Raw genomic sequence first — 57671 nt, 5'->3', positions numbered from 1 at the left:
ACTGCAAGCAAACCGACCGACAATGAGCAACCTCCGCTTAGGACCTCCGACGTGCAGACGCACGCCGATCGGCCTCATGCACGCTAGTGCAGCATCGCCTCATCGACAATCGGCTTGTATTTCGTCTCCGCACCGTCGTGCGATCGGATCCGTCTGGCTCAGCACTCGCGCCGCGAGCCGCACCCGATGAAGGCTGACGGTATGAGGGCAGGCTCTGACCGAATGCATCTCTGCGGCGCAAGACCCCACCGACCGGATACACGTCGAGGCAACCGACGCCACCACGCCGCACCTGGCGACACTCCTCGCGGTCAGCGGCGTACCGCCTCGTACGGGCCTGCCCGGGGAGCGTCAGAGGGTGGGGTGAGTCGCACCAGGGGGGCGCCGCCTTCGGTCCCGATCGAAACGACGAGTTCGTGGTCGTTGATCCAGGTGATGCTGCGCGGGGCGCACAGGAACGGCAGGGTGAGCGAGTCCTGTCGCGTGGCCAGCGTCAGGTAGTCCACACCGTGCAGTGAGAGCTCTGGGCTTTCGGGGTCGCACCGAACATGTGCGTCGATGATGTCGCGTGCTTCCACCGAACCTCCCACCACGAATGACGGCAGTGCCGCGGACGCCGGTGCGAGACCGGACCACGCCACGTCGCCACGCTCATTCACGGAGACGACCGGACTGGCGCTGCCCACTGGTTCCTGCTGCTGAACGGTCCCATCCGCCGCAAGGGTGAATCGTTCACTGTCGGTTGCGACGAAGAGGGTTCCGGCGCTGTCCACATCGATCGCGACCTGCCCATGCCCGGCGAAGACGGGACCGACCGGAACGGGGTCGGCACGAGTATCCAGGGTGAGTTTCTCGATCGTGAATGCCGGCTCGCCGAACGCGTAGGCGACGACGTAGACGTCGCCACCGTGCGTGGCGATGTCACCGAGAGCGCGCTCGTCACGGTGCACGTCCGTCCAGGTCATCGCTGCGGTATCGAACAGCATCACCGACCCCGGATAGGTCGGGGTGGGCTCTCCCGTGGACATCACCAGAACAGTCGGGCTGACGGCTGCGATCGCACCGCTCGGCGCCCCGGGGTCGAGGTTGAACCGGCGTACCGCATCGCCTTCAGCATCGACGTGCAGGAAAGAGCCCGCCGATGCGCCCCAGAATCCACCCGCAGTGTCACCGGTCAACGTCATCGGATACGCCGCATCGATGACGTCGGGCGGTCCGCTGTCGCCGTCCATCCGATTGTCGTAACTGATCGGCGTCAACACCCACGAATCCGGGGGAGGCTCAGCGGCACAGCCGACGAGAGTGCCGAGCACCGCCGTCACAGCCACGGTCGTCACGCCGCGGTGCAGAGGCCTGATCATCCAAGCGAACTTATCGGACAACGAAGAGCATCAGCACAGCACCCACCCGACACGACTCACTCGGCCCTTGCTCGAGGGTGACATACGGGTTCACGTGCCCGGGGTCGCGTGAAGGCAGCAGAGAAGTCCGCTGAGACGGATCGCCTCAGTTTCCACCGATCACGTGCTCGGGCAGGTCGTGCTGGCGCGTGGGTCGTGGTCCCTCCGCCGCCCAAGGCTCGCGCCACTGCGGCGCGGGGAAGGAATCAGCGAAGTAGAGCGTTTCGCGCGCCACCTTGTCCCCCCGAAACTGCATGATCTTGACGAAGTGCAGCGGTTCGCCACCGTCGTAACTGAGCCGCCCCTCCGCGATCCAGAGGTCGCCGGCGCCCCTGATCTCCTGCGGCTGGAAGTCGAGCTTCGCAGGGTAGCGCTCTCGCCAGCCCTGTTGATTGGCCTTGCCCTGGAACCACTCGCCAGACTGAGGGAATTCGAGCACGACGTCGTCGTGGTACAGCTCCGACGCCTTGGACTCATTGGGTCCGCCCGTGTATGTCCACTGTCGCAGAAGCAACGCGCGGACCTGTTCATACTCCATCTATCGCCCCTTCCAGTAAGCGCCGGTGCTTCTCGATCTTCAGACATCCGCCTGGCGGTGTCCACCGCTGCCGCCTGGATGCTGTCGGGGGAGACGTGCCCCGCAGCGCTGCTGGAGTTCACTTGCTGGGCTGATCGGCCTTCGCGTTGCGGGGCAGTCCATCTGCATTCGGCCGCCACCAGAGCCATGCCTCTCCTGCGAGCACATGCATCGAGAGACCGACCCAGAACGCCGGCGCGAAGCTCTGCTCGAGCGGCAACAGCTGGCTCCCTGCGAGGATCCCCACCCAGACCCGGATCATTCCGACGCCCAGTCCGACCGCGAACGCGCGCATCATCCACCGACGATGCATCCGCACGCGGCGGCCTCGGATCGCACGGTAGGCGAGCATGAGCGAAACGAGGAACCACGACCCGAATACTGCGGTCGCGAGCGACTGCCAAGCGCCGCCGTACGCGAACGGTACCCCGAACGCGAGTGCGAACACGCCGCTGACGAGTCCCAGGCTGAGCACCACGCGCCCGAACCGACGATGGAACGTGAAGTGACGTTCTCGGAAGCGTCTCCACAACTGCAGCGGCGCGCCGACGAGGTAGAGAATCCCGGGGACGATGTGCAAGTAGGCGAGCCAGGGGTAGGTGACGTACCGCCACTCGAAGGCGTCGCGTTCCGAGGGCGTTCCGGTGACGATGAGTGGCCCGTCGGTGCCCACACGGATTCCGGCGAACACCAGGACGATCGTGATCAAAACGAACACGCCCGCCCACACGAGCGTTTCGATCGCGCGCGTCATGCCGGAGCTCGACGTGGGCGCAGCTGTGTCGTCTCGGCGAGAAGTCTCACCAGCCGTTGTGCCATGGTCGCCGCATCCCAGCTGTGCCATGCGCCTCGCACCTGCTCGGCGGAGCCCTCAGGTGCGGCGTCACTGATCATGGCGGCCGCATTGACCATCCCGGGGAACGTCTCGGTGCCCGTGACCGCGAGCACCGGAACTGCCAGCTTGCCGAGATAGGCCTCGGGACCTTCGGCCTCGACGGCTGCGAGCGCTGTGCCATCGGGAATCCAGGAGTGGCCGATCTGGGGATATGCCGGCGAGCGCTGAAGCTCTTCGAGCCACTCCTCGGGCATGTCGACCATGTAGCTCTCCACGGCATCCCGCAGCTCTCCTCGGTCGATGTGAGTCCGCACCGCCTGCCACCAGCGCGGTGCGCCGCCCGGGAACTGACCCAGGGGCGCCTCGAAGAGCACAAGGCCAGCGAGGTTCGGGATTTCGTTGGCGGCCAGGATCGCCAGGGCGCAGCCTGAGGAATGTCCGACGAGAATCACCGGCCCGACCAGTCGATCCGCGATTGCGGTGATCGCGGCGATCTCGCGGTCGATCGAGATGGGGCCGGAGGCGAAGGAATCGCCGCGGCCCACGCGGTCGTGCACGCTGGCTTGGTAGCCGAGTTCGGCGATGATCCGCGCCGTCTCCGTCGGCAGGGGGTCCTCCGAGCGCTCCAGCCCGGCCCCTTGGACGAAGAGCGCTCCCGGCGCACCGCCCGGCCCGTAGAGATCGACCGCGACCTGGTCGCCGAGGATCGCTGCGCTGGCAGTGGCGGAGCGGCAGTTTCTGTCCATCGGCTACGAGTCGGTGACGATGGAGTCGATCGCCAGGGAGTCCGGCGTCGCCAAGCAGACCCTCTACAGCCATTTCGGCAGCAAGCGAGAGTTGTTTCTGGCGTTGGTGACAGCCAAGACAGAGGCCGCGGCGAAGTCGGTGCTCTCGCCGGCCCCTCGCATTATCGACGCCGGAAGCGCGCGCAGCCAGTTGCGCGACGTGCTCGTCGCTCAACTGTCGGCAGTCATGACGTCCGAGATGATCGCATTGCGGCGTCTCGTCATCGGTGAGATGACCCGATCGCCGGAACTGGCTCGAGCGCTCTACGAGCACGGCCCGCGCCAAGCCGTGAATTCGCTCGCCGCCGTCGTCGCCGAGATGAACGAGCTCGGCGTGGTCCGGATAGAGCACGTGCACCAGGCGGCGACGCACTTGAACTGGCTGGTGATGGGGGAGCCCGTCAACCGGGCGATGCTGATCGGCGATAGCGGAATCCCGAGTCCGCCCGAGATCGAGGCGCAGGTGGATGCCGCCCTCGACGTGTTCTTCAACGCGTTCGGGACGATGGAGGACACCGGTGGCGCGAGCAGTGCTCCGACCCGAATTCCGCGCCATCGGTCCTGAACGTCGCATCCACGTGACAGCACGACTGTCACGCCGGGAGCCAGGGGGGTCAGGCGAGGTACGGGTCGACGAGCAATGGCCCTCGGATGTCTCTGAGCGTGTCGATCAGGCGCTCCAGCCCCTTCTTGCTCCAGGCCGACATCTGCATGTCGTGGGGGCCGAGCGGTTCGAGCTTTCCCGTGCGGATGCGGACAACCTCCCATCTCGCCGCGCGCAGTGCCCGGTCTTTGCGTCGGTCGGCCACCGCCCGCTTTCCGACGTGCTCAAGGCCGTGCCGGCCGGTGCTGTCGTACTCGACCGCGACACGCAGCTCCGGGAGGAGAAAGTCCGGCCACACCTCCACGTGGTCGAAGAACGGCCGCGCGACCCGCACGGCGTTGAGCGCCGGCGTCACCGACAGGCGTGCGAACAGGTCGGCACGCACCTGCGCTTCGATCGCGGACGCAGGCTTCGGTGCGCAAGCCGAGAGGAACGGTTCGCCGATGGGCAGGTCAGGCGTCTTCGGGCACACCTGGAGCTTTCGCCGCGGCATCCGCGGACGAAGCAATGTGCGCTCTGTCGGGTTCACGACCGCGACAGGGACAGCTGGGTCAGGAAGGGTCACCGCGTCCCGCATCGGCAAAGCCCGGGCCGGCCGCGCGATGTCCGCGCAGTCGGGGCACCATGCGGATCGGCGGCGCTCACGGCCGGGGCGGTTGCGCTGCTCGTCGGGGGTGGCAGCGAACCGGTGGCCCGCTTCGCACTGCCACAGCAGCAACACGTCGGCCGCCGGAGGGACCTGGCTCAAAACGATGCCCGCGTTGAGCTCGGGGTGATACTGACGTATGAGCGCAGGGAACTGCCCCCATGCCTCCCGATAGGTTCCCACCGGGTAGGGGACTTCCACGCCTTTGGAGAACTGGCGGCGAGCCCACCACAGTCCGACACGCTCCGACATGAGTGCAGAATATGCGCGGGTCGCGACAGCGTGGCCCAGAGTCGACGTCTGCTCACTCGTGTTCCGGCAGCAGCGGGGTCGACCAGCCGGGGTCGCGACCGAGTTGCCCGGCCCGGGCGACCGCAGACGCGCCGAAGCGATCGCGCACCGCATCGAGCACCGCGTCGAGGCGCACCCCGTCTTCCCAGTCGATCGGCAGCTCCGGCGGAAGGCTGTCTGCGCGCACCAGCTGCGAGAACGAGACGCCGATGAGGGTGATGCCGCGCGCCGCGATCTCCGGCTGGGCGACGGCGAGCAGACCTCGTGCAACGGCGAGCAGCACCGTGGTGCGGTCGGAGGGGGAGCGCATCGTGCGCGATCGGGTGGCCTTCGCGAAGTCGCCGTAGCGGAGGCGCAGCACCACCGTGCGACACGCCCGCTCGCGGTCGCGCAGGCGCCGGGCGAGCCGATCCACGATCTGAGTGAGGAGGAGGTCGAGCTCGCCCCCCGAGCGCGCGCGGCTGCCGAGCGCGCGCTGGGAGCCGATGGAGCCGCGACGCCGGGTGGTGTCGACGGGGCGCGGATCGCGCAGCCGCGCCAGCGCGTGCAGGTGCGACCCGGTCGCCTTGCCGAGCAGCCTCTCGGCGGTCGCGGCTTCGAGCTCGGCCAGCTCGCCGACCGTGTGGATGCCGAGCCGGTGCAGCTTCTCGGCGGTCACGGCGCCCACGCCCCACAGCCGTTCGACAGGCAACGGGTGCAGGAACGCCTGCTCCCGTTCGGGTTCGACCACGAGCAGTCCGTCGGGCTTGCTGACCGCGCTGGCAACCTTCGCGAGGAATTTGGTGCGAGCGACACCGACCGAGATGGCGAGTCCGACCTCCGCACGAACCCGCTCACGCAATCGCGCCGCGATCTGCTCAGGTGTCCCCGCGATGCGTCCGAGGCCACCTACCTCGAGGAACGCCTCGTCGATGGAGAGCCCCTCCACGAGCGGTGTCGTGTCGCGGAAGATCGCGAACACGTCTCGACTGGCCGCGGAATACACGTCCATCCGCGGCGGGACGATCACAGCATCCGGACACAGCTCGCGCGCCTGACGGCCGCCCATTGCGGTTCGCACGCCGCGGGCTTTCGCCTCGTAGCTGGCTGCCAGCACGACACCGCCGCCGACGATGACCGGTCGGCCGCGCAGCGCGGGCGCATCGCGCTGCTCGACCGAGGCGTAGAAGGCGTCGAGGTCAGCGTGCAGTACGGTCGCCTCGCCGCGCATCCCACACTCCTCGCCCGTCCTGGGGATCGTCGCACGCACCGGGGACATGGCAGCCGGCCGCATCGGTCCGCCCTGGGGAAGCCGATGAGCAGCACGGGTTGAGGACGCGGCTGGTCGCTGCGGCGTGAGATCGCACGACCGCGGGTTCGGTCGTCCTCATTGCACCGTGGGTGGCGAAGGATCCGTGGGTCTCGGTGGTCCCACCCGCGAAGAGGCTGCGGTGACAGCGACGATCGCGAGAGCGGCGGCGGCGGCGGAACCCCAGGTCAGTCGGCGCACCATGCGTCGCTTCTTGTGCAGCTGCGTCTGCGCGGCCGCGAGTCCCGCGGTCTCATGGGCTGCGGAGGCGTCGAGGAACTCCCGCTCGACCACCGTGAGTGCGGGATCGACGCCATCCCGCCAGCGCTGGGCCGTCGTGAGCCGAACGCCACGGTAGATCTCGCTGTCGGGTCGTCCCATCGCATCCCAGGCGGCGGCGGCGGAACTGAGGTGGCGCATGATCCGCTGCCCCTGGACGTCGTCGGCAAGCCAGTCCTTCAGCCGCGGCCATTCCCGAGCCAGCGCTTCGTGCGAGACCTGCACCGACTCCTCGTCGGTCGTGAGGAGGCGCGCATCAACCAGCCGGTCCACGATCTGCGCATGGGCGGCGTCGATCGCGATCCGCGCGCGCTCGACCCGACGAGGTATGACAGCGCCGTCCGCCGAGGATTCGACCAGACGGAGCAGGATGTCGCGCACCAGCCGCTGCCCGTCCGACGAGAGTCCGCCGAACACTTCTTCTGCGGTCTTCGCGACGGCACCCTCGATCTCGCCGGATGCCCGGTACCCGTCGACGGTCAGTACGCGCCCTTCCCGGCGTGACCACACCTGACGCAGGGCGTGGGACAACAGTGGAAGGGTTCGACCATCGGCGTCGCGGACGAGGATCTCGACGAGGCCCGGCTCGAGGATGAGCCCGGCCTGCTCGGCGGGCTTCTCGATCACGGCCCGGAGTCCTTCAGGGCTCAGCGCGGTGAGTATCAGCATGTGGGACTGAATGATCTGCGCGAATCCCTCGTGATCTGCGAGGTCGCCGAGACGGTCGGCGCGGATCGCGACGACGAGCATCGTAGAGAATGCCATTCGCGATAGGAGGCTGAAGAACTCGCAGATCTCGGCGGGGTCGTCTGCGGCGAACGCCTGCTCGCACTGATCGACGATGAGCAGCGATTCTCGGGCCCGGATTCCTGTGTCGCGAAGTGTGTCGATCGGGTGCTCCCCGGGCGTCACGATGGCGACCTCGATCTCGCGCGCGAGAAACTGCTCACCGATGCCTGCCCTGACGAACGAGGATTTGCCGACGCCCGATGAGCCCGCGACCAGCAGCACGCCGTGCTCGTCGAGTGCCTGGAGCGCGCCGGCCAGCTCCTGCTCGCGACCGAAGTAGCGTTCTGCGTCGCCCGCCCCCGCGGGGGGCAGGCCGAAGTACGGACACTCCGGGCTCGCGACGCGGGACGCCTGGTCTGAAAGAAGGCAGGGATCCTGCCTGAGGATCGCCTGCTCCAGCTCGGCGAGCTCCGTGCATGGGTCCAGTCCGAGTTCCGCGGCCAGCAGCGCCCGGGCCCTGCGCACGGTGGCCAGCGCATCGGCTTGCCGACCCTGGCGGTATTGCGCCACGGCAAGCGTCACCCAGCGCCGCTCGCGCAACGGTGCCTCGGCAACGCGGCCGCGCGCCGACGCGGCGACCTCCTGAACCTCGCCCGACTGCAGACGTGCGTCAAGGAGCAGCTCCTCGACACCCAGACGCATCTCCTCCAGGCGACCGGACGCGATCTGAGCGGGTTCCCAGTCGAGGAGCTCGATGAACGGTTCGCCCCGCCACAGTGCGAGCGCCTCCGCGAACGTGTGCGCCGCACGCTCAGGCTCACCGAGCTCCAGCTGTTCGGTGCCCCGCGTCACGAGGACCTCGAACCGCTCGGCGTCCAGCTCGACGTGCTCCGGGATCAGCCGATACCCGTGCGGGGTGGTTTCGATCTGGGCAGGTGCGATAAGACGGCGCAACCGCATGATGCACCCGGGAACGATATGCGGCCACGACGGGGGTGGGCTGTCGCCCCAGAGCGCCGCCGCGAGAGCATCGACCGACAAGGATGCGCCCAGCCGGACCGTGAGCGCACCAATCACTGCACGATCCCGCCGAGCCAAAGGAATCCGGCCGTCGTCGAGTGTCAGCGCTCCCAGAACGCGCACCTCCATGACGCCACTGTGACCCTGACTCCAACATCCGTCAAGACAGTTGACTTCGCCGACCCGGCGCACTCTCGACGGCACCGGGTCGGGCCGCGCATCTCGCACCTCGGGCGCGAACCCAGGGTCTAGCGGTGCGATTGGTGGAAGTGGTGGGCGAGCACCCAGAACGTCACCCGCATGCTGATGGCGACGCCGTCCTCAACGGCAGAGCGGAAGTGGATGCCGCCCCAGATGCGGGCGTTGCCGACCTCGTACGTCAGGTCACCGGGCCGCGCGAACGTGCGATCGCCGAGCCCGGTCAGGCTGGGGATCGTGAAGTCGATTCGCGAGCCGGGCAGGAATCTCGCGATCACCCATCCCGCGGAAGGGGTGATGCACGAGTGTGCGCTCGGATACTCCGGGTGGTTCGGCGTCGCAGGCAGGAGCGTCGACCACGACGGATCGCCTGCCGTCCTGGCATTGCCGTCGGTGTCGCCGGCTGGGATAGCCGTGATCGGTCGCCAGAACGTGTAGTGGTACTTGGCGTCGAAGCAGGCGATCAGCGCGTCCGCGTAGGTCACCGAGATCATCGCCATGAAGCGTGCCGCACCGACGACGTCGAGCTGGTGGTCGAGCACGAACTTGCGGAACGAACCGCGCGCCTGCTGGACAGGTGGTTCCGCCCAGAACTTGGTCGCCAGGGTCTGGTCGGCGGTTCGCGTCGTACTGGTGCTCGAGCCGATCTCCTTGACCTCGTTGTAGTCGCGCGCCCATTCGCGGCTGCGGAGGTCGGGTGGACCGCCCGGTCGGAATTGGTCGGCCGAGGCGAGCGCGAACGGCTTCATGAGACCGAGGTACGGGCCGACCGGTGGCGTCGGCGCTGTCGGCAGCCACGCCCCCGGTACGGGCGGGTTGGGGGGCGTGTACGTCACCGGAGCCCGGAAGCCGTCGTCCGCGCGCAGGGCGATCAGTTCGCTCGCGACCTCGGCACCGATCGCCACGCCGTCGCTCTCCGCCGTCCCGTCCGGGATCGCGGCGAGGGCCGCGGTGTATGCCGGCTCGACGATCGAAACAGACTGATCCGGGAGGTAGTGGTTGAGAACGCCTCGCGCCGCCGCCGCAACCGCCGCCTCCGCCGAGGCTCCGTCGGGCGCATCGGCATCCACGAGGAAAGGCTTGTACCCGCCTTCGACTGCCATCACCGAGTCGTAGACAGCGATGGCCACGTACGCGAAGATCGTGTGCCCTTCGGCTGGCGACAATGCGGCGGCCGTGAACGCCTGTGTGCCGACGGCATCCCAGTTCGCGACCGATGCATCCGGTGGGCCCGTCTCGCCGTGCCCCTGGCCACCGGTGGCCGGACCCGCCAGCCCGACCACCGAAATCGTCACGAGCACGGGCGCGAGCAGCCAGGCCATCCGCGAAGTCGTAGATCTCATGTCATCCCCCTGCGTCGGCGGGCTGATGCCCGTTGCTGAGATGACCGTTCTGCCACTCGTCGATATCAGCGCGTTATCAACGCCGTTTCCGCGACGGAGCGCCGGCTCTCGGTGCGCAGCGACTCCTTAGCGAAGAGCGCGAAGGTAGCGGCGCCGGGCGATGACCTGGGCGATGCGGAGGAGCGGGTACAGTGCACGCCACGGCTGCTCGTTGCCCGGCGCTGTCAGTGATCGAACGGTGACGAACACGTCGTCGCCGTCGCGGTGCACGATGAACGCTTCCTCGCCGGTCACGGGATGCCCCGGGAGCGTTCGATACGAGAAACCCACTCGCGTATCGTTCTCGACGACGGTTGCGACTCGAACGGGTTCGCGGATCGTCACGCCGGCCATCCGGGCCGTGATCGTCAGTTCGGAGCCCGGCGTAACCTTGCGCGCGTCGTCCACAGTGAACCCGCTGCGCGCCTTCACCGCCCAGCGCAGAACGTCTTGTGTCGCGCGCTCCCACACCTGATCGCCCTGGCCGATCGGCGCAGTCGCTTCGGATCGTCGGAAGCGGGTCGACCCAACGGCGGGCCATGTCGCCAGGTCTGGCGCGGTGCCTGGGTTCGCGTCGAGCGAGGCGGGCGGGTGCTGGTTGCGGTCCTGGATCAGTCGACGCAGATAGGGAACGGGACAACGACCCATCGAACAACTCCTCCACCGGCAGCCGCGCGCGAGTCACGAGAGAGAACGAGCCCGCCGACTCTTGATCCTGTCAGGTCCCCGACCAGCCATTCGCAGGCCGGTCCTTCACCGCTTGTCGGTCCGACCCTCGTTCAGAGCTTGTAGCCGATTGCGCGCAACAGGTCCTTGCGGTCGGCGACATCCTGCTCGGTCTCGACGCCGACGGGCGGCTCGCCGTCGATGACGCCTGCCACGCCGCGGCCGGCGTCGGTGACGGCGACGAGGATCTGCACCGAATTCGCTGTGGCGCAGAAGATCGAACACACCTCCGGCACCGCTTTCACCTGGTTGAGCACGTTCACCGGGAACCCGTCACGCAACATGATCACAAAGGAGTGCCCGGCGCCGACGGACATCGCGGCCGCGACAGCGAGGTCCACCAGCGAGTCATCGTTGCCGGTGCGCCTGACCAGCCGTGCACCGGAAGCCTCACAGAACGCGACTCCGAACTTCAGCGTGCCGCCGACCCCGGCCAGCGCCTCGTGGAGGTCTTCGACCGTTTTGATGAAATGAGACTGACCGACGATGACATTCACGTCGTCGGGCTTCTCAAGTGGGACGACCTCGATCTCGACAGTCACGGTGACCTCCTTCGACGCCGTCAGCATAGACCCGCACCAGAGCCGGCGTGCCGCCGTCGAGCAGCCCCCCTCTGCCACCTTCATCCAAGACACTCAGTGCCGAGCGAGAGCCGCACACCCGCACGACGGTCCGCAACCGATCGAGGCTCCAGGCGTCAGTGGCTGCCCTCGGTGGTGCCCGAACTTTCCCCATGCCGGTTCTCTCCGATTCGGCGTGCATCGGTCGGCTGTGGACTCGACTCAGCGAGCGCTTGGGACAGCGTGTCTCCGGCAAGCGGAGATCCGGTGACGGAGTCGAGAACGCGGAGGTTGCCGGGCGGGAGATGGCCGCGATGGACAGCGTCCACTACGATCTCGCGGACGGTTTCTCGCTTGGCGGGAGAGAGCAAGTCGATCATGCGATCGACCTCTGCCAACAGGCCTCGCTCCATTGAACCTCCCGGCCTTACGGGTCCTGCGGATAGTGAGCGCTGACGAAGTCAACGGCAAAGGGTCGCCCCGCGGGGAGCGACATCTCATCTGAAGGACCGCGTGAATCGGCCCGTTGAACGCGCATTCGTCAGCATAGGACCTGCCGCTTCCCGCGTTGCAAGCGGGCCGGGAGTCGGCTGACCGAAGTGTGCAAATGTTCCCCAAACTGGAAGAAGGAACCCGGCACCTCTGCCAGCCTCGCTACGAGGAGGGGTGCTTTTGGCGCCGGCCTTGAGGGCGTGCGCTTCGGAAGTGACCAAGGCAAGTCGGAGCGGGTCGGTGTCGGTCGCGAACGTCCGGCCGCGCTCGCTCAGTCCGCGGAGGAGACCCCGGGTCCAGCAGCCGGTGGTCTCCGCGGCCGACCGCCATTCTGAAATCTCCCGACGTCCGTCACCCGAGACCGGTGGCGACCACGCCTATCCGCACCATGAACTCCTCGACGCGCAGCCTCTTAGTCCGAGCGGCCGATCCCTCAGGCACCGCAGCCGTTCAGACCTTCCGAACCGAGGTCGTGACCGCTGTCGGGTTTGTGAACAGGTCCAGCACCGGGCAGTGGGCGTCCACAACCTGGCGAAGCTCTTCGTACCGCGCCGCAGACTCGGGCCCACTGAGGTCGATGTGCAGCCGTATGGCGTTGAACCCGGGGCGGACCGATGGGTCCTTGCCGAACAGCCGCGCCGCGTCGAGGTCTCCTTCGGCCCGCACAACGATCTCGTCGAACGGGATGCCCAGCGCATTCGAGTAGAGGCGGAAGACAACGACTTGACAGGCGATCAGCGCACCGAGCGCATACTCGACCGGGCTTGCGGCGACGTCATCGCCCGCCAGCGCCGCCGGCTCGTCGATCCAGAACTCGTGTCCGCCCGCCCGCACCCGCGTGGCCACGGATCCCTCTCCGGCACCGGAGACGCGATATGTCAGGTGTGCCGCGGACCGGTCGGCGTCGATGCGGTCGCTCCACTCGCGCGCTGCTGCTTCGAGCCGATCGTCCCGCTCGGTAGTGGTGATGTCGGACAGGGTGAAGGTGTCAGCGATAGTCATGTCGCGACGTTAACGGGATGCCGCAACCCGCGGGTTCCACGCTGACGCGCAACGACACCGGCGCACACATCCGGTAACAATCAGCGCTATTCGGCGCAACGGGCTTATGTAATGAAAACCATTCCCGTTGCGAGCAGGTCGTTTCTCACGGGAACGGGGATCGCGGACGCCGTGATGAGGTACCGTCTCCAGCTCGCCTTTGCAGAGACGATGGATGTCGCAAACATTCCCTTCCTAAGTTCCGACGGTTCCATCAACCGCGCTCAGATCTGCATCGGCTGTCGCACCGATAAATTCGTCACTTAGGACGACGGCGATGCGGAAGATCTTCTCGATTTGGATAGCATTTTCACGCTCGTCGACAGCGCCCGCGAGTTGGCGAGACCTTTGGCCGACCCCGTCAACCTCCGCGGCTCGGGAATTGATCGAGCGGGACCGGTGACTTCGGTGAGCCGGTCAGCAGCGGAATGAATCGCGATTTGCCGACAATCGGCCGTTGAGTGTTTAGCGACTGTGTTATGCGTTTAGCGACCGAGTTATGCTCTGAGGGTGACCTCCCGCCCGAGCAAAAACCCGACCGGACCCGCGCCTTACGAGCAAACGTCGTGAAGCGTCGGCGTATTTGGCTTATTTCTTCGATAGGGCTTGTCCTCTTGGTCTTGTCGGGAACGGTCGTTGGGATCAACTATTCGAAACCTCAAGCCGAATTCCCCGCGACTGCTGGCGGGAAGACCGAGAAGGATGACGTTCAAACGCTCAAAGAGCCGGAGATCGTTCCCCCTTCTCCGACGCCATCACGAACTGCCAGCATCCCCTCTGCGACGCCACCGCCGATAGCCGTCATTCCCGAAGAGCCGAGGAACGGCAATTCGCTGCCGCCCGCCGGGCGACCGGGCACCGGGAACCCCGATGCTGAAAGTCAACTGCCCAGACCGAGCCCGGTGCCCGGGATACCCGGACCGAGCCCGGAGCCCGGAATACCCGGACGCGACGGGCCAGGGAAAGATGGGTCGGGTCCAGACCTGGGCGACTCCGCCCCGCCTTTGCCCCCGACCTGGAGCGTCACCGGTGTCTCGGCCTACTACTTCGTCTTCCCCAATGTCCAATTTGGTCCGTACGCACTCTCATTCGTCGGCTCTCTCACCCGAAACGACGGTCAGCCCATCAGTGAACCGGGTTCGGTGCTGATCCAAACCGATGCGGGAGACTCGATCACAGGGGCCTACACCCCCGTCGGTCTTTACGTCCCATCTGCGTTCTCCGCCTCGATCCATAAGCTTCGTGCACCGAACGGTGCCAAGACGTTCACGGTCACAATCGAAGGGGAAATGCACGGGCCCTTCCCGATCTCGCAGTCGCGGGTCTGAATGGCGTTGCCGGGTACTGCACAAGGGGCGCGCGACGCTTCATCAGGGTCGCGGACGATACGCGCGAACCTATATGTGGAATCGTCGGATACGTCGGCCTGCGGTCCAGCCACGACATCCTTCTCGCGGGCCGAACTACGCACCCGCCTCGCTTGACACGCAGGCATGGAAGCGTCCTCTCCCGGCAGATTCGCCTGCGACAGATAGGCCGCAGCTCGCCGCAGGACCTCGTGCTCCTGCTCGAGCAGCCGGATGCGCTGCGCGCCTCTCGCAGCTCGGCGCCCTCGATCCGGCTCGAGCCGGGCTTTGCGCCTTCGTCAATGTCAACGCGACGCATCCACTTTCAACGAGCGACATGCCTTGCTCGCGGGATCCTCCTGAGGTCGTGCCGTAGGTATGAGGGACTCGCGCGGAATTATGGTGCAAGTCCCCATCGGCCGGCTTGCGCCGCCGGATTCGCGACCGCTCGAGCTCGAATGGCTGCCCACTCTTCCTGCGCTTCTTGAGCTCGCTTCTGAAACGCCCCCTCGGCATCCGGATTGATAGCTGGTTGGTCACTTCGCAGCTCAGCTACCACGCCGTTTTCGAACGACCTGTACTCCACGCCAAAAGACGAGCCGATCTCGACCGCTACTCGCCGCGCCAACTCCAGTCCGTCTCTATTGAAGCTGTGCAGCGCATCGAGCGAGCGCCACCTGAAGTCATCAGTGAGCTCTGAATAGTACTGGGCATCCCACGATCGCAGCCCATCAACCAGATCGGTGGTGAGTCGAGAGTCCTCGTAGAGGACCGGGTCCGGGAACCATATGACCGACTCCGCGTAGTCGTGAAACACTCGGACAATGCGCGTCGCGTACTTGTAGGGTCCGGCGTCCGACATGAGCCGACACTAGCCGACCCTCAATTCCATGGGGTGGCTAGTCGTGCCCTCAATTTTGATCCTTGCCCGGACAATGCTCGCGCCATCGTCGACAGTTGCCTCGCGAAGGGCCGCGGTGCGGGCATTGAAGGACGCACGCGGTTCTCGAGCGAGTGTGATTGATATTCACCGGGGCGAATAGAGTCGCGGGATGGAAGACATGGGGGATACGTTCCTGGACGTGTTGTTCGGCAGGACTCCCGGGCAGTGATCCCTACCGCTACCGACGCCTGGACTCGCCGGCAGGACAAGGCCCGCTGGATACGCGACGCTCTGCGTGTGTCGTTGGTCGATGGGGTGTGGAATGAGGACGTCCCATTCCCCGACGACTCGACGCTTATGCGTGAATTCGCCGCCGGCCGCAACGTCATTCGCGAGGCAGTGCGATTGCTCGTTAGCGAAGGCCTGCTCGAGCGTCGGCCCGGCGCGGGTACGAGACCTGTGGGTCGACAGTTCGTGCACGACGCGAACACCTTCCGGACCTCGGGCAAGAATAGGCGGGACTCCCGTGCAACACAGACCTTGCTCAGTTGGACTAAGGGCGGCGCACCGTCCCCTCTTGCGAGGGCTCTTCGTGTCCCGGTCGGTTCGCCGATCATTACACTTGAGCAGCTCGACACCGACGGGGGCCCGATTGTGATGTGGTCGACTGTTGTGGGCGACCGCCCTGGCTTGCGGCCGCCGAGTCAGGTCGGCGAGCCGAGTCGACCCCGCAGAGCCGCGCATCCTGGATCGACGTGCTGGAGGGACCCAAGTCTCTCAAGCCGCCGGCAGATGCTCTCCGAATACCCCGACTGGATCAACATCGGGTCCCTGTGGGGCGCGGCCAAGACGGTTCGGCCCTACCGACCGGGCTGACTGCACGGGAAGCACGCCCTCGTCGGCGCGCTTCGATCCACCGCGGGCTCAGGGAGTCGGCGTGCCCCCATTCACATTGAGCGTCTCGCCGATCACGTAGCTCGATTCCGCTGACGCGAGGAACACGTACGCCGGGGCGAGTTCGGCAGGCTGGCCGGCGCGACCGAGCGGCGTCTGTTGTCCGAACTCAGCGATCTTCTCCTGCGGCTGTCCGTCGCTCACCTGCAGCGGTGTCCAGATCGGCCCGGGTGCGACGGCATTGACGCGGATTCCCTTCGGCGCCAGCTGCTGCGCAAGCGCCTTCGTGAATGCGTTGATCGTCGCCTTCGTCGAGGCATAGTCCACGAGGATCTCCGACGGCTTATATGCCTGCACGGAGGTCGTGTTGATGATGGTCGACCCGGCGGACAGATGGGGGAGCGCGGCCTTCGTGACCCAGAACATCGCGTACACGTTCGTCTTGAACGTGTCGTCGAACTGCTCGTCGTCAAGGCTCGCGAGATCCTCGTTGTAGACCTGCTTCCCACCGTTGTTGACCAAGATGTCCAGGCCGCCCAGACCATCCACCGCCCTCTCGACCAGGTCACGGCAGTAGTCCGCGTCTCGAAGATCTCCCGGCAGCTTTAGCGCCTTCGCTCCGGCATCCTCCAGGATCTGCGCGATCCGCTGCGCGTCCACCTCCTCGGCTGGCAGGTACGACATCGCCACGTCCGCACCCTCGCGAGCGAAAGCGATCGCCGTCGCAGCGCCGATTCCCGAGTCCGCCCCTGTGATCAGCGCCTTGCGCCCGCTCAAGCGACCTGTGCCACGGTAGGTCTCCTCGCCGAGGTCCGCCTTGGGCTCGAGCTCCGCGTCGAGGCCGGGCTCAGGCTGATGCTGCTTCTTGGGCTCGAGGCCCGAGTACAGCTCGGCAGGGTTGGTGAAGGTGTACTGGTCGCGCGACATGTCCTGATCTCCCGTCTCTTGTCACGATCCAGGATGCCGCGCTGTCCGGGACGGGTCGCGGGGATTGACGAGATCGCGGGTCTCCGCTAACTGATCACGTCTACACGACACCGATCACACCCGCGGTACGACGCCGCGACCACACCACTATTCGCAACCGGACACGGACGCTGCGCCGAGCCCCGCCAACGGGGCGCCGACCCCTGGGTAGTGCCCTGCCACTCCCGCATCGAGGGTGATAACTCGCCGTGCACCTGCTGTCAATGCCCGTGCGGACCCGAGTCCTGCGCGGAAGACTCTGTCGGCGAAGGATGGCTCAGAAGCGCTACCCTCCGACGGGCTGCGGGGGTCATCGATCTGTACGACGAGCAAGCCTGAGAGGAGATGGGTGAGGTGATCGCTGGGCTCGAACACGGCCATCTTGAGGCGATTCCTGTGGGGGAGAACTCGTGGCGAGTGAGCGACGCGAGCGTCCCGGAAGATGACCCTCTGCACGTGGTGGCCTTCGTCGAAGCACGCGACGATGACGTTGATGTCATCTGGCTCCGCGGCGCGATATCGGTGCCGGGTAGATTCCCAGACCTGGATAGTGCGCTCGACGCGATCGACGATGTTTCGACCACGGGCCAAACTCGCGGCGACCACCTGGCGCGGCACGCAACAGACCCCGACCGCGTCTCATGACCGTGATCTGGTCCGGCTGCTGCCACACCCAGGCGGATCCCCGGCGTCGCACGAGGACAGGACTGTCGCGCCGTTGAGAGGCTGCTTCGGAGGTTGAAACACCGCGCTTCAGCCACACACGCAATGGAGCCGCATTCACGCGGTGCCCGATCCTCCATCGCATGTGGCGGGATGCTCGTTCCCGCGTGGGGGCGGAAGATAGAGCTGTGGAGTCCTCCGCCGCCGCCTTCATCGACCGCACGCTGCGGGCCGAGGCGTCGGAGTGGCGCACCTGGGCGGACGGTGACGCATCGGCGGGCGGCCTGCGCGTGTACGGCACATCGGTCGGCGCGGTCCGCGGTACCGTCCGCGACGCGCTTCGGCGCCATCGAGACCTCCACCACGACGAGATCACCGCACTCGCATCGGAGCTGTGGGCGGCGCCCGTCTTCGAGCGTCGCTTTGCGGCGATCGTGCTGTTGCAGGGGCAGGTCGACGCGCTCACCGGCAAGGACCTCACCCGCATCGAGGGGTTTCTCCGGGATGCCCGCTTGCCCAGTCTCATCGAGCCACTCACCCTCGACGTGGTACGACCCCTGCTCGCCCGCCTGACAGGCACAGAAGCCGATCGCGCCCGACGCATCGTCACCCGCTGGACCACAGCGGAGGCCGAGGGGCTGCGGGTAGCCGCCGCCCTGCTGTGACGGTGCGGCGTCCCGCGACCTCCGCGCAACGCCCGTTCAGCGACCTGACCAACGTGTGGGTCCGCCCAGTCGGGGACCCACACCATGGTGACGTCCCCTGGGCTGGTGCAGTCTCCCGGCTCGGGTGTCACGTCGTGGACGTGGTGAGCCATCGTGCGATAGCCCGTGGTGGAGGTGCACTTGAGATGTAGTCATTTAGTCGACAGTTCAGATACGTCGAGATCGCGTTAGGAGCGTCAAGAAGCCTCGAAGCCCCGTCGCGTATGCTGGTCCGCACCACCACCGGAGTGAAGCCGAAGGGCGAGTTTCCGGGGTTTTTGGGACATGCCTGAGCGTTTCGGGCCTGTGGCGCAGCTGGTAGCGCACCTGCATGGCATGCAGGGGGTCAGGGGTTCGAGTCCCCTCAGGTCCACCAAGGCAGAAACCCTCGCTGAGCGGGGGTTTTCTGCGTATCTGCGCGGGACGTCGGGCCCGGGACGCGAAGCGACCTGCCCCGGCCTCGGCCCTTGACCGCACACGCCTCGCGCGGGAGCCTGGAACGATCCGAGGAGGCCCCAATGAGCGACGTGATCCCATTCCTCTGGTTCGACGACGACGCCGAGTCAGCGATCCAGTTCTACACCGCGCTGATCCCCGATTCCGAGGTCGTGTCGATCGGAAGGTACCCGGACGAGGTTCCGGGCATGGGTGGCAAGGTGATGCACGCGCACTTCCGCCTTGCGGGCCGGGATTACTACGCGATGGATGCCGGCCCGCAGTTCCCCTTCACCGAAGCCGTCTCGCTCTTCGTCTCCTGCGCAGATCAAGCGGAGGTCGATCGGTACTGGTACGCACTGACGGCCGACGGAGGGCAGGAGCAGCCGTGTGCGTGGCTGAATGATCGGTGGGGCTTGTCGTGGCAGATCGTGCCCGATCGGCTGGTCGAGCTCATTCGCGACCCTGACCCGGATCGCTCCCATCGCGCGGTGCAGGCGATGCTCGGGATGACCCGGATCGACATCGCCGCGCTCGAGGCGGCCGCAGACGGGCCGTGAGACGCTCCCGCCGCTCCCTGATCCTCGCGTGCCTGCTCACCGCTGCGATCACGGCATCCGGTTGCGCGCCCTCCGTGCCGCAGGAGGCGGTGTCCACTCGCGCTGCCTCGCCGACCGCGACGCCCTCGCCGACGGCGGTGTCGACTCCGGCTGCGCAGGCCCGCTGGCGGCCGGCCGGGGCCCCGACGACTCTGGCCACCGGCCTGGTCGCCCCCTGGTCGATCGTCGCCCTCGACACCGGCGGAGTGCTCATCTCAGAGCGCGACAGCGGCACGGTCCGTGAGCTCACCCCCGGTGGTGAACTGCGCACGGCAGGGGTGGTCCCCGGAGTGGTCTCGGGTGGAGAGTCCGGCCTGCACGGACTGGCGTCGTGGCGGGACCAGGCGTCGGGAGAACGCTGGCTCTACGCGTATCACGGTGCGGCGGATGACAATCGCGTGGTGCGGATGCCGCTGCTCGGCGACGCCGGTGCACTGAGTCTCGGCGACGCACAGACCGTGTTCGCGGGAATCAGACGCGCGAACACGCACAACGGGGGCCGCATCGCCTTCGGACCGGACGGACTGCTGTACGTCAGCACGGGCGACGCCCAGAACCAGGATGCCGCGCAGGATCCCGACGCGCTCGGTGGGAAGATCCTGCGACTGACGCCCGAGGGTGCGCCCGCGCCGGGCAATCCGTTCGGCAACGCGGTGTGGACGCTCGGTCACCGTAACGTCCAGGGTCTGGCGTGGACGGCGGACGGGGAGATGTGGGCCAGCGAGTTCGGGCAGAACGCGTGGGACGAGCTCAACCACATCGTCGCGGGCGCGAACTACGGCTGGCCGGTCGTGGAGGGCGAGGCCGGCGACGCCCGGTTCACCGATCCCGTCGTCGCATGGACGACGAGTGAGGCCAGCCCGAGCGGGATCGCGGCCGTCGGGGACACCGTGTTCGTCGCGGGTCTGCGTGGTGAACGCCTGTGGGTGGTGGACATCACGCCGTCGCATGCGGCCGATCCGCCGACCGTGGGGTTGGAGGGGCAGGGCCGCCTGCGCGATGTCATCGCCGCACCCGACGGCAGCCTGTGGCTCCTGACGAACAACACCGACGGTCGGGGGACGCCGCGCGCCGACGACGACGTGCTGATCAGCCTGCCGCTCGCCCCGGCACCCTGACGGATGACCGGGGCGGACGACCGATACGGTGAGACCGGCAGGCGTCGTGGTGGCGACCTGGGATTGGAGAAACCGTGACCTCTGTCGCCCGCGGGCAGCGCGTGATCGGCGCCGCGACGCACTACGTCGAGAATCAGCCGCCGGTGCGCACGGATGTGAACGAGTACGCCGTGAACGCTCCCTTGGTCGAGGGGGTCGCCGCGTTCGGCGCAGCGTGGGCGCACGAGTCGCTGCGCGAGGCCGGCGGTCTGGTCGGGTCCCCGTCCTTCCAGCGTGATGCGACCCTCGCCAATGTGCACACGCCGGTGGCTCATGCTCACGACCGGTGGGGGTTCCGGCTCGACGAGGTGGAGTACGACCCGTCGTACCACCGGGTGATCTCCGAAGCAGTCGCCCGCGGGGCGCACACGTCGGCGTGGGCCGATCCGAAACCGGGCGCCGACGTGGCGCGGGCGGCCATGTTCATGCTGTTCGCGCAAGTGGAACCGGGCCACGCCTGCCCGGTGTCGATGACGCACGCCGCGGTGGCCTCGATAAAGGAGTCGCCGTGGGTCGCCGATGCGTGGCTGCCGCGGCTGTACTCCCGCGACTACGAGCCTCGTCTGCTTCCCAACGACGAGAAGAGCAGTGCGCTGATCGGCATGGCGATGACCGAGAAGCAGGGCGGCTCGGACGTCCGGGCGGGAAGCACCGTGGGCGAGGCGATGGGTGGACATGCGTACCAGCTCACCGGGCACAAGTGGTTCTGTTCCGCCCCGATGTCCGACGGGTTCCTGGTGCTCGCGCAGACGCGGCGCGGCAACGTCGAAGAGGGGTTGAGCTGTCTCTTCGTGCCACGCCTGCTGCAGCGCGGAATGCGCAACGTGTTCCGCATCCAGCGCCTCAAGGACAAGCTCGGCAACCGATCCAACGCGTCAGCCGAGGTGGAGTTCGACGGGACGATCGGGATGGTCCTGGGCGAGCCGGGGCGCGGCATCCACACGATCATCGAGATGGTGCAGCGGACGCGGCTGGACTGCGTGCTGGGCACTGCCGCGGGAATGCGTCAGGCGGTCGCGGAGGCGACCTGGCATGCGCGCGGGCGCTCGGCCTTCGGCAAGCTCTTGGTCGATCAGGCCGCGATGACCTCGGTGCTCGCCGATCTCGCCCTCGAATCAGAGGCCGCCATGCTGACGGGCCTGCGGCTGGCGCAGGCGTTCAGCGCGGACGCATCCGACGCCGATGTCGCGTTGCGTCGCCTCGCGACACCCGTGTCGAAGTACTGGGTGACCAAGCGCGGGCCGCACCACGCGTACGAGGCGCTGGAGTGCCTCGGTGGGAACGGATACTCGGAGAGCTTCCCGCTCGCGCGCCGCTACCGGGAACAACCGGTGATGGCGATCTGGGAGGGCTCCGGCAACGTGATCGCCCTGGACGTGCTGCGCGCGTTGACCCGCGATCCGGAGTCGGCGGCCGCGTTCGCCGCCGAGCTGGACACGACAGCGGGCGCCTCTGCACTCCTCGACGGGCACGTCGCGCGCACCCTGAGCATGATGGACGAGATCGCCGGGGCGGAGATCGACGAAGCTCAGGCCCAGGCGCGTCGGCTCAGCGAGAATCTCGCCCTGGCGCTGCAGGGGTCCCTCATGCTGCGCCACGCGCCCTCGGTGGCTGCCGAAGCGTTCCTCGCCGCGCGCCTGGGGGAGGACCGGGCGGCGCAGTACGGCAACCTTCCGCGAGGGACGGATGCCGCCGCCATCGTCGCGCGGCACTGAACCGGCGGGTCGGCTGCCGTGCAGGGACCGCGCCTAGGCTGACGAGGTGAACTCTGCTCGCAACACCCTCGTCGCGAGCATCATGAGTGCGCTCCTGGTGCTCGGGGCCGCGGCGCCGTCCGCCGGGACGGACCGGCCGGGTGCGGTTCCTTCGCCCGACGCGGGGGAGCAGGGCACGGTCCGCGTTCTCGCCGCGGCGGATTCGACCGCTCAGGCGCGCGACCGGGTGGCAGCGATGTCCACCAGCGAGATGGCGGCGAGCGTCGTGATGGGGCACATTCCCACCTCGGACGCCGCCGTCCTGGCCGACTATATGACGCGGACCCGTATCGGCGGGTTCATCCTGATGGGCGCGAACATTCCCGCCTCCGAGGCCGAGCTGCGTCAGCTGACGGCGGCGCTGACCTCGGACGACGCGCTGCCGCCGCTGATCGCGATCGACCAGGAGGGCGGCGACGTCTCGCGTCTGCCCTGGGATGGCTTCGCCTCGGCGGTCACGCTGAAGGATCAGCCCACCGAGGCGGCGCGGGACGCGTTCGCCGCCCGCGGCGCGCTCCTGCAACGCGCCGGAATCGGGGTCAACTTCGGGGTCGTGGCCGATGTCACGGATGATCGGTCGATGTTCATCTACCGCCGCGCGCTCGGCACCACGCCCGCGTCAGCAGCGGAACACGTGGATGCCGCCGTCGTCGGTGAAAGCGGACAGACGCTCTCCACCCTGAAGCACTTTCCTGGGCACGGTGCGGCGCCGGGCGACTCGCACGCAGGCATCCCGACGTCTACTCGATCCAAAGACGAGTGGATCGCGACCGATCGTGAACCCTTCCGGGCGGGCATCGACGCCGGAGCGACCCTGCTGATGTTCGGCCACCTCGCCTACCCGGCCATCGACCCCGCGCCCGCCACGTTATCGGCAGAGTGGCATCGCATCGCGCGCGAGGAGCTCGGATTCACGGGCGTCGCCATCACGGACGATCTGGGTATGCTGCAGGCCTCCGGGCTCGACGGATACCAGGACCCGGTCGCGAACGCCGTTGCGGCGCTGGCAGCCGGAAACGACATGGTGCTGGCGGTGATGTTCTCGTCGGCGGAGACGGCACCGCGGATCGTCGAGGGAATCGCGGTGGCTGTGGACACCGGCATCCTCTCCCGCGAGCGCCTCGAAGAGGCCGCGCAGCGCGTGACCGCGGCCCGGCTGAGCCTTGCCGCCGCCGGACGGGGCCTCGTACCGTGCGGCGACTGCGCTCCGGCCGAGTGAGTCCTGCCGCGCGCCGGGATCGAGGAGCAACGGGACCGAGGATCTGAGCCGCGGCGCCTGCGGAGCTACTCGGCCAGCGGCTCGATCAGTTCGGGGGAGTTGTTGCGCACGTTGCCCACTGCCTTGGACACCACGTGATCGTCGAGGGTGGTCGCGACCGCGGGCGCGGCGTCGATGGCCGCGTCCAGCACGTCGCGGACGTTCTCGGTGGTGGGATCCAGCCACGCGTCGGCATGGTCGGGGTCGAGGAAGAGCGGCATCCGGTCGTGGATCGACCCGAGGTGACCGATCGCGTCGCGCGTCAGGATCGTGAAGCTCAGCAGCCACCGCTCGGGGTCGTCCTCGGCCAGCTCCGGGTTCTTCCACCACTCGTAGAGTCCGGCCAGGAACAGCGGCGAGTCGTCTGCGGGATGGATGTAGTGCGGGATCTTCACGTCGTCCACGCGCTTCCACTCGTAATAGCCGGATGCCGGGACCACCGCACGACGCTTCTCCAGCGCCTTGCGGAACATCGGCTTGTCCTCCAGCTCCTCCGAGCGGGCGTTGAACGCCCTCGCGCCCACCGATGGGTCCTTGGCCCACGACGGCACCAGCCCCCAGCGGGCCGTCTCCAGGCGACGGGTGGGCGGTTCGGTCTTGGACGAGTCCAGCACGATGGCCACCGATGCCGTGGGCGCGACGTTGTACGACGGCTCAGGCAGGTCTTCGCTCTCCAGATCGACCCGCAGAACGCTCACAAGCTCGGAGGCGACGTTGGCCACGACGAATCGTCCACACATGCCAGTGAGCCTACGCGGGGCCGTCGACACGAGCGCGGAGATCAGCGCTCGAGGACGCCGACCTCTTCGAGCCGTTCGACGAGCCCGGCGCCATCGGACTCGGTCACCCACGGCACGGCGGCAGCCGTATGGTCGTCCACGGCCGTGCGGCCACCGGCCAGCACCGCCTCGGCGGGGGACAGCCGCCGAATGGCCACTGCGGCGACGTTTCCCGGGCTCTCTCCCGCGAAGGTCGTGTAGATCTCGTCGTCGTGCTGACCATCGTCGCCGATCAGCAGCCACTTCATGTCCGGAAACTCCTCGGCCAGACGGCGCAGGTTGGCCAGCTTGTGTGCCTTGCCGCTGCGGAACCACCGGTCATGCGTGGGGCCCCAATCGGTCAGCAGCACCGCTCCCGACGGGAACAGGTGCCTCCGGAGGAACCGGATGAGCGTGGGTGCGACGTTCCACGCGCCCGTGGACAGGTAGATGACCGGTGTCCCCGGCGCGTCGCGGACCAGCCGCTCCATCAGGACCGCCATGCCGGGAACCGGCTGGCGGGCGTGCTCATTGACCACGAAGGAGTTCCATGCCGCCAGGAGCGGTCGGGGCAGGGCGGTGACCATCACGGTGTCGTCCACGTCCGAGACGACGCCCAGGCGCACGCCCGCACCGACGACGAACACCCGGGTCTCGACGGGCTCACCGCCCTCGACCGACATCGTCAGCGTCTGCCAACCCGGTTCCAGCCGAGCCGCGATGACCGTGTCGATGACGCCGCCCCGGTCGGCGACGACCTCGTGCACCGCGTCAGCGACGGTGATCTGCACCTGCGCGAATCCCACCGGGACGGCGGCGAAGCTGCGCCAGCCGCGCACGCTCTCGTACTCGACCTTCGTCGATGACGGCGCCGCCGGGACGATCATGACCCGGCCCAGCACTCGGACCCAGTCGGGTCCGCCGTAGCCGGGGAACGGGGTCACGGTGGGCGTCAGGCCGCGGGCACGCGCCCGTCGCTCCCGCCATGCGTGGAACCGGTACTCGAGCCTGGCGAGCCACAGCACTTTGGGGCGCTCGGGCGTCGTCGAGGAAGGGGGCATCCCTTCAGTCTTTCATGTCATCCAGAGTGCTCATCGTCCCGGCTGCCCTGTCGGTGTGCCCGTCGTCCTCGGAGAGGTGCTTGCGCTCCACCCGTTCGATCACCTTCTTGCTGACGAAGACGAGCACCACGAAGGCGACGATGATCGCGACGAAGATGTAGCCCGCGAAATGGAGCTGGTCGGCCAGTTCGCGGTAGCTGCCCGCGGCCAGAGCGGCCACGGAGACGTAGAGGCTCGCCCAGATCACGCAGGCGGGGATCGTCCACACCAGGAAGCGCCGGTACGAGAAGCCGCTCATCCCGACCGTCAGAGGTACCAGCGAGTGCAGCACGGGAAGGAACCGCGATACGAAGATGGCGGGCCCGCCCCGTTTACGCAGGTACCTCTCCGAGCGCTGCCAGTTCTCCTCGCCGATCCGGCGACCCAGTCGGGAATGACGGATCTTGGGACCGAGGAAGCGGCCGAGCCAGAATCCGATGCTCTCGCCGATCAGTGCGCCGATCACCACCGCTACCGCCAGCAGCACGCCCTCGAGCGGCGATGCCACGGCCGTGCCCGCGATGATCACGACGGTGTCGCCGGGGACGAACAGCCCGACCAGCACACTCGTCTCGAGCATGATCGCAAGGCCCGCCAGCAGCGTGCGCAGCACCGGGTCCACGCTCTGAACGGTGTCGAGCAGCCAGGTGAGGAACTCGTTCACACCTGAAGCCTAGAGCGGTCGCGCAGCCCTCTAGCCTGGGATCATGCCGGAGCCCCTTATCGCCCTACCTCTGCGCGGGTGGCAGGACCCGGCATCCATCCACGCATCCATCGCCGGCGGCACGCGCTCGTCGTTCTGGCTGGATGCGGGGCCGGCAGCCGCGAGCGGCTGGAGCTGGGTGGGCAGCGGCGTCGTGGAAGAGCATCCCCAGCGCGTCCGCGCCGTCTCGTTGACCGACGGCGCGTCCGCGGGCGACTGGGAGGCCGGACGCTTCCGCGGCGGTTGGATCGGGTGGCTCGGCTATGAGGAGGCCGCCGCGCGTGCGGGAGCACCGGTGAGCGCGGCCGACCCCGAGGTGCCCAACGAGCAATGGCTTCGGGTGGAGCGCTTCGTTGCCTTCGACCACGCGAGCCGTCGCATGTGGGCGATCGCCCCGGCCGCGGAGGTGGAGGCGTTCGCCGCCGGGCTGGCCGACGGCTCCTCCGCTCCGGCTGGGAGGGTATCGGCGCCGGTGCCGGTCCGGGCCACCGCCCGGCATGAGCCCGAGGCGTACGCGGCGCTGATCGAGCGCTGTCGCGACGCCATCCGCGAGGGGGACGCGTACCAGCTCTGCCTGACGACGCGGTTCACGATCGAGGCCGCCATCGATCCGTTGACGACATACACGCGGCTGCGGGAGATGACCCCGGCACACCACGGCGGTCTGGTGCGATCGGGCGAGGTCGCGCTCGCCAGCGCGAGCCCGGAGCGGTTCCTGGAAGTCGGGGACGGAATCGTCCGCACGCGACCGATCAAGGGAACCCGCCCGCGCGGCTCGGATCCGACCCAGGATGCCGCCCTGGCGGAGGAGCTCCGCGCCAGCGAGAAGGAACGGGCCGAGAACGTCATGATCGTCGATCTGATGCGCAACGACCTGTCCCGCGTCTGCGAACCCGGCTCGGTCGGGGTCGAGGGACTTCTCGAGGTGGAGTCGTACCCGGCGGTCCACCAACTGGTCAGCACGGTGTCGGGGACGCTGACGCCCGGCGTCACGGTCGGTGACCTGCTGGATGCGACCTTTCCCGCCGGGAGTATGACCGGAGCGCCGAAGCTGTCCGCCATGACGATCCTGCACGACCTGGAGCGCGGCCCCCGCGGCGTGTTCGCCGGCTGCTTCGGATGGATCGGGGACGACGGCGCACTCGATCTGGCGATGGTGATCCGGTCCATCGTCGTGCACCCCCGCGGAGCGTACGTGGGCGCCGGCGGAGGCATCACCTGGCGGTCCGAGGCTGCGGCGGAAGTGGCCGAGGTCGGCGTCAAGGCTCGCGGCCCGCTCGCCGCGATCGGCGCGGACCTGCCCCCCGGCTGGTGACGAGGCGAGGTCCGGTAGCCTAGAAAGCGCGCTCTGCGCGTCCAGCAAACCCCCACGATTGGCATCCCTCCGTGAGTCAGACCCCTCCGCCCGACACCGCCGCGCCTTCCGACGCCGGGTACGATGCCTACGCCGTCCAGCAGAAGTGGCAGGCACGGTGGCGTGAGGCCGACCCGTTCCGCGCCGGCGGGGCCGAGGACACGCGTCCGCGGAAGTATGTGCTGGGCATGTTCCCCTACCCCTCGGGCGATCTGCACATGGGGCACGCCGAGAGCTACGCGTACGTCGACGTCGTGGCGCGGTTCTGGCGTCACCGCGGCTACAACGTGCTCAACCCCATCGGCTGGGACTCGTTCGGACTTCCCGCCGAGAACGCGGCCATTCAGCGCGGCGCCGATCCTCGCGAGTGGACTTACGCGAATATCGAGCAGCACAAGAAGAGCTTCCGCGAATACGGCTCGTCGTACGACTGGAGCCGGATCCTCCACACGAGCGACCCCGACTACTACCACTGGAACCAGTGGCTCTTCCAGCGCCTGTACGAGCGCGGTCTCGCGTATCGCAAGGAGAGCCCGGTCAACTGGTGCCCGAATGACCAGACCGTGCTGGCCAACGAGCAGGTCGTGGACGGCCGTTGCGAGCGCTGCGGGACCGAGGTGGTCAAGAAGAAGCTCACCCAGTGGTACTTCCGCATCACCGAATACGCCGACCGTCTGCTCGACGACCTGAACCAGCTCGAGGGCTTCTGGCCTCAGAAGGTGCTGCGCATGCAGCGCAACTGGATCGGGCGCTCCGTCGGCGCCGACATCGACTTCGAGATCGAGGGACGCGAAGAGACGGTCACCGTCTTCTCCACCCGGCCCGACACGCTGCACGGTGCGACCTTCTTCGTCGTCGCACCCGACTCGGACCTGGCGACGGAACTGGCCGCAGGGGCGTCGACCGAGGTGCGCGTGCGATTCCAGGACTACCTGACCAGCGTCGGCCGTACGTCCGAGATCGAGCGGCAGAGCACCGACCGGCCCAAGACCGGCGTGTTCCTCGAGCGCTACGCCATCAACCCGATCAACGGCGAGCGGCTGCCCATCTGGGCCGCGGACTACGTGCTGGCCGACTATGGACACGGTGCCGTCATGGCCGTACCCGCCCATGACCAGCGCGACCTCGATTTCGCGCGCGCTTTCGATCTGCCTGTGCGGGTGGTCGTGGACACGACCGCACCCGTGACCGGCGCGATCCCGGTCATCGAGCTCGACGAGAACGGCGAGCCCATCGATCCCGGCCCCGACGCGGCATCCCTCATCGAATTGGATCCGGCAATCACCGGCATCGCGCTCACCGGCGAGGGTCGGATGATCAACTCCGGCTCGCTGGACGGGCTGTCCAAGCGCAACGCCATCGCGCGCATCACCGAGCAGCTGACCGCTGCCGGCACGGGCCGCACGTCGAAGTCCTACCGGCTGCGCGACTGGCTCATCTCACGCCAGCGTTTCTGGGGCACCCCGATCCCCATGATCCACACCGAGGACGGACGCACCGTCCCCGTTCCCGAGGACCAGCTGCCGTTGACGCTGCCCGATGCGAAGGGCCTCGACCTCGCACCGCGCGGAACGTCGCCGCTCGGCGCCGCGACGGAGTGGATGACGACGACCGACCCGGAGACCGGGGCGCCGGCCACGCGCGACGCGGACACGATGGACACCTTCGTGGACAGCTCGTGGTACTTCCTGCGGTTCCTGTCCCCGGGCGACCCGAACGAGGCATTCTCGTCGAAGGAAGCCGGCAAGTGGGCGCCCGTCGACTCGTACATCGGCGGTGTCGAGCACGCCATCCTGCACCTGCTCTATGCGCGCTTCATCACCAAGGTGCTCTTCGACATGGGCCTCGTGGACTTCACCGAGCCGTTCACATCGCTGATCAACCAGGGCATGGTGCTGCTCGGTGGATCGAAGATGTCCAAGAGCAAGGGCAACCTGGTCGAATTCTCCTCGAGCATGGTGAACCCCGGCGCCGACGCGGTGCGCGTCGCCGTCGCGTTCGCCGGGCCGGTGGAGGATGACATCAACTGGGAGGACGTCTCGACCACCGGCGCCCAGAAGTTCCTGGCGCGCGCGTGGCGCGTGGCGAAGGACGTGGACAGCAGTCCGGAGGTGGTCTGGGCGGAAGGCGACCCGGCTCTGCGGCGCGTGACGCATCGCCTGCTGGCGGACGCTCCGGGATTGGTCGAGCACACGAAATTCAACGTCGTGGTCGCACGCCTCATGGAACTGGTCAATGCCACCCGCAAGGTGATCGACAGCGGCGCCGGGCCCGCCGACCCCGCCGTCCGCGAGGCGGCGGAGACGACGGCGATGGTCCTGGACCTGTTCGCCCCGCACACCGCCGAGGAGATGTGGGAGATGCTCGGCTACCGGCCGTTCGTTGGTCTGGTCCCGTGGCGCCAACCCGATGCGACGCTGCTGGTCGAGGACACCGTCACCGCCGTCGTCCAGATCGACGGCAAGGTTCGCGCGACACTCGAGGTGTCGGCGCGGATCGATCCGTCCGCGTTGGAGGCGCTCGCTCGCGCCGACGCTCGCGTGCAGCGCGCATTGAACGGTCGCGAGATCACGCGGGCGGTCGTGCGCCCGCCGAAGGTCGTCAGCTTCAGTACCAGCTGATGCTGTTGTGGTCGGCGAAGTCCGTCGGCTAGTCTCCAGACTCCGGAACCCGATTTCGGCCGGTTCCCCGCTGGGACTCGAATATGGCACCTGAGAATGGTCGCGCGGCCGACCCGGTCACCTTCGCGGGCGGGGTGCTCGACCGATACCGTCACGTGTGCGCCTTCATGGATGGTCAAGGCGACGATGCTGTGCTCGATCCGTTCATCACCCAGGGCATCGATCGCGGCGATCGCCTGCTGTACGTGGTCGACCCCGCGGCATCCGCGGCGCCGGTCACCCGGATTCGGCACCTCGGGTACGACGCCGGCCAACTCCTCGAAGACCATCTCTGCGAGGTGCGGACCTGGTCCGACACCTATCTCCAGGGCGGCAGCTTCGACCAGGGGACCATGCTCCACCAGCTCGACCGGATGCTCGGTGGCGCTGATTCGCCCCGGATCCGGATGCTGTGCGACATGGGCTGGGCGATCGATCGGCCCGGCATCGCCGACCGTCTCATCGAGTTCGAAGCGCGGGCGAACTTCATACACGCCCGCCATGAGCATGTGGTGATCTGTGCGTACGACGCGACGAAGTTCGACGGCTCGTTCGTCATCGACATCCTGCGGACCCATCCGATGGTGCTGATCGGCGGGATCCTGCAGGAGAACCCCTTCTTCGTCCCTCCGTCCGAGTTCCTGAAGGAACGCAGCGCGACACTCGAGAACTGAAGTGAGTGGAGCCGACCTTGGACGCTGCGTCGGAGGGCGTCCCGTCTCGTTCCGGGGATGCCGCCATGCCGGCCGCCGATTCGCGTCGGTGGATGCGCGACCTGGGCGCATTGCTCGCGCTGCCGGCCATGTGGGTGGACCACGAGCCCCCTGAGATCGCTACCGGCCTGCTCAGCGTGCTGGCCGGCATCCTCCAGCTCGAGGGTGCGTACGCGCGCTTCGACGATCTCGCGCCGGCCAGCGTTCCCCTCGAGTGCTGGCGGCCCTCCGGACCGCGCAAACCCCCCGAATTCGAGCACGTCCTGAAAGCCGGCGCACCGGCGACGGGGATCACGACGACCTCCGTCCGCGTCGAGGGCAGCGTCGAGTTCCGCGTCACCAGCGTGCCGCTCGCGCTCCCCTGGGAGAGCGGCCTGGTGCTGGTGTCCTCCGAACGTGCGGACTTTCCGACGGCCATGGAGACGCACCTGCTGCGCATCGCGGTCAGCCAAGCGGCGATCGCGATCCACACCGCACGCCGCATCGGGCGCGAGCACGCTACGCGTGTTGCGGCCGAGGCCGCGCTTCGCCGGCAGAGCGAGCTGCTGCGCGCGCTGGCCGACGACGTCGCGCCCTCACTGGCGGCGTTGACGCGGCGGGTGCAGGAGGCGGCGGAGCTGCACGCCGACCTTGATTCGCTTCTCGTATCGCTGGGTGCTGACGCGGGTACGCAACCGGCGGGCGCCCCCGTCGATGATCTGGCGGCGCGGAACCCGCCGCCAGGCGCCGGCGCTTCGCCCCTGCCCGCGTTGACACGACGTGAGACCGAGGTTCTGGGTTTGCTCGCCCAGGGCCTCAGCAACAGGGAGATCGCCGGACTGATGTGGCTGAGCGACCGTACCGTCGAGCGCCATGTGACGAGCCTCTACCGCAAGATCGGGGTCGCCCGGCGCAGCGAGGCGACCGCCTTCGCGCTCCGTCACGGCCTCGCGTGACCGCGGAAGTCGTGGTGGCGACAGCGGTTGAGGGGTTGCCGACACGAGGATCGGCGCGCCGACGCAGACGTGGCGACTTTCGCGGACGCGGTCGGGGTCGCGTTGCGGGATGTTCGGGGTGCGGCACATCGCCGCTCAGTGCAGAGGAGACCACCATGACCATGACTGAGAACCGCGCCGGCGCCGGACAGCTTCGGGACGACGAATCGGTTCGTCCGTTCACTGTGCAGTTCACCGATGATGACCTCGATGACCTGCGTCGTCGGGTCCGGGAGACCCGCTGGCCGGAACGCGAGACGGTCGACGACGCCTCGCAAGGCGTTCAGTACGACGTCGCGCAGCAACTCGCGCAGCGCTGGGCGGACGGCTACGACTGGCGGGCCGTCCAATCGCGGCTCAACGAGCTGCCTCAGTTCGTCACGCAGATCGATGGGCTCGACATCCATTTCATCCATGTGAGGTCTGCCCATGAGGACGCTCTTCCGATGATCGTCACGCACGGCTGGCCGGGGTCGGTGATCGAGCAGCTGAAGATCATCGGTCCGCTCACGGACCCCACCGCGCATGGCGCGAGCGCGGGCGACGCGTTCCACCTCGTCATCCCGTCCCTCCCCGGACACGGGTTCTCGGCCAAGCCGACCGCACCAGGCTGGGACCCGATCAGGATCGCGAAGGCATGGGTGGAGCTCATGCGCCGGCTCGGATACGACCGCTACGTCGCGCAGGGCGGGGACTGGGGCAACGCCGTGACCGAACAGATGGCGCTCCTGACCCCTCCGGGTCTGATCGGGATCCACACGAACATGCCCGCGACGGTCCCGGACGCCATTCAGGCCGCACTGACCAACGGTGATGCTGCGCCCGATGACCTATCGCCGGAGGAGCGGGGCGCGTGGGACCAGCTGGCGTTCTTCTACGCTCACGGGCTGGCCTACGCCCAAGAGATGGGGAATCGGCCGCAGACGCTCTACGGGATCGCGGATTCGCCCGTCGGATTGGCCGCGTGGATGCTCGACCACGACGCCCGCAGCTATGAGCTGATCGCGCGGGTGTTCGCGGGCGAGACCGAGGGACTCTCACCGGAGGACATCCTCGACAACGTCACGCTGTACTGGCTGACGAATACGGCGGTGTCCTCGGCGAGGCTGTACTGGGAGAGCAAGCTCCCCTTCTTCGCTCCCAAAGGTGTGACGTTACCGGTGGCGGTGAGCGTCTTCCCCGACGAGATCTACGCGGCACCGCGCAGCTGGACCGCGCAGGCCTACCCGAACCTCATCCATTTCAACCGGCTCGATCGCGGGGGCCACTTCGCGGCGTGGGAGCAGCCCGAGCTGTTCTCCCAGGAGATGCGCGCCGCGTTCCGGTCGCTGCGGTGAGCCCGAGGGATGGTGAAACGGTGACTCACACACTCAGGTCCGCGGCGCCCACGACCAGCGGGACATTCGGCCCCCTCTTCCAGATCGACGCCGGCGAGATGAACATCGGCTTCGTCGACCTCGGACCGACGGACGGCCCGGCGGTCCTGCTCCTTCACGGGTGGCCGTACGACATCCACAGCTACGCCGACGTGGCGCCTCTGCTCGCGGCGGCCGGCTACCGGGTGGTGGTGCCACACCTCCGCGGGTACGGCACCACGCGATTCCTCTCGGCCGCGAGCCTTCGCAACGGGCAGCAGGCGGTGTTCGCGCTGGACGCCATAGCGCTGCTGGACGCACTGAAGATTCCGAACGCGGTCGTCGCCGGGTTCGATTGGGGGGCGCGAACAGCGAACGTCCTGGCTGCGCTGTGGCCGGATCGCTGCCGCGGCCAGGTCTCGGTCAGCGGCTATCTGATCGGCAGCCCGCAGGCCAATCAGAACCCGCTGAACCCGACCGCCGAGCTGAGCTGGTGGTACCAGTTCTACTTCGCCACCGAGCGCGGCCGTCGGGGTTATGAACAGTACCGGAGCGAGTTCGCGCGGCTCATCTGGCAGACCGCCTCGCCGCGCTGGAGCTTCGACGAGGCGACATTCGATCGGAGCGCGGCGGCATTCGAGAACCCGGATCACGTCGACATCGTCATCCACAACTATCGGTGGCGACTCGGCCTCGCCGATGGGGCATCCGCGCACGACGATCTGGAGCGACGTCTGGCTGAGCGGCCGCGGATCGGGGTTCCGACCATCACGCTCGAAGGCGACGCGAACGGGGCTCCGCACCCGGACGCCGCGACGTATCGTCCGTTGTTCGACGGTCCGTACGAGCATCGGATCATCGACGGGGGAGTCGGGCACAACCTCCCGCAGGAAGCACCGCGGGCGTTCGCCGATGCTGTCATCGACGTGGACGGGATCGCGGCGGCACGGAGCACATCGACGAAGGGAGACGATGATGTCCGAACGACTCAGCAGTGAGATCGACGACGGAACGGTGCGGCCCGCCGACCGCGGGGGGCTGTTCCGCTCGATCGCCCATCGGCTCGCCGGGGATACGGAGGTGCTCCCGATCGAGGGGCGTCTGCCGTCCTTCGACCGGGCGACCGGATGGCTCAACTCCGAGCCGCTGACCCCAGCCGCACTCCGGGGCCGTGTCGTGCTGGTCGACTTCTGGACCTACACCTGTGTGAACTGGCTGCGCACCCTCCCGTACCTGGCGGCATGGAACCGCAAGTACACCGACGCCGGTCTGAGCATCATCGGCGTGCACACACCCGAGTTCGGTTTCGAACACGATGTGACCAACGTCAGGACCCAGGTGCAGAACCTCCGCGTCGACTACGCCGTCGCCGTCGACAACGACTACGGCGTGTGGGACGAGTTCGCGAACCACTACTGGCCCGCGCTGTACATCGCCGACGCGGAGGGACGGATCCGATTCCACCACTTCGGCGAGGGCGAGTACGAGCGAACCGAGATGGTGATCCAGCGGCTGCTCATCGACGCAGGGGCTGCGGGGGTGGATCGCGACCTGGTCCTCGTGGAACCGACGGGGCTGGAGGTCGGCGCGGACTGGCGCTCCCTGCAGTCCCCGGAGACGTATCTCGGATACGGCCAGAGCTCTGGATTCGCCTCCGACGATCCCGCGGCATACGACCGTCCCCGCGCGTACGCCGGCGCCGCGCGACTGCCGCTGAACTCGTGGGATCTCTCCGGGAACTGGACGGTGGCGCGGCACGCGGTCGTGGCTGAGGGCCCGGGCGGTCGGATCTCGTTCGCGTTCCATGCCAGGGACGTCAACCTCGTCATGGGGCCGGGGACTGCCGGAACGCGGATCCCCTTCCGGGTCCTGCTCGACGGCGAGGTCGTCAGCGAGAGTCGCGGAACCGATGTCGAGCCCGACGGGACAGGGTCGGTGGTCGACCAGAGGACCTACCAGCTCATCCGGCAGCCAGGGCCGATCACCGATCGCGTCTTCGGAATCGAGTTCCTCTCGCCCGGGGCGGAGGCGTACTGCGTCACGTTCGGCTGAGCGGCGGGCTCCCGCGAACCATCGGCGACCGGCCGCGCTCGGACTCCTCCCCAGAGGAGCGCGCGCCGTGAGCGTCCACGGAACCGGGCCGCCCGCGGATCGGTTCCCGCGGGCGGCCTTAGGTTCGGGCGTGTGTCGACTGCCGAGGGATCACGCGGGGCCGCCGCGAGCCATCGCACACGCCTCGGCCTCGGGGCCGCCGTCGTGGTGGTGCTGCTGGCACTGACCGTCACCGTCGGCATCGGGATCCTGCGAGGCGCGACAGCACCGGTCGAGTCCGTGACGGTCGCGGACGCCGGTGAGTCGGATGCCGCGCCTCCGGCATCCGTGTATGTCCACGTGTCCGGATCCGTGTCCGCGCCCGGCCTCTATGTGCTGCACGAGGGTGCCCGGGTCGTGGATGCCGTCGCGGCCGCGGGAGGGTTCGCGGCGGGCGCCGACGAGATGGCCGTCAATCTCGCCCGCCCGATCAGCGACGGCGAACAACTGCACGTGCCGACAGCGGGTGAGTCCGCCACCCTCGCGCAGACGACGGCCCCGGGCGACGGCCGGGTGAACCTCAACACCGCGCAGGTCGCAGAGCTGGACACCCTGCCGCGGATCGGACCGGCCTTGGCGGCGCGCATCATCGAGTGGCGGGACGCGAACGGGCGTTTCACGAGCATCGAGGATCTGCTGGCGGTCCCCGGTATCGGCGACAAGATGCTCGAGGCCCTCCGTGATCTCGTCACTGTGTGACGTGTGTCGACCTGACGGCGTGAGCGCGGCGGTGCGGTGGTGACCGGTGCGCGACGGCTGACGCATATCCGGCTCGTTCCGGTGACCGGCGCCGCATGGGTGTCGGCGGTGAGTACGACCTTCTTCCCCGCGTCGGCCGCACCCGCTGCGCTGACGCTGTGGGCCGCGTGTCTGGCGATGCTGGGGGTCGTGCTCTCGATCGCTCGGCGCCGCCGCGGATCCGCCGTACGGCGCCGACGACGGGCACGGGCGGCGGTGATCGTGACGCTCGTCCTCGCTGCGGCTGCGGGAGCGGCATCCCATGTCGCGTTCGCGCAACCGGCCCGCGACGAAGCGGGACGCTTCGGTCTCGGCGGCGGCAGAGCCGTGGTTCTCGGCGCCACGGTCGTAGGAAAGGTGGAAACGCGGGTCACCGGCGAGTGGGCGTTCGATGCGGTCGCGACGCGCATCGCCACCGGATCGGTCGCCGACGCCGTGCACATCGACATCACCGTCCGTGCGCAGCCCGCAGAGGTCGACCACCCGCGGCGGCTGGATGTCGGGTCCACCGTCGAGGTGCGCGGGACCGCCCGTGCCGCACCACCGGGCGATCGCGCGGTCCTCACGGTGACGGCCTCGCGCGGGGTGCACGTGCTCACGTCGCCGCAGGGGGTGCTCGCCGTCGCCTCCGAGCTGCGGCGCAGTCTCGTGCGCTCCGCGGCGGGACTGCCGCCGCCCGGCGCGGGGCTGATCGCGGGTCTGGCGGTCGGCGATACATCCGCGGTGTCGGGGGAGCTGGACGCGGCGATGAAGCGGTCCTCGCTCTCGCATCTGACCGCGGTCTCGGGGGCGAACTGCGCGATCGTCGTCGGCCTCGCCTTCGCCGCCGCCGCGGCCGCCGGCGGATCGCGTCGCACGCGGATCGGAGCCGGCTCGGCGGCGCTGATCGGCTTCATTCTGCTGGTCACCCCCGAGCCGAGTGTCGTCCGGGCGGGCGCGATGGCCGGCATCGCCATGCTGGGCGTCCTGCTCGGTCGCACGGGCGTCGGCATGGCCGTGCTCTCGCTCGCGGTCACCGCGCTGCTGATCGCTGATCCCTGGCTGGCGGCGTCGCTGGGTTTCGCGTTGTCCACGGTTGCCACCGCCTCGCTTCTGCTGTTCGCCCGGCCGCTCGCGACCGGACTGGCGCGATGGATGCCGCGCGCCCTGGCGCTCGCGCTGTCGGTGCCGCTCGCAGCGCAGCTGGCCTGCGGCCCCCTGCTGGTGGCGATCACCCCGAGCGTTCCGCTTTACGGGGTGGTGGCCAACCTTCTGGCCGCGCCCGCGGCACCGTTCGCGACGGTCGTCGGGTTGATCGCATGCTTGACAGCCCCACTGCCGTGGGTGCAGTCCGGCCTGACCGCGATCGCCTGGCTTCCGGCGTCCTGGATCGCCGGGACCGCGACCACGTTCAGTGCGCTTCCGGGCGGCCAGCTCCCATGGTGGGAGGGCTGGCCGGGCGTGCTCTCCCTGACCCTCACCAGCACCGCGATCGGGATCATGGTGGCAGTCCCACCGGCGGGATCCGGACTCTTCCGCGGGCTGCGCCGCGTCTGTGCTCTGCTGCTGGCGGTCGTGACGGGGGTCGCGGCAGGCGGAGCCGCCCTCGCGACGGCTGCCGGAGTCTGGACCTTGCCTTCGTCGTGGACTGTCCTCGCGTGCGATGTGGGACAGGGCGATGCCGTACTGCTCCGCTCCGCGGGGGCGGTGGCGCTGGTGGACGTCGGCCCGGATCCGGCCCGCCTGGAGGAGTGCCTGTCGCGCGCCGGCGTGCAGCGCATCGACCTGCTCGTACTGACTCACTTCGACCTCGACCACGTGGGGGGTGTGGCGGCGGTCCTCGGGCGCGTCGGAACAGCTCTGCACGGTCCGGCGGAATCGCCCGCGGCCGCGGCGGTGCTCTCCCGCCTGGAGAGTGCCGGTGCGCGGACGGTGCCTGCCCGCGCGCATCTGACCGGGACCCTCGGCGATGCCCGGTGGCGCGTACTCTGGCCCCCTCCGCGCAGCCACGCGTTCGCGGAAGGCAACGACGCGAGCGTCGTCCTGGACGTGCGCGGTGGGGGCGTGCCCGCCGCGCTCTTCCTCGGCGACCTCTCCGCCTCTCCGCAGAGCGCCCTCGTCGCCTCGGACGCGTTGGCCCCGCCGTACGACCTGGTGAAGGTCGCCCACCACGGGAGCGCCGATCAAGACCCCCGCCTGTACGGCGTCGCCGAGCCCGCGGTCGCCCTGGTCACGGTGGGTCAGAATACGTACGGGCATCCTCGCTCAGAGATCCTGGACGTCCTGAGCGGGCTCGGGGCGCGGATTGCACGCACCGACCGCGCAGGACTGATCGCGATATGGCGTGCCGGTCGGGCTCTGCTGGTGTGGCGCGAGCGCGGAGGCGACGTCCCAGCCGCTGGGTAGGCTGGGGGGATGGCGACGAGCGCGCGACGAACCCCCGCGAGCCGGGCGCGGACGACCATCCCGCAGGTGTCCTGGCGCGCGCCGCAACCGGCGCCGATCGTGCTGGTCTCCGGCCCTGAGGAGATCTGTGCCGAGCGGGCCATCGCGGGGATCCGCGAATACCTGCGCGCCGAGGACCCGAGCCTCGAGGTCACGGATCTGCGCGCGGACGACTACGAGGTGGGCACCCTGCTGGCGGTGACTTCGCCGTCGCTGTTCGGTGAGCCGCGCCTCGTCCGGGTCACCGGTGTCGAGAAGTGCTCCGACGCGTTCCTTGCCGAGGCGGTGTCCTACCTCGCGGTACCGCAGGACGGCGCGACGGTCGTGCTCCGCCACACCGGAGCCTCCGTCCGCGGCAAGAAGCTCCTCGATGCCGTCCGTGCCGGTCAGGGCGGCGGGATCGAGATCGCCTGCCCCGCCGTGAAGCGCGACTCCGACCGGTTCGACTTCGCGGCAGGTGAGTTCTCCGCCGCGCGCAAGCGCATTGCACCGGGGGCGCTGCGCACGCTCGTCTCGGCTTTCGCGGATGACCTCACGGAGCTCGCTGCCGCGTGCCAGCAGCTCATCTCGGATGTGCCGGGCGACGTGACCGAGGCGGTGGTGGAGCGGTATTACGGGGGGCGGGTGGAGACCTCGGCGTTCGCGGTGGCCGACACCGCGATCGCGGGCCGCTATGGAGACGCGCTGGTCTCGCTGCGCCACGCCCTCGCATCCGGCGCCGACCCGGTGCCGCTGGTCGCGGCCATCGCCTCCAAACTGCGGACGATGGCACGGGTCGCCGGCAATCGGGAGTCTTCGTCGGCCCTCGCCGCCCGACTCGGGCTGAAGGATTGGCAGGTCGACCGCGCCCGCCGCGATCTCTCCGGGTGGTCCGACGCGTCGCTCGGGATTGCGATCCAGGCCGCCGCGCGCGCGGATGCCGAGGTCAAAGGCGGCTCGCGAGACAGCATCTTCGCGCTGGAGCGCCTGATCACCGTCATCGCCACCAAGGCACCGTACGGTTCCTGAGTAGGCGCGTAAGCGCCGTATCGAAGGGCGGTTCCGAGTAGGCGCGTCAGCGCCGTGAGTAGCGGACAAGACGAAAGCCCGCCCCCGAAGGGACGGGCTTGTCGTGAAAGCTGCGCTCAGAGCGCCGCGACCTGCGTCAGAGTGAAGCGACCTGCTTCGCCATGGACGACTTGCGGTTCGCGGCCTGGTTCGCGTGGATGACACCCTTGCTGGCTGCCTTGTCGAGCTTCTTGGTCGCCTTCGCGAGAGCCTTCTCGGCGGCGGCCTTGTCACCGGCGGCGATGGCCTCGCGGGTGCGACGCACCTGCGTGCGCAGCTCGCTCTTCACGGCCTTGTTGCGCTCATGCGCCTTGTCGTTGGTCTTGTTGCGCTTGATCTGCGACTTGATGTTTGCCACGTTTGACGACGGTCTTTCGTTCGGAGGAATCGATCTGAAGTGTCGAGTGACAGAAGAGGGCTGTCGCACGACGGTCGTGAGGGAATGAACCCACACGCAAGCCGATCACCGAGTCTATCAGGTCTGTTCGATCGTCGTGATCGCGAGGGCGAGCAGAGCATTGAAGACCCGAGGCCGCATCGCGCTGACGAGATGGCTCGTCCGCGGCACCACGATCAGCTCGGCGTGCGGCGCGATCCGCTGGAACAGCCTCTCATTCAGTCGAAGCTGGTCGTACTGCCCGTTGACGAACCAGAGTGGGACGGTGATCCGCGCCAGCGCCCCGAGCAGATCCAGCACGGACAGGCTCCGCAGCGCGGTGTCCTGGGTATCGAACGCGTACCCGCCGGCGCCGAAATCGGCGCGGGTCTCGGGAGGGAGCGTCTTATCCAGCATCCGATTCGTGAACCACATTCCGCGATCGGGGAGAGAGTCGAAACCGCGTGCGAGCACGCGGTAGGTGCTCAGACCGAGACCGCGGGGAATGGAGGTGCACGACGCGGCGACGAACCCCGCGACGGGCGGGGCCTCCTTCCGACCGGCGTATTCGATGCACAGGAGTCCGCCCATCGAATGCCCGACGAGCAGCACCGGCCCGCGGGTCGCGGCATCTCTGACCGCCGCGTCGATGGTCGCGAACGCCGATGCGAGCGTGAACTCCTCGGACATCCGGCTGCCATGACCGGGCAGGTCCAGCGCATTGGCCGGGTTTCCGCGGGCCTGAAGGGCAGCCACCTGCGCGCGCCACATCGTTGCAGAGGTCCGGATGCCATGCACGAACACGACCTGAACGACCATCCGCCCAGGATATTGCCGGACCCGCGTGCGGTCCGCGCACTGTTCGGGGCAGGGTTCGCGGTGCCGGGGAGAGATCGTGGCGCGATCGGGCCGTAGAATGGCCCCATATGTCACCGCGCGCCCTGAACTCACTCGAGCCGTCCGCGACCCCGCCGGAGCTGATACGCAACTTCTGCATCATCGCTCACATCGATCACGGCAAGTCGACCCTCGCCGACCGCATGCTGCAGATGACCGGTGTGGTCTCCGACCGCGATATGCGGGCACAGTACCTCGATCGCATGGACATCGAACGTGAGCGCGGCATCACGATCAAGAGCCAGGCGGTACGGATGCCGTGGCAGCTCGACGGTGTCACGCACGCATTGAACATGATCGACACCCCGGGCCACGTCGACTTCACGTACGAGGTCAGCCGTTCGCTGGCCGCCTGCGAGGGCGCGATCCTGCTGGTGGATGCGGCCCAGGGCATCGAGGCACAGACGCTGGCGAACCTCTATCTCGCCCTTGAGAACGATCTGCAGATCATCCCGGTGCTGAACAAGATCGACCTGCCGGCCGCCGATCCCGAGAAGTACGCCAGGGAGCTTGCCAGCCTCATCGGCGGCAAGCCCGAGGATGTGCTGCGGGTCAGCGGCAAGACCGGCATGGGCGTGGAGGAGCTGCTCGATCAGGTCGTACGGCAGATCCCGGCCCCTCAGGGCGATCCGAGCGCGCCGACGCGCGCGATGATCTTCGACTCGGTCTACGACTCGTATCGCGGCGTGATCACCTACGTGCGGATGATCGACGGTTCTCTCAGTCCCCGCGAGCGGATTCAGATGATGTCCACCCGTGCCGTGCACGAACTGCTCGAGATCGGCGTCTCGTCTCCCGAACCGACGCCGACCAGGGGCCTCGGCGTGGGCGAGGTGGGCTACCTCATCACCGGAGTGAAGGACGTCCGTCAATCCAAGGTCGGTGACACCGTCACCAGCGCCGCCAAGCCCTCGAAAGACGCGCTGCCCGGGTACACCGATCCGAAGCCGATGGTCTTCTCCGGCCTCTACCCGATCGACGGCAGCGACTACCCGGTGCTTCGCGAGGCCCTCGACAAGCTGAAGCTCTCGGATGCCTCCCTCAACTACGAGCCCGAGACCTCGGTGGCGCTCGGCTTCGGATTCCGCTGCGGGTTCCTGGGCCTGCTGCACCTGGAGATCGTCTCGGAGCGCCTCGAACGCGAATTCGGTCTTGACCTCATCTCGACGGCGCCGTCGGTCACCTACGAGGTGACCACCGATGACGGCACGACCTACACCGTCACGAACCCCAGCGAATTCCCGTCCGGTACGAAGATCGCGAGCGTGACCGAGCCGATGGTCAAGGCCGCGATCCTCGCGCCGAAGGACTATGTCGGCACGATCATGGAACTGTGCCAATCCCGCCGAGGCACGCTCCTGGGCATGGAGTATCTCGGTGAGGACCGTGTCGAGATCCGCTACACGATCCCGCTCGGCGAGATCGTCTTCGACTTCTTCGACCACTTGAAGTCCAAGACGGCCGGCTACGCCTCACTCGACTATGAGCCCAGCGGAGACCAGGCGGCCGACCTGGTCAAGGTCGACATCCTGCTGCAAGGCGAGCCCGTCGACGCGTTCAGCGCGATCGTGCACCGCGACAAGGCGTACGCATACGGCGTCCTCATGACGGAGCGACTGAAGAAGCTCATCCCGCGCCAGCAGTTCGAGGTGCCGATCCAGGCGGCGATCGGCGCCCGCATCATCGCACGTGAGTCGATCAGGGCCATGCGCAAGGACGTGCTGGCCAAGTGCTACGGCGGCGACATCACCCGCAAGCGCAAGCTCCTCGAGAAGCAGAAGGAGGGCAAGAAGCGCATGAAGATGGTCGGCCGCGTCGAAGTCCCTCAGGAGGCGTTCATCGCCGCGCTGTCGGGGGACACCGAGACCAAAGACAAGAAGTAGTTCCTGGTGGCATCCGATCGCGCCTTCAGGAACCCGAAGTAGGCTGGAATCCATGCGCCGCGGCACCTTCAGGGACGAGACGGTCGACTATGCCGCCGTCGGGGCGACCCAGGCGGCAGATCTGATGCACTACCCGCCCGAGCGAAGCCTGCCCGCGGAGGAGTCGTGGCGGATCGGCAGCGGCCAGGCGCGGTTCGAGAGCGCGGGCGACGCGCTCCTGTCGTGGGGTGCCCAGCGCGGCGCAGGTCTCGAGCTGAGCGATGTGCGTCCTGCCGCGGGACCGATGTACTCCGGTGTGAGCTTCGACGCAGAAGGCCATCCGCTCGCGCCGAGCAAGCTCGAGGCCGATCAGCGCTTCGACTCGGACGGAACGCCCTACGTCGGCCCCGGGACCACCGTCCGCGTCGACGGTCGCATCCGCGGGATGAGTGCGGACGCGGAGTTGCGGGTCATCTTCTCGATCGAGGAGCCGCGGCGGGTCGGGTTCGCGCTGGGCACGGTCGGTGACTCGGTCGTCAGCGGCGAAGAGTCCTTCATGGTGCAGTGGTACGACAACGATGAGGTGTGGTTCACCGTGCGCGCCTTCGATGCGCCCTCCGCGCTGCTGTACCGCGTCTTCCCGCGGCTGGTCCGGCGCCGGCGTCGTGAGCTGTTCACGCGCTACCTCCGCGCGATCTCGCCGCTGTACACGACTCCCTGATGGGCTCGGCGCTCCCGCTCGGTGAGCCCGTGCCGCGGGACGGGTCGCTTGAGGTCGCGATCGACCCGACAGCGCAATTCGGGGTGTATCTCCACGTGCCGTTCTGCCGTGTGCGATGCGGGTACTGCGATTTCAACACGTACACCGCGGACGAGCTGCGCGGTGCGCGCCAGGACCAGTACGCCGACACCCTCCTGCGTGAGGTGCAGCACGCCCGGCACGTGCTTTCCGACATCGGGCCGATCCGGCCCGCCGCCACCGTGTTCTTCGGCGGCGGCACACCGACGCTGCTGCCCCCCGGCGACCTGGCGCGCATGCTCGACGGTGTTCGCGCCGCGTTCGGTGTCCAGCCGGATGCCGAGGTGAGCGTCGAGGCCAACCCCGACACCGTGACCGACGCGACCGCGACGGCGCTCGCTGCCGCCGGGGTCACCCGGCTGTCCATCGGCATGCAGTCGGCGGTCCCGCACGTTCTGGCGGCGCTGGATCGCACCCACGCACCCGCCAACGTCCGCACCGCGGTCGAGGCCGCGCGCGGCGCGGGACTGGATGTGAGCCTGGATCTGATCTACGGCGCCCCGGGCGAATCGCTGGAAGACTGGCGCACCTCCCTCGAGGCGACTGTCCTCCTCGAGCCGGATCACATCTCCGCGTATGCGCTGATAGTGGAGGAGGGCACCAAGCTCGCCCGCCAGATCCGTCGTGGCGAAGTGGTTACGCCGGACGACGACCTTCAAGCGGACATGTACGAGCTCGCGGACGACCTTCTGGGCAGCGCCGGCTACGAGTGGTACGAAGTGTCCAACTGGGCCCGTGACGCGGCGCACCGATCGCGTCACAACATGGCGTACTGGCAAGGTGCGGATTGGTGGGGTTTCGGTCCCGGCGCCCACAGCCACATCGCCGGCGTGCGGTTCTGGAACGTGAAGCACCCCGCCGCGTACGCGCAGCGACTGGCGGCCGGCGAGTCTCCCGCGGCGGCACGCGAACGACCGGATGCCGCGGCCAGCGCTCTGGAGAGCGTTCTGCTGCGCACCCGGGTCCGTGAGGGTCTGCCGATCTCCGAACTGCGGGGGGAGGGACGGCACGCGATCGCTGCCCTGATCGCCGATGGTCTGATCGAGGGCTCGGCGGCGGTGCACGGCCGCGTCGTCCTGACCCGCCAGGGTCGTCTGCTTGCGGACGCCGTGGTGCGCGCGCTCACGGACTGACGAGCCTCCCGCTCCCGTCCTCGACGATCCGGTAGAATTGGCACTCAGTTCGTGGGAGTGCCAATTCGGCCGTGAGCGCGTAGGGAGGCGAAATGGTCACCGATCGAGGCCTGCAGGTGCTGCGGGCGATCGTGCAGGACTTCGTCGACACACGTGAACCCGTCGGCAGCAAGGCCATCGTCGAGCGTCACGCCTTCGGGGTGTCCGCCGCGACGATCCGCAACGACATGGCCCTGCTGGAGGACGAAGAGCTCATCGCGGCGCCGCACACGTCGTCGGGGCGCATACCCACCGACAAGGGCTATCGCGTTTTCGTCGACCATCTCGCCGAGGTGCGTCCACTGTCGCCGGCTCAGCGCAGCGCGATCTCGGCCTTCCTCGACGGGCCCGGCGACCTCGATGACGTGCTCGTGCGGACGGTACGCGCCCTGACTCAGCTGACCGGCCAGGTCGCCATCGTGCAGTACCCCTCTTTCGCGCGGGCGACGATCTCACACGTCGAGCTCGTGCAGCTCGGGGGCGGGCGCATGCTCGTGATCCTGGTCACCGACACCGGCCGGGTATCGCAACGGCTCGCGTTCGTGCGCGACGAGTTCGACGATGACGATCTGGCACGAGTGCGCACCGATGTCGCCACGCTGCTCGTGGGCAGACCTGTGCGTGAAGGCGCCCAGCGTGTCGAAGAGCGCCTCGCACGGCAGGACGCCGTGCAGTCCCCTCAGGATGTCGCGACCGAGGCGATCGTGCGGGTCCTCGCCGAAGAGCTCGAGGAGTTCCGTCACGACCGGCTCGTGATGGCCGGCGCGGCCAACCTGGCTCGGAGCGAGTCCGATTTTCGCGGAAGCATCTACCCGCTGCTCGAGGCCATCGAGGAGCAGGTCACGCTCATGAAGCTGATGAGCGAGATGGTCGCCGACGACCACGGTCTGGCTGCCAGCATCGGACGCGAGAACGAGCCTTTCGGCCTGGGCGAGGCCTCGGTCGTGGCAAGCGAGTACGACGCGACCGGCGCTCGAGCCCGCGTGGGTCTGCTCGGCCCCACGCGGATGGACTACCCGACGAACTTCGCGGCGGTGCGTGCCGTCGCGCGTTATCTCACCCGGATGCTCGACGAAGACGAGAGTGCCCGCTGACGCGGCATCCGGAATCAGACGATCCCGCGCTCTGCGCGGGCAGGAAGGCAATTTGTGGTCGACCACTACGAGGTCCTCGGAGTCGCGCGCGATGCGACTGCGGATGAGATAAAGAAGGCGTACCGGCGTCTTGCACGACAGCTTCATCCCGATGTCAACCCGGGGGATGATGCGTCCGAGCAGTTCAAGCTCGTGACCCACGCGTACGACGTCCTGAGCGACCCGGATCAGCGGGCGCGTTATGACGTGGGCGGAAACGAATCGCCGTTCGGTGGCGGCGCCCAGGGCTTCGGGGGCTTCGGGGACATCTTCGAGACGTTCTTCGGGTCCGGCGGCGGCCAGCGGGCCGGAAGGCCGCGGTCCCGTCGCGAGCGCGGACAGGACGCGCTGGTCCGGGTGACCCTCGATCTGAAGGACGTCGTGTTCGGCGTCCATCGCGACATCGATGTCGACACGGCGGTGCTGTGCGACACGTGCCACGGATCGTGCACCCAGCCCGGCACCTCTCCCGTCACGTGCGACATCTGCCACGGTTCGGGCCATGTGCAACGGACCGTGCGGAGCCTCCTGGGCAACGTCGTCACCAGCCAGCCCTGCGGGTCCTGCCAGGGGTACGGCACGACGATTCCCTACCCGTGCGCCACCTGCCAGGGTCAGGGCCGCGTTCGTGCCCGACGCACGGTCTCCCTCGACATCCCCGCAGGGGTGGAGACGGGTCTGCGCCTGCAGCTTCCCGGATCCGGCGAGGTCGGCCCCGCCGGCGGACCGAACGGAGACCTCTACATCGAGGTCACCGTCTCTCCCGACGAGGAGTTCAGCCGTGACGGTGACGACCTGCTCGCCACGCTCGAAGTGTCGATGCCCGATGCCATCCTCGGAACCACCACCACCATCGAGTCACTCGACGGACCGGTCGACTTGGAGATCCGCGCAGGCGTACAGGGCGGCGATGTCCTGACGATCAAGGGTCGCGGCATCACTCCTCTTCGCGGCACACAGCGTGGCGACCTCCGCGTCGGCGTTCACGTCGTCACCCCCACTCGACTCGACGCGAAGGAGCGCGCCCTGGTCGAGGAGTTCGCAAAGCGGACCAAGTCCCCGCCGCCGCGACTCGCGGAATTCCACCAGGGGCTGTTCGCGAAGCTGCGCGACCGCTTCCGGAACGGCTGACGCCATGGCCCTCCACTTCCTGCTGCCGTCGGACACGGTCCAGAACGGCGCGGTGGATGTGCAGGCCGGTGGCACGATCGTCCTGACCGGCGCCGAGGCGCATCACGCGGCGTCGGTGCGCCGAGTGCGCATCGGCGAGGACGTGACGGTCGGCGACGGGCGGGGCACATGGCTCACGGGGGAGTGCGAAGCAGTGTCGCCGCACGAGGTCGTCGTGCGGATCACGGCGCGGACCGAGATCCCGGCTTCGTCGCCTCGCATCGTGCTCGCGCAAGCGCTGGCCAAAGGCGATCGGGACGAACTCGCGGTCCAGGCCGCGACCGAGCTCGGAGTCGACGAGATCGTTCCGTGGCAGGCTGCCCGCAGCGTTTCGCGGTGGGACTCGGCCAAGGCCGATAAGGGACGCAACCGGTGGGCGGCGATCGTGCGCGAAGCGGCCAAGCAGGCGCACCGTGCGTGGCTGCCGGATGTCACGCCGCTGGCGACGGCCGCCGGTCTGGCGTTGCGGGCCGCGGCATCCCGTGTCGTGGTGCTCGCACCCTCTGCAGATGTGCGTCTGACCGATATCGGCATCGACCCGGCCGAGACGCGCGAGGTGATCCTCGTCGTCGGGCCCGAAGGCGGCATCGCCCCGGACGAGCTGCTGCTCTTCCAACGCAGCGGAGCGACCGTGGCGCGGCTGGGGGACACCGTGCTGCGCACCTCGACCGCCGGTCCTGCCGCGTTGGCGGTCGTCAACGCCGCGCTCGGCCGCTGGTGAGCGCCCGCCGCAGGGAATGGGCCGCCGGTAGACTGGTCCGATGAGCGAACCGTCGATCTTCACCCGCATCCTCAAGGGCGAGATCCCCTCCGAGATCATCGCCGAGACGGAGAACGCGTTCGCGATCCGAGACATCGCCCCCCGCGCGCCGGTGCACCTCCTGGTCATCCCGAAATCCGGCGAGTACCGCAACGTGGTTGAGCTCGCTGCGGGGGATCCCGACCTGCTTGCCGAGCTGATCGGCCTGGCGAACTCCGTTGCCGCGGAGCATGCGGGCGGCGATTTCCGCCTGGTCTTCAACACGGGCTCCGGCGCGGGCCAGACCGTTTTCCACGTCCACGGACATGTGCTGTCCGGCGACCTGACCGAATCGAGCCTCGGTGGCTGACGAATCCGACGAGACCGCCGTGGAACGCCTGTACGCGGACGGGGTCGCGATGGTTCAACTTCTGGGCCCCCAGGACCGGCTGCTGCGAGTGGTGGAGCGCGAGCACCCCGCGGTCGACGTGCACGTGCGCGGCAACGAGATCACCTTGACCGGGGACGCCGCGGCCGTCGCCGCCGCGCGCGGCCTCGTCGAGGAGCTCTTGGCCATGACCAAGGCCGGCCACGCGCTCGGACCCTCCGATGTCTCCTCGTCCAACCGGATCCTCCAATCCGAGGGCGGCCCGCGCCCCTCCGAAGTGCTGGGCGAGGCCATCCTGTCCTCGCGGGGACGCATCATCCGGCCGAAGACCCTCGGACAGAAGTCGTACGTCGACGCGATCGAAGAGAACACGATCGTCTTCGGGATCGGCCCCGCGGGCACCGGCAAGACGTATCTGGCCATGGCCAAGGCCGTGCAGGCGCTCCAGCGCAAGGAGGTCAGCCGAATCATCCTGACCCGCCCCGCGGTCGAGGCCGGCGAACGGCTCGGCTTCCTGCCCGGCACCCTCAACGACAAGATCGACCCGTACTTGCGGCCCCTCTACGATGCCCTCAACGAGATGATGGATCCTGAGCTCCTGCCCAAGCTGATGGCGAGCGGCACCATCGAGGTCGCACCCCTTGCCTACATGCGTGGACGGACGCTGAACGACTCGTTCGTCGTCTTGGACGAGGCGCAGAACACGACCCCGGAACAGATGAAGATGTTCCTCACCCGCCTGGGGTTCGGCACCCGCATGGTCGTCACGGGCGACATCACGCAGATCGATCTTCCGCAGGGCGCCTCGGGGCTGCGCCTGGTCACCCGTGTGCTCAACGGCGTCGAGGACATCCACTTCGCCTATCTCACCAGTGAGGACGTCGTGCGCCACAACCTGGTCGGCCGCATCGTCGACGCCTACACCGAGTACGACGAACGCCGCCTCGCTACCCGTCGTGAACGGGATGAGGCGTCCGAGTTCGCCAACCGCGCCGAGCGGCACGGTGGCGTGCGGTCCGCCGGCCCTCGGGATCACTTTCCCAAGCGGGGCCGGTCATGACGATCGAGATCGGCAACGAGTCCGGCTTCGCGGTCGATGAGACCGTGCTGCTTCGACTGATGGAGCACAATTTCGCCGAACTGCACGTGAGTGCTGACGCCGACGTGGCCATCCTTCTGGTGGACGAAGGTGCGATGGAGGCGCTGCACGTCCAGTGGATGGACGAGCCCGGTCCGACGGACGTCCTGAGCTTCCCGATGGACGAACTGCGCCCCGGCACCGAGGAGATGCCGACCCCGGCAGGGCTGCTGGGCGACATCGTGCTGTGTCCTCAGGTCGCCGAGACGCAGGCTGTGTCCGCCAAGCACTCCACGGTGGACGAGCTGATCCTGCTCACCACCCACGGCCTCCTGCATCTGCTCGGCTTCGACCATGCCGAGCCCGAGGACAAGCGCGAGATGTTCGCGTTGCAGAACGACCTGATCATGAGTTTCCACGTCGCCGAGCGACGACGGCGCGCATGACCGCAGCACTGCTCCTCGTCGCCGCGGTCCTGCTGATCGCGTTCGGCGCTCTGATGGTCGCGATCGATGCGGCCATGAGCGTCACCTCTCGCGCCGATCTCGCGGAGCTGGGTGAGAACGGACGCAACGCCGCAGCGCTGCGGAAGATCGCGATCGATCCCGACGCCCACGCCAACGCGGTCGTGTTCATCCGCATCCTCGCCGAGACAGGCGCCGCCGTGCTCGTGACGGTCGCCTTCACGATCCTGTTCGAGAACATCTGGTGGGCGATGCTGGCGGCCGTGGTCATCATGACCGGGGTCTCTTTCGTGGTGGTGGGTGCCAGCCCGCGCACGGTCGGACGCCAGCACGCGAAAGGGCTGCTGCGCAGCGCGGCTCCGGTCATCCGCGGGGTGCGCATCCTCCTCGGACCGCTGGCGCACGGACTCGTCGCGCTCGGCAACCGGGTGACCCCCGGCGTCGCCCGCGGCTCGTCGTTCGCCTCCGAAGAGCAGCTGCTGAGCATCATCGATGAAGCGACCGAGAACGACCTCATCGAAGAGGACGATCGCGAGCTCATCCACTCGGTGTTCGACTTCACCGACACGTTCGTGCGAGCGGTGATGGTGCCCCGCACCGACATGGTCACCGTGGACGCGGCGGCCTCGACGCGCGAGGCGATGACGACTTTCCTCGAGAAGGGCGTCTCACGCATTCCGATCGTCGACGACGACGCCGACGATGTCGTGGGTGTCCTGTATTTGAAGGATCTCGTGCAGTTCGGCTTCCGAGACGAAGCCGGCTGGCGCGATGCGCCGATCAGTCGCATCGCGCGTCCGGCCGTCTTCGTGCCCGAGTCGATGAAGGCCGAGACGCTGCTGCAGCAGATGAAGCGCGAAGCGGTGCATGTCTGCCTCGTCGTGGACGAGTACGGCGGCGTGTCCGGGCTCGTGACGCTGGAGGATCTCATCGAAGAGCTGGTCGGAGACATCTCGGACGAGTACGACCCGCGTGCCGATGAGGTGGTGGAGCTCGAACCGGGCAAGTACCGGGTCAGCGCGCGGCTCGGGCTGGACGAGGTCGGTGACCTGTTCGGACTCGAGCTCGAGGACGAAGACGTCGACTCGGTCGGCGGTCTGCTCGGAAAGGCTCTCGGCCGCGTGCCGCAGCCCGGCGCGACGGCGGAGTACGGGGGACTGGTACTGACCGGGGGCGCGTCGCGCGGCCGGGGTCGGGGCCTGGCGACCGTGTTCGTGGAACGGAGCGCGCCGTCCCGCGCCGCGGACGAAGTCAACGGCGGTCGCTTCCCGCGCACCGGCGAGATCGGCGTCGCCAAGAGCGGCGCCAAGAGAGGCGAATGATGCCCAGCGAGCCCGCAGAGGCCCCGGCCGACCCCGAGTCGGCGCGAACCTCCGAATTCAGGTCAGGACCCGATTTCCGGTCCGGCTTCGTCACCTTCGTCGGTCGCCCGAACGTCGGCAAGTCGACCTTGACCAACGCCCTGGTCGGCGAGAAGGTCGCGATCACCAGCGACAAGCCGCAGACCACCCGCCGGGCGATCCGCGGCATCCTCAACAGACCGGACGGTCAACTCGTGATCGTGGACACCCCCGGCATCCACCGACCCCGCACCCTTCTGGGCGAACGGCTCAATCACCTCGTGGAGCAGGTGCTGGGCGACGTGGACGTCATCGGCTTCTGTGTGCCCTCCACCGAGAAGGTCGGCCCCGGAGACCGCCGGATCGCGCAGTCCCTCGACGGGTACCGCCGCGCGAAGAAGGTCGCGATCGTGACCAAGACGGATGCCGCATCCCGGGAGCAGATCACCGAACGGCTGCTCGAAGTCGATGCCCTGCGCGACGACTGGGATGCCGTGATTCCTCTCTCGGCGCTGACCAACCAGCAGCTGGACGTGCTGACGCGCGAGCTGCTGTCGTTGATGCCGACCGGACCCGCGCTGTACCCCGCGGGAGTCGTCACGGACGAGTCCACCGATGACCGCATCGCGGAGATCATCCGCGAGGCTGCCCTGGAGGGCGTCCGCGACGAGCTTCCGCACTCGATCGCCGTCGTCGTGCAGGACATCGCGCAGCGCGAGGACTCCGACCTGACCGACATCTTCGCGGACATCGTGGTGGAGCGCGACAGTCAGAAGGCGATCATCATCGGTCACAAGGGCTCACGGCTGGCAAGCGTCGGCGCCCGGTCACGGGCCGGGATCGAGCCGCTCATCGGTTCCCGCGTCTACCTGTCTCTGCACGTACGGGTCGCAAAGGAATGGCAGCGCGACCCCAAACAGCTGGGGCGCCTGGGGTTCTGAGAGCGGCCCGCTGTTCTGCGCGCCGCCTCCCGTGACCGCGCAGCCCCCCGAGTCCGAGATTCGCGAGCGCGCAGACCGCGGGTGTAACCTTTTGCTATGCGCTTCGGCCGGCTCCTTCTTAGCCGCCGCGACGAGTCCTCGATCTAGGGCCCTCCTCGTCGCGGAGCTTGGTGTTGGCCCGCCTCATCTGACGAGAGAGCAAGCGACGAACATGGACAACAATCAGACGCCTTCGGGCATGCCGATCCACAAGTACCGGCCCTACCACGAGCAGATCGCGGTTCATCTGCCCGATCGCACGTGGCCCGACGCCCGTATCACCGCCGCGCCGCGCTGGTGCGCCGTCGATCTGCGCGATGGAAACCAAGCGCTCATCGACCCGATGAGCCCCGAGCGCAAGCGGATCATGTTCGATCTGCTGGTGGGCATGGGCTACAAGGAGATCGAAGTCGGCTTCCCTTCGGCCAGCCAGACGGACTTCGATTTCGTGCGCCATCTCATCGAAGATGACGCCATTCCCGACGACGTCACCATCCAGGTGCTGACGCAGTCGCGTGAACACCTGATCGAGCGCACGTACGAGTCGATCGCCGGCGCGAAGCAGGCGATCGTCCATCTGTACAACTCCACGAGCATTCTGCAGCGCGACGTGGTGTTCCGCACCGACAAGCAGGGCGTCATCGACATCGCCCTGGACGGTGCGCGCCTGTGCCGCCAGTTCGAGCAGCGCATTCCCGACACGAAGGTGTACTACGAGTACTCGCCCGAGAGCTACACCGGCACCGAGCTCGAATTCGCTGTGGACGTGTGCAACCAGGTGATCGAGATCTTCGAGCCGACACCCGAGCGCAAGGTCATCATCAACCTGCCGGCGACCGTCGAGATGGCGACGCCGAACGTGTACGCCGATTCGATCGAGTGGATGAGCCGTCACCTCGCCCACCGCGAGAACGTGATCCTCTCCCTGCACCCGCACAACGACCGCGGCACAGCGGTCGCCGCCGCCGAACTCGGCTACATGGCCGGGGCCGACCGGATCGAAGGGTGCTTGTTCGGCAACGGTGAGCGAACCGGGAACGTCGACCTGGTCGCTCTGGGCATCAATATGCTGACGCAGGGGATCGATCCTCAGATCGACTTCAGCGACATCGATCACGTCAAGCGCACCGCCGAGTACTGCAATCAGCTGCCCGTGCACGAGCGTAGCCCCTGGGCCGGGGACCTGGTCTTCACCGCCTTCAGCGGGTCGCATCAGGATGCGATCAAGAAGGGGTTCGAGGCGATGGATGCGCGGGCTGCGGCGGAGGGCGTCTCGGTGGACGAGCTCGAGTGGGCCGTGCCCTACCTGCCGATCGACCCGAAGGACCTGGGACGTTCGTACGAGGCCGTCATCCGCGTCAACTCGCAATCCGGCAAGGGCGGGGTCGCGTATCTTCTGAAGAGCGACCACGCGCTGGACCTGCCGCGCAGACTGCAGATCGAGTTCTCCGGAGTCGTTCAGGCCAAGACCGATGCCGACGGCGGCGAAGTCACCAGTGATCAGATCTGGCGGATCTTCACCGACGAGTACCTGCCGGCCGCCGTCGCCGACGAACGCTGGGGACGCTTCGAGCTGCACTCCACGCGCACTCAGAGCGACCTCGCGGGCGATGTGACCCTGGAAGTCTCGCTGCGGGACGGCGAGGACAGAGTCGAAGCCGCCGGCCATGGCAACGGACCGATCGCGGCGTTCCTGCAGATTCTGCGCGAGCGCGGCTTCGACGTGTCGCTGTACGACTATGTCGAGCACACCCTCAGCGCGGGCGGTGACGCTCAGGCCGCCGCCTACGTCGAACTCCAGGTAGAGGGTGAGCGCCTCTGGGGCGTCGGCATCGACGGGGACATCTCGACGGCGTCGCTCAAGGCGATCGTGTCGTGCGTGAACCGCGCGATCCGAACGAAAGAGTCTGCCGACGAGCTCGCCGTCGTCTAGACGGCAGGAGCCGACGCGACGCCGGCCGGGTCGTCGCGTCGGCTGAGCAGGGCTGCGGCCAGGAAGCACAGCGCACCGAGGAACGTGCCGGCGTTCGCCCAGAACTGGCTCACCGGATTCGACGTCTGCGGGATCACGAAGGCACCGATCGCCGATAGTCCGAAGAACACCGAACCGGCCATATTGAGCCACGTGCACCGCCAGCTGCGTGCTTTCGGATCCCAGAGGCCGTCACGGTCGGTCGTCGCGACCACCGCGAACGCGCTCGCGACCAGGAAGCAGATCGATCCCCACGCGTCCGGACGCCACCCCGAGCCGACGCGGGTGGTCACGTTCATCGCGGTGATGAGCGCGGCGGTGGTGCTCAGGTTGAACAAGAGGGTGCCGACGAACTGCACGGCGGCCGCCCACCAGTCCGCACGATTGGCGCGCGTTCCGCCGCGGCGGGGCGGACGCCGTCCGCTCAGCGCCAGTTGGATCAGTGCGGCGAGGGTGAAGAAGATCGCGCCGACGAAGAATGTCAGGTTCGCGATCACATCGCCGACGGCATCCGCGTAGAACGGCACAGCTCCGACGGCGAAGAAGATCGACCCGATGGCGAAACCCCACGCCTCCCGGCGCAGGCGGACACGGCGATCCGGTCTCATGACCCGAGCGTAGGGGCCGCGGTCGAGGCGAACGTCACCCGTAAAGCATGACGCACTCGGCAGCGCGCGCCCAATATCATGGGCCGCATGACGACCGCATCCGACCCTGCGCCCCGCACCGGGCCCACGCACGGCTTCTCCGGCCTGGGCCATCAGAATCAGCTCAACCCGCTCTTCGCCCGCGCGGGCGAGGCGACGGATTTCCCGCTGAACATGCTCCCGCCGACGGAGTCGCTCCCCGAGACGGCATATCAGGTCGTCCACGACGAGGCCATGCTCGACGGCAACTCGCGCCTGAACCTCGCGACCTTCGTCGGAACCTGGATGGATCCGCACGCGGATCGGCTCTACTCCGAGACGGCCGACAAGAACATGGTCGACAAGGACGAGTATCCCCAGACCGCCGCCATCGAGACCCGGTGCTGGAAGATGCTCGCGACTCTCTGGAACGCTCCGGACGCGGAGGGGGCGATCGGCACGTCGACGATCGGCTCCTCCGAGGCCTGCATGCTGGGGGGGCTCGCTCTCAAACGCCGATGGCAGCACGCGCGCCGAGCCGCCGGGCTGTCGACCGAGAAGCCGAATCTCGTGCTCTCCAGCGCCGTGCAGGTGTGCTGGGAGAAGTTCTGCAACTACTGGGACGTCGAGCCTCGCTACGTCCCCATCAGCGACGAGCACAAATGCCTCGACGGGTTCGAGCTGGAGAAGTACATCGATGAGAACACGATCGGCGTCGTGGCGATCATGGGTGTGACCTACACCGGCGTGTACGAACCGGTCGCGAAGATCGCAGAGGCCCTCGACCGCATCCACGCCGAAACGGGTCTCGACATTCCGATCCACGTGGACGGCGCGTCGGGAGGCATGATCGCGCCGTTCCTCCAGCCCGACCTGCCCTGGGACTTCCGCGTCCCGCGCGTGGTGTCCATCAGCACCTCCGCACACAAGTACGGGTTGGTCTACCCGGGGCTGGGCTGGGTGATCTGGCGCACGGTGGATGACCTCCCGAAGGATCTCGTCTTCGACGTCACCTACCTGGGCGGGCACATGCCGAGCTTCGCGCTGAATTTCTCGCGGCCGGGCGCACAGGTGCTGCTCCAGTACTACCTGTTCCTCCGGCTGGGCTGGGACGGATACTACAAAGTGCAGAAGGCGTCGCAGGACGTGGCGGTCTATCTCGCGGGAGAGATCGCGAAGATGCCCGCCTTCGATCTGTGGAACGACGGCACGGACATCCCCGTCTTCGCCTGGCAGCTGACGCAGGGGTACACCGACAAGTGGAACCTGTACCACCTGTCCGAACGGCTGCGTCTGAAGGGCTGGTTGATCCCCGCGTATCCGATGCCCGACAACCTGACCGACGTCGTGGTGCAGCGGATCGTGGTGCGCAACGGTCTCAGCCGCAATCTGGCCGAGAGTCTCGTCCTCGACATCGCCGACGCGGTCGCGTACCTGGACGCGCTCGAATCCCCGATGCCGACCGAGGGCCTGGTGTCGACCTTCACGCACTGACGGTCAGGGTTTGATGGTCGGAAGCGCCCCGGTCTCGGCGGCGACCTTCCGGCGGTACAGCATTCGCTGTTCAGGCAGAGACAGGTCGAACACCACGGCGAGCACGCGGATGACGGCCGTGAGGGTGACGCCGACGATCGCTGCGGCGCCCAGCGGAACGCCGAACGCGTCCAGCCCGGCGAGGAGGAAGCATCCCGCAGCAGCAGCGACCGCATAGAGCGACCCCACGTGCATGATCGCCACCGGCAGACCCATGAACACATCTCGCAGTATGCCGCCGCCGACGGCCGAGCAGACCCCCACGAAGACCGCGGGCACGAGCGGCAGGCCGAGTCCGAGCGCCTTGCTCGTGCCGAACGCGCCGAACAGGCCGATGACGACTGCGTCGAGACCGACGATGAGGCCGTTCACTCTGCGCAGCGGCCCGGCCAGCAGCATCCCGATCAACGCCGCGGCCGTCGCCGTGATCAGATACCAGTTGCTCTGCAGAGTCGACAGCGGCTGATTCAGCAGCATGTCGCGGATGATGCCGCCGCCCATCCCCATCACGATGCCGATGATCGCCACGCCGAGCAGGTCCAGACGACGCTGCCCGCGGAACCCGGAAGCGAAAAGCGCCCCTTGAATACCGCCGAGCCCCACCGCGACGAGATCGGCCCATAACGGGATCGTGAAGAGCGGCGCGTCCATCCCTCCATTGTGGATGCCGTCAGACCTCGTCGCGTGTGCACCGCCGGGTCGAGGCATCAGCCTTGACCCACCGGCTCGGCGCGGAGCCGGGTGGGGGACCGGGCGACCATAATTGTGGGGTGCCCACCTTCCGCGACGAGGTCGTGATCCTGCGCACCCACAAGCTGGGTGAAGCGGACCGCATCCTCACCATGCTCAGCCGCAAGCACGGCAAGCTCCGCGCCGTGGCCAAAGGTGTGCGGCGCACCTCCTCGCGGTTCGGAGCACGTCTGGAGCCCTTCATGGTCGCCGACGTCCTGCTCTACGAAGGTCGATCGCTCGACATCGTCCAGCAGGCAGAATCCCTCGGCTCGTACGGTGCTGACATCGCCGTCCACTACGACCGGTTCACGTCCGCGAACGCGATGGTGGAAGCCGCCGATCGGCTCAACGAGGCCGAGGCGACTCCGCAGCAGTACCTCCTGCTCGTCGGGGGCCTGCGGGCCCTCGCGCGCGGCGAGCACGTTCCCCGCAGCATCCTGGACTCCTACCTCCTGCGTGCCATGGCGCTCTCGGGCTGGGCGCCCGGGCTCGCGGATTGCGCTCGCTGCGGCGCGGTCGGTCCGCATGACACCTTCGTCGCCCAGCTCGGCGGCATGATCTGCCGCACATGCGCACCCGTCGGAGCCGCGCGGGTGGACCTGCCCACCTCGGCTCTGCTCGTCGCGCTCATGGAGGGGGAGTGGGCCGTGGTGGACGCGGCAACCGCCCCGACCCGGGGTTCGGCGTCCGGCTTGATCGCAGCGTACGCGCAGTGGCATCTCGAGCGCGGCATCCGTTCTCTGCAGCACGTCGAGGCGGCGACGTGAGCCCGAAGCCGTTCACGCATCGCGATGCCGTCGCCTACAAGCCCATCGACTGGACGGGGCTGTATCCACCGCCGTTCCCGCGGGGCAAGGTCCCCGGCCACGTCGCCATCGTGATGGACGGCAACGGCCGCTGGGCCAACCGGCGCGGCCAGACGCGGATCGAAGGACACCGTGCCGGCGAGGCCGCACTGCTGGACGTCGTCGCCGGAGCCAT

At 68.0% G+C, this 57671-nt stretch carries 54 protein-coding genes and 1 tRNA gene (2 of these 55 running past the window's edge); 34 read left to right on the top strand and 21 right to left on the bottom strand.

The annotated features are described in order from the left end of the window. The 5 genes from ABD655_RS09660 to ABD655_RS09640 all read right to left on the bottom strand — a co-directional run. Positions 1-23, bottom strand: the start of a protein-coding gene (locus ABD655_RS09660) for a DUF808 domain-containing protein (protein WP_344713536.1). Its footprint begins 871 nt before the window's first position; 23 of the gene's 894 nt are visible here — the first part of the coding sequence; it begins with the start codon at positions 21-23; the stop codon falls past the left edge of the window. Between the two features lie 288 nt (positions 24-311). Then, entirely contained in the window at positions 312-1361 is a 1050-nt protein-coding gene (locus ABD655_RS09655) for a hypothetical protein (RefSeq protein ID WP_344713535.1), read from the bottom strand. Between the two features lie 145 nt (positions 1362-1506). Next, positions 1507-1938, bottom strand: a complete 432-nt coding sequence (locus ABD655_RS09650) for a nuclear transport factor 2 family protein (RefSeq protein WP_344713534.1) — start codon at positions 1936-1938, stop codon at positions 1507-1509. Positions 1939-2056: 118 nt separating this feature from the next. Then, complete coding sequence (locus tag ABD655_RS09645) at positions 2057-2731, bottom strand: DUF2306 domain-containing protein (RefSeq protein WP_344713532.1); 675 nt, start codon at positions 2729-2731, stop codon at positions 2057-2059. Then, the gene (locus ABD655_RS09640) at positions 2728-3558 is read right to left on the bottom strand and encodes an alpha/beta fold hydrolase (protein ID WP_344713531.1); all 831 of its coding nucleotides are present in this window, start codon (positions 3556-3558) and stop codon (positions 2728-2730) included. The genes ABD655_RS09645 and ABD655_RS09640 overlap by 4 nt, the downstream gene beginning before the upstream one ends. Between ABD655_RS09640 and ABD655_RS09635 the strand changes: the two genes are divergently transcribed. Further along, entirely contained in the window at positions 3533-4162 is a 630-nt protein-coding gene (locus tag ABD655_RS09635; protein WP_344713529.1) for a TetR/AcrR family transcriptional regulator, read from the top strand. The genes ABD655_RS09640 and ABD655_RS09635 overlap by 26 nt on opposite strands. A 49-nt stretch (positions 4163-4211) precedes the next feature. On the opposite strand, the gene ABD655_RS09630 is transcribed toward ABD655_RS09635, so the two are convergent. From ABD655_RS09630 to ABD655_RS09595, 8 genes are all read right to left on the bottom strand, one after another. Then, entirely contained in the window at positions 4212-5099 is an 888-nt protein-coding gene (locus tag ABD655_RS09630; protein WP_344713528.1) for a zinc-ribbon domain-containing protein, read from the bottom strand. Positions 5100-5151: 52 nt separating this feature from the next. Next, positions 5152-6348 (bottom strand): DNA polymerase IV, encoded by a 1197-nt coding sequence (gene dinB, locus ABD655_RS09625; protein WP_344713526.1) that lies wholly within the window; start codon positions 6346-6348, stop codon positions 5152-5154. 156 nt (positions 6349-6504) lie between these two features. After that, positions 6505-8583, bottom strand: coding sequence for an AfsR/SARP family transcriptional regulator (locus ABD655_RS09620; RefSeq protein ID WP_344713524.1), 2079 nt, complete (start codon positions 8581-8583; stop codon positions 6505-6507). 119 nt (positions 8584-8702) lie between these two features. Further along, positions 8703-9995: a vanadium-dependent haloperoxidase gene (locus ABD655_RS09615; RefSeq protein ID WP_344713522.1), complete on the bottom strand. Its 1293-nt coding sequence runs from the start codon at positions 9993-9995 to the stop codon at positions 8703-8705. A 126-nt stretch (positions 9996-10121) separates the two neighbouring features. Continuing rightward, positions 10122-10682: a DUF1990 domain-containing protein gene (locus ABD655_RS09610; RefSeq protein ID WP_344713519.1), complete on the bottom strand. Its 561-nt coding sequence runs from the start codon at positions 10680-10682 to the stop codon at positions 10122-10124. 131 nt (positions 10683-10813) lie between these two features. Further along, entirely contained in the window at positions 10814-11329 is a 516-nt protein-coding gene (locus ABD655_RS09605; protein ID WP_344713517.1) for an adenosine-specific kinase, read from the bottom strand. 933 nt (positions 11330-12262) lie between these two features. Next, positions 12263-12814, bottom strand: a complete 552-nt coding sequence (locus ABD655_RS09600) for an OsmC family protein (protein WP_344713516.1) — start codon at positions 12812-12814, stop codon at positions 12263-12265. Positions 12815-14596: 1782 nt separating this feature from the next. Continuing rightward, on the bottom strand, positions 14597-15061 hold the full coding sequence (locus tag ABD655_RS09595; protein ID WP_344713513.1) for a hypothetical protein: 465 nt from the start codon (positions 15059-15061) through the stop codon (positions 14597-14599). 246 nt (positions 15062-15307) lie between these two features. On the opposite strand from ABD655_RS09595, the gene ABD655_RS16965 reads away from it, so the two are divergent. Further along, complete coding sequence (locus tag ABD655_RS16965) at positions 15308-15958, top strand: GntR family transcriptional regulator (protein ID WP_378721502.1); 651 nt, start codon at positions 15308-15310, stop codon at positions 15956-15958. A gap of 48 nt (positions 15959-16006) precedes the next feature. Here the strand turns inward: ABD655_RS16965 and ABD655_RS09590 are convergent, their stop codons facing one another. Further along, positions 16007-16903 (bottom strand): SDR family oxidoreductase, encoded by an 897-nt coding sequence (locus tag ABD655_RS09590; RefSeq protein WP_344713510.1) that lies wholly within the window; start codon positions 16901-16903, stop codon positions 16007-16009. Between the two features lie 384 nt (positions 16904-17287). On the opposite strand from ABD655_RS09590, the gene ABD655_RS09585 reads away from it, so the two are divergent. From ABD655_RS09585 to ABD655_RS09555, 7 genes are all read left to right on the top strand, one after another. Continuing rightward, on the top strand, positions 17288-17587 hold the full coding sequence (locus ABD655_RS09585) for a hypothetical protein (protein WP_344713508.1): 300 nt from the start codon (positions 17288-17290) through the stop codon (positions 17585-17587). A 206-nt stretch (positions 17588-17793) separates the two neighbouring features. Next, positions 17794-18270: a DNA alkylation repair protein gene (locus ABD655_RS09580; RefSeq protein WP_344713506.1), complete on the top strand. Its 477-nt coding sequence runs from the start codon at positions 17794-17796 to the stop codon at positions 18268-18270. A 339-nt stretch (positions 18271-18609) separates the two neighbouring features. Continuing rightward, a tRNA-Ala gene (locus tag ABD655_RS09575) sits at positions 18610-18685 on the top strand. Between the two features lie 142 nt (positions 18686-18827). Then, positions 18828-19304 carry a VOC family protein gene (locus ABD655_RS09570; protein ID WP_344713504.1) on the top strand — a complete coding sequence of 159 codons (477 nt, stop codon included), beginning with the start codon at positions 18828-18830 and terminating at the stop codon, positions 19302-19304. After that, on the top strand, positions 19301-20461 hold the full coding sequence (locus ABD655_RS09565) for a PQQ-dependent sugar dehydrogenase (RefSeq protein WP_344713503.1): 1161 nt from the start codon (positions 19301-19303) through the stop codon (positions 20459-20461). The genes ABD655_RS09570 and ABD655_RS09565 overlap by 4 nt, the downstream gene beginning before the upstream one ends. Before the next feature lie 74 nt (positions 20462-20535). Beyond that, positions 20536-22215: an acyl-CoA dehydrogenase family protein gene (locus ABD655_RS09560; protein WP_344713501.1), complete on the top strand. Its 1680-nt coding sequence runs from the start codon at positions 20536-20538 to the stop codon at positions 22213-22215. 46 nt (positions 22216-22261) lie between these two features. Then, positions 22262-23473, top strand: coding sequence for a glycoside hydrolase family 3 N-terminal domain-containing protein (locus ABD655_RS09555; protein WP_344713499.1), 1212 nt, complete (start codon positions 22262-22264; stop codon positions 23471-23473). A gap of 65 nt (positions 23474-23538) precedes the next feature. Here the strand turns inward: ABD655_RS09555 and ABD655_RS09550 are convergent, their stop codons facing one another. From ABD655_RS09550 to ABD655_RS09540, 3 genes are read right to left on the bottom strand one after another with little or no spacing between them, the layout of a single operon-like run. Further along, positions 23539-24252: an SOS response-associated peptidase gene (locus tag ABD655_RS09550; RefSeq protein ID WP_344713497.1), complete on the bottom strand. Its 714-nt coding sequence runs from the start codon at positions 24250-24252 to the stop codon at positions 23539-23541. Positions 24253-24293: 41 nt separating this feature from the next. Beyond that, the gene (locus ABD655_RS09545) at positions 24294-25331 is read right to left on the bottom strand and encodes an App1 family protein phosphatidate phosphatase (protein WP_344713495.1); all 1038 of its coding nucleotides are present in this window, start codon (positions 25329-25331) and stop codon (positions 24294-24296) included. A 4-nt stretch (positions 25332-25335) separates the two neighbouring features. Further along, positions 25336-26034: a DedA family protein gene (locus ABD655_RS09540; protein WP_344713493.1), complete on the bottom strand. Its 699-nt coding sequence runs from the start codon at positions 26032-26034 to the stop codon at positions 25336-25338. A gap of 43 nt (positions 26035-26077) precedes the next feature. On the opposite strand from ABD655_RS09540, the gene pabB reads away from it, so the two are divergent. The 10 genes from pabB (at position 26078) to holA (ending at position 39390) form a co-directional block, all read left to right on the top strand. Next, complete coding sequence (pabB, locus tag ABD655_RS09535; protein WP_344713491.1) at positions 26078-27388, top strand: aminodeoxychorismate synthase component I; 1311 nt, start codon at positions 26078-26080, stop codon at positions 27386-27388. A 71-nt stretch (positions 27389-27459) separates the two neighbouring features. After that, complete coding sequence (gene leuS / locus ABD655_RS09530; RefSeq protein WP_344713489.1) at positions 27460-30048, top strand: leucine--tRNA ligase; 2589 nt, start codon at positions 27460-27462, stop codon at positions 30046-30048. An 83-nt stretch (positions 30049-30131) separates the two neighbouring features. After that, positions 30132-30761, top strand: a complete 630-nt coding sequence (locus ABD655_RS09525; protein ID WP_344713487.1) for an MEDS domain-containing protein — start codon at positions 30132-30134, stop codon at positions 30759-30761. Positions 30762-30826: 65 nt separating this feature from the next. Next, on the top strand, positions 30827-31735 hold the full coding sequence (locus ABD655_RS09520; RefSeq protein WP_344713486.1) for a helix-turn-helix transcriptional regulator: 909 nt from the start codon (positions 30827-30829) through the stop codon (positions 31733-31735). Between the two features lie 155 nt (positions 31736-31890). Next, positions 31891-33111 (top strand): epoxide hydrolase family protein, encoded by a 1221-nt coding sequence (locus tag ABD655_RS09515; protein ID WP_344713484.1) that lies wholly within the window; start codon positions 31891-31893, stop codon positions 33109-33111. Between the two features lie 20 nt (positions 33112-33131). Then, the gene (locus ABD655_RS09510) at positions 33132-34127 is read left to right on the top strand and encodes an alpha/beta fold hydrolase (RefSeq protein WP_344713482.1); all 996 of its coding nucleotides are present in this window, start codon (positions 33132-33134) and stop codon (positions 34125-34127) included. Then, positions 34105-35181, top strand: a complete 1077-nt coding sequence (locus ABD655_RS09505) for a thioredoxin family protein (protein WP_344713480.1) — start codon at positions 34105-34107, stop codon at positions 35179-35181. Before ABD655_RS09510 ends, ABD655_RS09505 begins: the two co-directional genes overlap by 23 nt. 132 nt (positions 35182-35313) lie before the next feature. Then, entirely contained in the window at positions 35314-35919 is a 606-nt protein-coding gene (locus tag ABD655_RS09500) for a ComEA family DNA-binding protein (RefSeq protein ID WP_344713479.1), read from the top strand. Positions 35920-36000: 81 nt separating this feature from the next. Next, a complete protein-coding gene (locus ABD655_RS09495; RefSeq protein WP_344713478.1) occupies positions 36001-38343 on the top strand; it encodes a ComEC/Rec2 family competence protein in 2343 nt (780 codons plus the stop codon). Between the two features lie 9 nt (positions 38344-38352). Further along, a complete protein-coding gene (holA, locus tag ABD655_RS09490) occupies positions 38353-39390 on the top strand; it encodes a DNA polymerase III subunit delta (RefSeq protein ID WP_344713477.1) in 1038 nt (345 codons plus the stop codon). 136 nt (positions 39391-39526) lie between these two features. Here the strand turns inward: holA and rpsT are convergent, their stop codons facing one another. Both rpsT and ABD655_RS09480 read right to left on the bottom strand, forming a co-directional pair. After that, on the bottom strand, positions 39527-39787 hold the full coding sequence (rpsT, locus tag ABD655_RS09485; RefSeq protein WP_344713475.1) for a 30S ribosomal protein S20: 261 nt from the start codon (positions 39785-39787) through the stop codon (positions 39527-39529). A 117-nt stretch (positions 39788-39904) separates the two neighbouring features. After that, positions 39905-40624, bottom strand: a complete 720-nt coding sequence (locus tag ABD655_RS09480; RefSeq protein WP_344713473.1) for an alpha/beta fold hydrolase — start codon at positions 40622-40624, stop codon at positions 39905-39907. A gap of 107 nt (positions 40625-40731) precedes the next feature. Here ABD655_RS09480 and lepA point away from each other — a divergent pair, with 107 nt between their 5' ends. The 12 genes from lepA (at position 40732) to leuA (ending at position 53760) form a co-directional block, all read left to right on the top strand. Beyond that, positions 40732-42585 carry a translation elongation factor 4 gene (gene lepA / locus ABD655_RS09475; RefSeq protein WP_344713471.1) on the top strand — a complete coding sequence of 618 codons (1854 nt, stop codon included), beginning with the start codon at positions 40732-40734 and terminating at the stop codon, positions 42583-42585. A gap of 52 nt (positions 42586-42637) precedes the next feature. Then, a complete protein-coding gene (locus ABD655_RS09470) occupies positions 42638-43285 on the top strand; it encodes a DUF1990 domain-containing protein (protein ID WP_344713470.1) in 648 nt (215 codons plus the stop codon). Continuing rightward, the gene (gene hemW / locus ABD655_RS09465; protein ID WP_344713468.1) at positions 43285-44496 is read left to right on the top strand and encodes a radical SAM family heme chaperone HemW; all 1212 of its coding nucleotides are present in this window, start codon (positions 43285-43287) and stop codon (positions 44494-44496) included. The genes ABD655_RS09470 and hemW overlap by 1 nt, the downstream gene beginning before the upstream one ends. 92 nt (positions 44497-44588) lie before the next feature. After that, complete coding sequence (hrcA, locus tag ABD655_RS09460) at positions 44589-45629, top strand: heat-inducible transcriptional repressor HrcA (protein WP_344713467.1); 1041 nt, start codon at positions 44589-44591, stop codon at positions 45627-45629. Between the two features lie 54 nt (positions 45630-45683). Beyond that, on the top strand, positions 45684-46799 hold the full coding sequence (gene dnaJ, locus ABD655_RS09455) for a molecular chaperone DnaJ (RefSeq protein WP_344713465.1): 1116 nt from the start codon (positions 45684-45686) through the stop codon (positions 46797-46799). Positions 46800-46803: 4 nt separating this feature from the next. Continuing rightward, positions 46804-47559: a 16S rRNA (uracil(1498)-N(3))-methyltransferase gene (locus ABD655_RS09450; RefSeq protein ID WP_344713464.1), complete on the top strand. Its 756-nt coding sequence runs from the start codon at positions 46804-46806 to the stop codon at positions 47557-47559. A 40-nt stretch (positions 47560-47599) separates the two neighbouring features. After that, positions 47600-47947, top strand: coding sequence for an HIT domain-containing protein (locus ABD655_RS09445; protein WP_344713463.1), 348 nt, complete (start codon positions 47600-47602; stop codon positions 47945-47947). A 49-nt stretch (positions 47948-47996) separates the two neighbouring features. Continuing rightward, positions 47997-49025: a PhoH family protein gene (locus ABD655_RS09440; protein ID WP_344715786.1), complete on the top strand. Its 1029-nt coding sequence runs from the start codon at positions 47997-47999 to the stop codon at positions 49023-49025. Continuing rightward, on the top strand, positions 49022-49489 hold the full coding sequence (gene ybeY / locus ABD655_RS09435; RefSeq protein ID WP_344713461.1) for an rRNA maturation RNase YbeY: 468 nt from the start codon (positions 49022-49024) through the stop codon (positions 49487-49489). The genes ABD655_RS09440 and ybeY overlap by 4 nt, the downstream gene beginning before the upstream one ends. After that, positions 49486-50829 (top strand): hemolysin family protein, encoded by a 1344-nt coding sequence (locus tag ABD655_RS09430; RefSeq protein WP_344713459.1) that lies wholly within the window; start codon positions 49486-49488, stop codon positions 50827-50829. The genes ybeY and ABD655_RS09430 overlap by 4 nt, the downstream gene beginning before the upstream one ends. Beyond that, on the top strand, positions 50829-51788 hold the full coding sequence (gene era / locus ABD655_RS09425) for a GTPase Era (RefSeq protein WP_344713457.1): 960 nt from the start codon (positions 50829-50831) through the stop codon (positions 51786-51788). The genes ABD655_RS09430 and era overlap by 1 nt, the downstream gene beginning before the upstream one ends. A gap of 211 nt (positions 51789-51999) precedes the next feature. Beyond that, positions 52000-53760, top strand: coding sequence for a 2-isopropylmalate synthase (gene leuA / locus ABD655_RS09420; protein WP_344713455.1), 1761 nt, complete (start codon positions 52000-52002; stop codon positions 53758-53760). On the opposite strand, the gene ABD655_RS09415 is transcribed toward leuA, so the two are convergent. Beyond that, positions 53757-54407 (bottom strand): hypothetical protein, encoded by a 651-nt coding sequence (locus ABD655_RS09415; RefSeq protein WP_344713453.1) that lies wholly within the window; start codon positions 54405-54407, stop codon positions 53757-53759. The genes leuA and ABD655_RS09415 overlap by 4 nt on opposite strands. 87 nt (positions 54408-54494) lie before the next feature. Between ABD655_RS09415 and gad the strand changes: the two genes are divergently transcribed. Continuing rightward, complete coding sequence (gene gad / locus ABD655_RS09410) at positions 54495-55919, top strand: glutamate decarboxylase (protein WP_344713451.1); 1425 nt, start codon at positions 54495-54497, stop codon at positions 55917-55919. 3 nt (positions 55920-55922) lie between these two features. On the opposite strand, the gene ABD655_RS09405 is transcribed toward gad, so the two are convergent. Then, positions 55923-56609: a trimeric intracellular cation channel family protein gene (locus ABD655_RS09405; protein ID WP_344713449.1), complete on the bottom strand. Its 687-nt coding sequence runs from the start codon at positions 56607-56609 to the stop codon at positions 55923-55925. Positions 56610-56728: 119 nt separating this feature from the next. Between ABD655_RS09405 and recO the strand changes: the two genes are divergently transcribed. Continuing rightward, positions 56729-57457, top strand: coding sequence for a DNA repair protein RecO (recO, locus tag ABD655_RS09400; RefSeq protein WP_344713448.1), 729 nt, complete (start codon positions 56729-56731; stop codon positions 57455-57457). Then, a protein-coding gene (locus ABD655_RS09395; protein ID WP_344713447.1) for an isoprenyl transferase crosses the window boundary here: on the top strand, positions 57454-57671 show its beginning. The gene runs 595 nt beyond the window's last position; the window shows 218 of its 813 coding nt (coding positions 1-218); its start codon is at positions 57454-57456; the stop codon falls past the right edge of the window. Before recO ends, ABD655_RS09395 begins: the two co-directional genes overlap by 4 nt.

This window comes from Microbacterium terregens (genome assembly GCF_039534975.1).
Taxonomy (GTDB): domain Bacteria; phylum Actinomycetota; class Actinomycetes; order Actinomycetales; family Microbacteriaceae; genus Microbacterium; species Microbacterium terregens.
This window is presented reverse-complemented; position numbering and strand designations above follow the sequence as displayed.

What these genes read in the sequence shown, in the direction of transcription:
- ABD655_RS09655 (WP_344713535.1), bottom strand. Translation starts at nt 1,361, where the DNA reads ATGATCAGGCCTCTGCACCGCGGCGTGACGACCGTGGCTGTGACGGCG.
- ABD655_RS09650 (WP_344713534.1), bottom strand. Translation starts at nt 1,938, where the DNA reads ATGGAGTATGAACAGGTCCGCGCGTTGCTTCTGCGACAGTGGACATAC.
- ABD655_RS09645 (WP_344713532.1), bottom strand. Translation starts at nt 2,731, where the DNA reads ATGACGCGCGCGATCGAAACGCTCGTGTGGGCGGGCGTGTTCGTTTTG.
- ABD655_RS09640 (WP_344713531.1), bottom strand. Translation starts at nt 3,558, where the DNA reads ATGGACAGAAACTGCCGCTCCGCCACTGCCAGCGCAGCGATCCTCGGC.
- ABD655_RS09630 (WP_344713528.1), bottom strand. Translation starts at nt 5,099, where the DNA reads ATGTCGGAGCGTGTCGGACTGTGGTGGGCTCGCCGCCAGTTCTCCAAA.
- dinB (WP_344713526.1), bottom strand. Translation starts at nt 6,348, where the DNA reads ATGCGCGGCGAGGCGACCGTACTGCACGCTGACCTCGACGCCTTCTAC.
- ABD655_RS09620 (WP_344713524.1), bottom strand. Translation starts at nt 8,583, where the DNA reads ATGGAGGTGCGCGTTCTGGGAGCGCTGACACTCGACGACGGCCGGATT.
- ABD655_RS09615 (WP_344713522.1), bottom strand. Translation starts at nt 9,995, where the DNA reads ATGAGATCTACGACTTCGCGGATGGCCTGGCTGCTCGCGCCCGTGCTC.
- ABD655_RS09610 (WP_344713519.1), bottom strand. Translation starts at nt 10,682, where the DNA reads ATGGGTCGTTGTCCCGTTCCCTATCTGCGTCGACTGATCCAGGACCGC.
- ABD655_RS09605 (WP_344713517.1), bottom strand. Translation starts at nt 11,329, where the DNA reads ATGCTGACGGCGTCGAAGGAGGTCACCGTGACTGTCGAGATCGAGGTC.
- ABD655_RS09600 (WP_344713516.1), bottom strand. Translation starts at nt 12,814, where the DNA reads ATGACTATCGCTGACACCTTCACCCTGTCCGACATCACCACTACCGAG.
- ABD655_RS09595 (WP_344713513.1), bottom strand. Translation starts at nt 15,061, where the DNA reads ATGTCGGACGCCGGACCCTACAAGTACGCGACGCGCATTGTCCGAGTG.
- ABD655_RS09590 (WP_344713510.1), bottom strand. Translation starts at nt 16,903, where the DNA reads ATGTCGCGCGACCAGTACACCTTCACCAACCCTGCCGAGCTGTACTCG.
- ABD655_RS09585 (WP_344713508.1), top strand. Translation starts at nt 17,288, where the DNA reads ATGGGTGAGGTGATCGCTGGGCTCGAACACGGCCATCTTGAGGCGATT.
- ABD655_RS09570 (WP_344713504.1), top strand. Translation starts at nt 18,828, where the DNA reads ATGAGCGACGTGATCCCATTCCTCTGGTTCGACGACGACGCCGAGTCA.
- ABD655_RS09550 (WP_344713497.1), bottom strand. Translation starts at nt 24,252, where the DNA reads ATGTGTGGACGATTCGTCGTGGCCAACGTCGCCTCCGAGCTTGTGAGC.
- ABD655_RS09545 (WP_344713495.1), bottom strand. Translation starts at nt 25,331, where the DNA reads ATGCCCCCTTCCTCGACGACGCCCGAGCGCCCCAAAGTGCTGTGGCTC.
- pabB (WP_344713491.1), top strand. Translation starts at nt 26,078, where the DNA reads ATGCCGGAGCCCCTTATCGCCCTACCTCTGCGCGGGTGGCAGGACCCG.
- ABD655_RS09525 (WP_344713487.1), top strand. Translation starts at nt 30,132, where the DNA reads ATGGCACCTGAGAATGGTCGCGCGGCCGACCCGGTCACCTTCGCGGGC.
- ABD655_RS09520 (WP_344713486.1), top strand. Translation starts at nt 30,827, where the DNA reads ATGCCGGCCGCCGATTCGCGTCGGTGGATGCGCGACCTGGGCGCATTG.
- ABD655_RS09515 (WP_344713484.1), top strand. Translation starts at nt 31,891, where the DNA reads ATGACCATGACTGAGAACCGCGCCGGCGCCGGACAGCTTCGGGACGAC.
- ABD655_RS09505 (WP_344713480.1), top strand. Translation starts at nt 34,105, where the DNA reads ATGTCCGAACGACTCAGCAGTGAGATCGACGACGGAACGGTGCGGCCC.
- holA (WP_344713477.1), top strand. Translation starts at nt 38,353, where the DNA reads ATGGCGACGAGCGCGCGACGAACCCCCGCGAGCCGGGCGCGGACGACC.
- ABD655_RS09480 (WP_344713473.1), bottom strand. Translation starts at nt 40,624, where the DNA reads ATGGTCGTTCAGGTCGTGTTCGTGCATGGCATCCGGACCTCTGCAACG.
- lepA (WP_344713471.1), top strand. Translation starts at nt 40,732, where the DNA reads ATGTCACCGCGCGCCCTGAACTCACTCGAGCCGTCCGCGACCCCGCCG.
- ABD655_RS09470 (WP_344713470.1), top strand. Translation starts at nt 42,638, where the DNA reads ATGCGCCGCGGCACCTTCAGGGACGAGACGGTCGACTATGCCGCCGTC.
- hemW (WP_344713468.1), top strand. Translation starts at nt 43,285, where the DNA reads ATGGGCTCGGCGCTCCCGCTCGGTGAGCCCGTGCCGCGGGACGGGTCG.
- hrcA (WP_344713467.1), top strand. Translation starts at nt 44,589, where the DNA reads ATGGTCACCGATCGAGGCCTGCAGGTGCTGCGGGCGATCGTGCAGGAC.
- ABD655_RS09450 (WP_344713464.1), top strand. Translation starts at nt 46,804, where the DNA reads ATGGCCCTCCACTTCCTGCTGCCGTCGGACACGGTCCAGAACGGCGCG.
- ABD655_RS09445 (WP_344713463.1), top strand. Translation starts at nt 47,600, where the DNA reads ATGAGCGAACCGTCGATCTTCACCCGCATCCTCAAGGGCGAGATCCCC.
- ABD655_RS09440 (WP_344715786.1), top strand. Translation starts at nt 47,997, where the DNA reads ATGGTTCAACTTCTGGGCCCCCAGGACCGGCTGCTGCGAGTGGTGGAG.
- ybeY (WP_344713461.1), top strand. Translation starts at nt 49,022, where the DNA reads ATGACGATCGAGATCGGCAACGAGTCCGGCTTCGCGGTCGATGAGACC.
- ABD655_RS09430 (WP_344713459.1), top strand. Translation starts at nt 49,486, where the DNA reads ATGACCGCAGCACTGCTCCTCGTCGCCGCGGTCCTGCTGATCGCGTTC.
- era (WP_344713457.1), top strand. Translation starts at nt 50,829, where the DNA reads ATGCCCAGCGAGCCCGCAGAGGCCCCGGCCGACCCCGAGTCGGCGCGA.
- leuA (WP_344713455.1), top strand. Translation starts at nt 52,000, where the DNA reads ATGGACAACAATCAGACGCCTTCGGGCATGCCGATCCACAAGTACCGG.
- ABD655_RS09415 (WP_344713453.1), bottom strand. Translation starts at nt 54,407, where the DNA reads ATGAGACCGGATCGCCGTGTCCGCCTGCGCCGGGAGGCGTGGGGTTTC.
- gad (WP_344713451.1), top strand. Translation starts at nt 54,495, where the DNA reads ATGACGACCGCATCCGACCCTGCGCCCCGCACCGGGCCCACGCACGGC.
- ABD655_RS09405 (WP_344713449.1), bottom strand. Translation starts at nt 56,609, where the DNA reads ATGGACGCGCCGCTCTTCACGATCCCGTTATGGGCCGATCTCGTCGCG.